This window comes from Aeromonas sp. 160P (assembly GCF_055193095.1).
In genome coordinates this window covers 1,399,579-1,455,495 of the sequence record NZ_JBUXKV010000001.1, presented here as the reverse complement: position 1 = coordinate 1,455,495, position 55,917 = coordinate 1,399,579, and the positions used below count along the sequence as shown (strand labels likewise).

Below are 55,917 nucleotides of genomic sequence, written 5' to 3'. Positions count from 1 at the left end.
ACCAGCGACCAATTGATTAAAAGTCAACTGCTCTACCGACTGAGCTAACGACCCATCTAAATCATTTTTTTACAAACTGGTGGTCGTTACTGGGATCGAACCAGTGACCCCCTCCTTGTAAGGGAGGTGCTCTCCCAGCTGAGCTAAACGACCTGGGAATTCTGTCTCCACCGAATGGAGAAAATGGTGGGTCGTGCTGGATTCGAACCAGCGACCAATTGATTAAAAGTCAACTGCTCTACCGACTGAGCTAACGACCCTCACCACGACCAGTTCCGACTGCATTACTGCTTCGGCCCTGACGGCGGCCTATAATACGGATTTAAACTCACGGTGCAACAGAAAATTCGTAATTTAAATCCGTTTGCTCACTGCGCGTACACATGCAGGCCGTTTTTACAGTACCGTTACGAAAACAGTGACATACGGCAATGTTACAGCTTGGCCAGACTCTGTTTGGCCAGCTGGGCTGGCGAGGTGTTGGGATAGCCCTTGATCACCTGCTCATAGAAGGATTTTGCTTCTGCCTTCTTGCCATCAAGCTGCGCCAGCATACCCAGCTTCAACAACGCATCGGCACGCTTGGGAGACTTGCTGTATTTGTTAGCCACGGTCGAGAACTGTGCCGCAGCTGCCGTTCGGTCACCTTTGTTGAACAACAACTGGCCGAGCCAGTAGTGCGCATTGGGTACATAACCCGAATCGGGGTACTGCTTGATAAAACCCTGAAAAGCCGGAATGGCCTTGTCGTAGTTTTTTTCTTTCAGCACCATGTTCACCGCAGCGTCATAAGCCTGATTCTCATCCTGATTGGTTGAGTAATTGGCGGTAGCTGCCGGTGTGGCGGGGGTTGCCGGGGCAGTTGCTGCGGGGGCCGCCTGTTGACTGGTCGCAACCTTGTCGAGCTCCTGATAGAGCTGACGCTGACGCTCTTGCGACTGTTCCATCTGGTAGGTCTGTTGCTCCAGCTGACCACGCAGCTCGGAGACCTCCCCTTGCAGGGAGTCGACCTGTTGCTGCAATTCAGCCTGCAGCCGCAGACGGGCATTCAGGGTGCGCTCCAGCAGGGCTACCCGATCATCCAGGCTCCCGGTGGGCACAATGGCGCCAGCATTACTGCCATAGACAGCAGCACTGTTGCCACCACTCAAATCGCTGACCGGCGCCGCGGCATGTGCCGCGACAGCAAATAAAACGGCCATCGAAATGGCCGCTTGCTTATACACAAAATTCATTCGGATCAAACCTTAGTAAACCAGAACCGCACGGCGGTTTTTGGCAAAGGCATCCTCGGTGTGGGTCATATCCAGCGGCTTCTCTTCGCCATAGCTGACGATAGAGAGCTGCTCAGCCTGCACACCCAGGGTTTGCAGATACTTGGCAACAGCCTTGGCACGACGCTCGCCCAGAGCGATGTTGTACTCAGGGGTACCGCGCTCATCGGCGTGACCTTCGATCAGGACTTTAACGCTCGGGCGCTCGCGCAGGTAGCTGGCGTGGGCATCCAGCAGATCAGCGTACTGACCCTGAATGTCGTAGCCGTCAAACGGGAAGTAGATGACGTTATCGCGTTGCAGCGCTTCGAACTTCTGACGCATCTGCTCTTCCGGGGACAACATACCGTTGGCGCCGCCGGTTTGTACACCGCCCATGCCGTCGGTCATACCTGACTCGGCGCCAGCAGCGTCAGAATCAGAAGAGGAGCTACAAGCGGCCAGGGTGAACAGTGGCAGTGCGATGGCCAAACCCTTGAGCAGTTTATTGAGTTGCATGCTTTTTCCTTAAACCTTTATAACAAAACAAAAAACAATTGGATTTTTATCAATTCAAGAAGGGCGACCAAGCTGGTGCACGTATTTCACCGCTACTGGTCGGAAGCACAGCCTTGAAGCGACCATCAGTCGATACCAATGCCAAACTCTTACGACCCTGATAGATGGTGGCATAAATGATCATGCTGCCATTGGGAGCCACACTTGGGGACTCGTCAAGCGCGCTCTGAGTCAGGACCAACTGGGCATTATTTTCCATGTCCTGACGGGCAATACGGTATTGCCCCTGAACACGGGTCACCATCACCATGATTTTGCCATCAGGAGTAATGGATGCACCCTGGTTGGAGTCACCTTCCCAAGTCATCCGGCGAGTCATACCAGTCGCCAAATTTACGCTATAAATCTGGGGTTTGCCACCACGTTCAGAGGTGAACAACAAATTTTGCCCGTCCGGCAACCAGGAGGGTTCGGTGTCGATCACACGGCTGGTTGTAACCCGGGTCAGTTGCTTGCTAGCGACATCAACCACATAGAGGTTCGGCGAACCATCTTTGGAGAGAACGATAGCCAGACGACGACCATCTGGCGACCACTCCGGCGCCCCGTTGATACCACGGAAACTGGTGATCAGGCTGCGCTGCTGGGTGTAGATATCCTGCACGTAGATTTCGGACTTCTGGTTCTCGAAGCTGACATAAGCCAGCTTGCTACCATCCGGCGACCAGGAAGGCGACATCAGCGGCTCGCGGGAGCGCAGCAGGGTCTTCTCGTTGTAGCCGTCGTAGTCGGCGATCCGCAGCTGATACGGGAACTGGGTTCCCTGCTGCACAGAAACGTAAGCCAAACGGGTCAGGAAGGCACCACGCTCACCGGTCAAACGCTCATAGACGATGTCGGAGATGCGGTGGGCAAACTGGCGCATCTGGGCGCCCGGAATAGTCGCCATGCGGCTATCCAGGATGTAACCGTTACTTTCGCCACCTTGTGCCTTGGCCAACTGGCCTTTCAACACGTCGACCAACTCGAAGTTGATCTTGTAAGTGCCATCACCGACTGCAGAGATGGAACCGACCACCACGGCTTCAACCCCTTGGGAAGCCCATGGCGCGAAGTTGATCTCGCCACTGCTGCTCGGGGTCTGTGGCATCTGGCCACGGGCCAGCGGCTTGAACTTGCCACTGCGCATCAGGTCGTTGGAGACCACTTCCGCAATATCCTGCGGCAGTTGTCCATTACCTTCCCATTTGAAGGGCGCAACCGCGATGGGACGTGCGCTATCAATACCGCCGGTGATGACGATGTCCAGGGCCGCCTGGGCACTCTGGCCCAGCAACAAACAGCCAACCAAAGCAAAAAATACTTTTCTGATCATGGCTTAAATACTCGGTTCCAATAAAAATGAGAGGTTAAATTCCTTTCTCAGCGAGATGCTGCCAACCACTGTAAACAACCCCGTTTTATCACGCTTAGATATTCGGTTCTAACTTGAGATTAAATTCCTTCAACATCTCGAATGCCGCAGGATCCTTGGGTACTGGCAGTGAACCCGCCTTCAAGACCGCCGCCTTGCCGGAACGACAAACGGCCGGATCACCCTGACCACCATCGACCGAGATGACAAAGCCAGTGCTCGCAAGACGTACGCCGATAGTACAGGTTTTGCCCCGCATGGTGGGATCCAAAATCATATACCGCTCAACCGTGGCCTTGATGAGGGAGGCATACTTGTCAACCTCACCCTGCGAGGCAGCAGATGCCGCCTGGCTGCGGGCATTGGCCTCAGCGGACAGTTGCTGCTGCATCATATCTTCCATCTCTTTTTGCAGCTTGGCTTGTTCGGCCGCTTTACGCTTGCGCTCTGCCGCGATTTTGGCCTGCTTGTCGGCCTCCGCCTTGGCTTTCTTCTCTGCGTCAGCTTTTGCCTTCTTGTCAGCCTCAGCCTTGGCCTTTTTCTCGGCATCGGCTTTGGCCTTTTTCTCGGCATCAGCTTTGGCTTTCTTCTCGGCGTCGGCCTTGGCCTGCTTGTCAGCCTCGGCTTTTTTGGCCTTGGCCTCTGCCGCCTTGGCTTTCTCTTCAGCCTCTTTCTTCTCTTGTTCCTTTTTCTTCTTCAGCGCCAGCGCCTTGCTCTCGGCTTCGGCTGCTTTGCGCTCGGCTTCCGCCTTCTTGGTTTTCTGCTCTTCCAGCTTGCGCGCTTCCTCGGCTTTCTGGGTCTTCTCTTCCGCTTGCTTCTGCTCAGCGACTTTCTTCTGCTTCTCGGCTTCGGCCTTGCGAGTCGCCTCTTCGGCTTGCTTGCGTTTGGTCTCGGCGATGCGCAGCTGCTCCTGTTTCTGGGCCAGCTCACGTTTGGCGAGATCCGTGTCTTCCTTATCCTTCTCTTTCTCTACCTTCTGGGGCTTGGGCTGAGACTTTTGCTGCTGGATCTGCTTGGCCTGCTCGTTAAGAAAGTTTTCATCGAGCATGACGGCATTGACTATCTGGCCCTTCGATTCGGGCCGCTTCGGTTTACTGAAATCGACCCCGACCAGCAAAATGATGCCAATGATCAGATGCAGCAGCAGCGATGCGATGAGATAACCGGAAATACCACGCTTCACATCCATCTCCGTTAGTTCACCGGATCTGTCATCAGGCCAACCTGAGGCACGCCGGCATTCTTGAGCGCCACCATCAACAGGATCACCTCTTCGTAGCGCACCGCCTTGTCACCGGCGACCACCACAGGGGCATTCTGGTTGATCGCCAGATAGCCCATGGCTTTTTCGGTGATGTATTGCTGCATTGCCTCGGGGGTTCCTGCCGGTACCGGCTCGTCGTCTGCTTCACCAGCCTTGATGACGTATTCACCTTCGGTGTTCACGCTAACAATGAAGGGCGGTTTGGCATCTTCCGGCAACTGCTCGGACTCTGCTTGCGGCAAGTCAACCTTGACCCCCTGGGTGATCACTGGCGTGACCGCCATAAAGATGATGAGCAGCACCAGCATGACGTCGATATAAGGAACCACGTTGATCTCGCACACCTTCTTGCGCCGGATCCGCTGATAGGTTTGCATTACTGATCACCCTGCTGCTGCTGTGCAATTTGGCGGTTCAAAATGGTGGTGAACTCGTCCATAAAGTTGGCGTAGGCGTTCTCCAGCTTTTCTACCTTGTTGGTAAAGCGGTTATAGAAAATAACTGCAGGAATTGCGGCGAACAGACCCATGGCGGTGGCGATCAGTGCTTCTGCGATACCGGGGGCCACCATTTGCAGGGTGGCTTGCTGCACCTGACCCAGGGCGATAAAGGCGTTCATGATCCCCCAGACGGTACCAAACAGGCCGATGTAGGGGCTGATGGAGCCGATGGTCGCCAAAACCGGCAGATTGGACTCAAGCTCATCCACCGCACGGGAGAGAGAGACGCGCATGGCACGATACGTACCGTCCATCACCGCATCCTGACCCCGGGCACCAGCCTTGAGCAAGCGGGCATACTCCTTGAAGCCGGAGTAGAAAATATCTTCCATGCCTTCAATATCATCACGGCGGGAAGAGGACTCCTGATAGAGGCGATTGAGATCGACACCAGACCAGAATCTGTCTTCAAACTGCTCCGAGGCAAGATGGGCGGCCTTGATCACTTTGGAACGCTGGATGATCAATGCCCATGAGACAATTGACATACTCATCAGGGTCATCATGACCAGCTTTACCAACAGACTGGCTTGCCAAAACAGGCCAATAAACGAAATTTCAGCGTGCACTTAACAGCACTCCCTTGATTTTTTCAGGTATTGCAACGGGTTTCATTTGCGGGTGACTGACACAGGCTATCTGTACCATGGCCTGAGTGACCAGTCGCCCATCAGCCGCCAGGATCTGCTGTGAAAAACGCAGGGATGCGCGTTTCACTTCAATCACTTGCGTTATTACATTCAGCAGTTCATTAAAACGGGCCGCCGAGCGGAAATCGATCTCGGTTCGACTCACCACAAACGCGTGTCCCTCCTGCAGCAAGACGTCCTGTTCGACCCCTTTGGCACGAAGAAACTCGGTGCGAGCACGTTCCATAAACTTGAGATAATTGGCGTTGTAGACGATGCCCCCGGCATCGGTGTCCTCGTAGTAGACACGTACCGGAAACTCAAAGACTTCCCCCATAACAATCTGTGATCCATTCGACAGTCAGATGGGGGGCTATCATAGCGCAGGGCTGAATAGGAAAGAAGCAGGGGGAAGCAGGGAAATCCTGCCTCCCCCCGTTTTTTATGAAAGGAAATATGAATGTGTCAGCCAGAGGCCATACAACAAACTGGGCCAGGCAAGCCAGGGGTTGAATAGCACCCGCCCGGGCAGACTTTTCAGATGAAAGCCAAGCCCGTTGAGCAGGCCACAACAGACAGCCCACATCAGCAAGGGAGCCAGCCAATAGCCATGTTCACTGGTATTGGCAGCGATCAGATTGGGGGCCTGTAAAATAGCGACGGCCAACAAGGCCGCCGCGAGTAACATCAACCCCTGCCATGGCTGGCGCTCCAGTGGAGCCGCCAGCCTGGCGAGTCGATCATTTATTGTCATCGATCTGGCGATCCATGTTCTCGGTGTGTTCCAGCCACAGCGCATTGATGATGCCAAATGCGCAGGCCAGCAGCAGACCCAGGATCCAGGTGAAATACCACATATCAGGTCTCCTTCTTAGTAGAGCGATTGTTGGTTGTCTTCAATATGCTTGCTGGTCACCCGGCCAAACATCTTGATGTAAGTCCAGATGGTATAAGCCAGCACAATCGGTACGAAGATCGCTGCGGCCACTGTCATCACCTGCAAGGTGTTGAAAGAGGCGGTAGCATCCCACATGGTCAGACTCAGTGACGGCTCAAGGCTTGAGGGCATCAAGAATGGGAACATGGAGAAACCGGCAGTGAGGATCACACCCGCAATCGCCAGCGAGGAGCTGGTAAAGGCCAGCCAGCCGATGTTCATTCTGGCAAACAGCGCGGTCAGCAGGCTCATGGCAAGACCCAGCACAGGCGCAGCAATCATCCAGGGATAGAGGCTGTAGTTGTTCATCCAGGCACCGGCCTGCACCACCACTTCCTTGTTCATCGGATTGGAGACAGCATCGTTGGCAGCAGCCTTGACGATGACATAGCCATCCATGCCACTTACCCACCAACCTGCGGCAGCAAACAGCACCAGAGTGACCAGAGAGCAGATCGTCGCTGCGGTGCGGGAACGCGCCAGCACCTCACCGTCTGTCTTCATCATCAGCCAGGTCGCGCCCTGGGTCACCAGCATGAACAGACTCACCAGACCAGCCAGAATGCCAAACGGGTTGAGCAGGCCAAAGAAGTTGCCGTGATAGGTCAACATCATGAACTGATTGAACTCGAACGGTACACCTTGCAGCAGGTTACCAAACGCCACACCAAACACGATGGGGGGAACCGTGCTGCCAGCAAACAGTGCCCAGTCCCAGTTACTACGCCATTTGGCATCTGCACGCAGAGAACGATACTTGAATCCAACCGGACGCAAAAACAGCGCCATCAGAGTCAGGATCATCGCGATATAGAAACCGGAAAATGTCGCGGCGTACACCATTGGCCAGGCAGCAAACAGGGCACCACCGGCGGTGACCAGCCATACCTGGTTGCCCTCCCAATGGGGGCCCATGGTGTTAAGCATCACCCGGCGCTCGACATCTTTTTTGCCGACAAAGGGGAGCAGTGTGCCTACCCCCATGTCGAAGCCGTCAGTGATGGCAAAGCCGATCAGCAATACGCCGACCAGAACCCACCAGATGACTCGTAGCGTTTCATAATCAAACATGGTCACTCCCCTTATGCCTTGATCTGTTCAAAGTGATATTTGCCAGTCTTCAGGCTGCTTGGGCCGAGACGGGCATACTTGAACATCAGATACATCTCGATAACCAACAGCACGGTATAGAACAGGCAGATACCGATCAGAGAGAACCAGATTTCAGCAGCAGGCAAGTTGGACACTGACAGCGAGGTCGGCAACACTTCCGCGATAGTCCAGGGTTGACGGCCATACTCGGCCACGAACCAACCGGCTTCGATGGCGATCCACGGCAGCGGGATACCCCACAGCAGCCCTTTGAGCAACCACTTGCGCTCACCGATACGATGGCGCGCACTGTCCCAGAAGGCCAGGCCAATCAGCACCAGCATCAACATGCCGGTAGCCACCATGATGCGGAAGGCAAAGAACAGCGGCAGTACCTGCGGGATGGAGTCATCCACGGCGGCCTTGATCTGCTCGTCAGTGGCATCGGTCACGTTGCTGGTGTAGCGCTTGAGCAGCAGACCGTAGCCCAGATCCTGCTTCACTTCATCAAAGCGGGCGCGGGTGTCGTCAGACTTGTCACCGGCTTGCAGCTGAGTCAGCAGATCGTAAGCGTTCATTCCGTTGCGCACGCGCAGTTCGTGCTCGCTCTTCAGATCCTTCAGACCGGTTACCTGACCGTCCAGTGAACGGGTCGCGATAATGCCCAGCGCATAGGGGATCTTGATGGCGTAGTCGGTGCGCATCTCTTCCTGATTCGGAATACCGAACAGGGTAAACGCGGCAGGAGCGGGTTCAGTTTCCCACTCAGCTTCGATAGCCGCCAGTTTCACCTTCTGTACTTCACCGGTCTCGTAACCGGATTCGTCACCGAGGATCAGCACTGACACGATAGAAGCCATACCAAACGCAGCGGCAATGGCGAAGGAGCGACGGGCAAACGCCACATCACGGCCTTTCAGCAGGTAGTAGGAGGAGATGCCCAGCACAAACATGGCACCGCAGGTGTAACCCGCCGCGACAGTGTGAACAAACTTGACCTGCGCCACCGGGTTGAACACCACGTCCGCGAAGCTCATCATCTCCATCCGCATGGATTCGAAGTTGAACTCGGCACCGACCGGGTTCTGCATCCAGCCGTTGGCAACCAGGATCCAGAGGGCGGAGAGGTTGGTACCCAGCGCCATCAACCAGGTGGCCGCCAGATGCTGATGCTTGCTCAGACGATCCCAACCAAAGAAGAACATACCGACGAAGGTGGACTCCAGGAAGAAGGCCATCAGCCCTTCGATAGCCAACGGGGCCCCGAAGATATCGCCGACATAATGGGAGTAATACGCCCAGTTCGTCCCGAACTGGAACTCCATGGCCAGGCCTGTGGTTACCCCCAAGGCGAAGTTGATACCAAACAACTTACCCCAGAACTTGGTCATGTCCCGGTAGATAGTGTTGTTGGTCATCACATAGACAGATTCCATGATCGCCAGAAGGAAGGCCATTCCCAGCGTCAGGGGTACAAACAAAAAGTGATAAAGAGCCGTCGCAGCGAATTGAAACCGCGATAGGTCTACCACATGCTCAGCAATCATGATGTTTCCTCACCGATTATTGGCACGGCTATTTTAAGTTTTAAGAACAAAGCTTCCGCTGGTGGTTATCGAACAAATCCCGTTGTGAGACACCACAACAAAGCCCCTTCAATAACGACCAATATTAACAACAAGGCAATACATGAGAACAAAAGAAACTAATGTTTAACATTTTCAAAACAATAAGCTTGAATTGATTCTCGCCCATGATGACTGTGGTTTTATATCACCTTTATTTGATTGAAATCAATGTAAAAGGGCCCGCCATAGATGGCTTTGAAAGGCATTTTTAATCTATTTCACGATTATTGACGCGAGCCAGATCACAAAACATGACAAAGCGTAAAACATTGATTTAAATCAATTTAAGAATTTAACATCCCACCACCCCGTTTAATTTGAAAAGCGTGGATAAGGCTCCTTTTTCCATGTTATCCGGGTCAGGCAATCTGATTCGAAAACTCAATTTAAAACTGCAAAGAATGCATACTCATGCGAACCAATTCCACCAACCGAGACATTAGATAAACTAATTTGAAGATTGCAATTTTTCTTGTTTGCCCGGGTCGATTCTAACTCCTACAATGCGCCTCGCAGTGAGGGCATACCCTTGGATACAGGCCGGTTAATCGGGGTTCACGGTACGTATTCGACTATCTATCTGAACCCGTTTATTGGAATCGAAGATGAAAAAGTTTGTTGCTAAAACCATCCGTTACTACAAGCTTTCCTTTGTTCAGCTCTATCAAATGAACCGACTCTAAGAGCTCGCGACGGCTCACCTGTTTATTTTCCGGTCTGTGTCCAGACGCACTCACTGTCTGTGAACATCCACCCTGAATTGTCTTTGCCCACCGCATCTGCCGTGGGCTTTTTTATTGTTGATGAAAAATGATAATAAAAAACCGCCTCTGACGGCGGTTTCACATTCAAACGACTGTTTTTACTTATCATCTGGTCGCTGAAGACCGAAATGCGCATAAGCTCGTGTGGTCGCTATCCGTCCTCTTGGTGTACGTTGCAGATACCCCTGCTGGATCAGATAAGGCTCCAGCACATCTTCGATAGTGTCTTTCACCTCTCCGATCGCCGCGGCCAGATTATCAAGGCCTACCGGGCCGCCCATAAACTTGTCTATCACAGCCAACAATAGCTTGCGGTCCATGAAGTCAAATCCTTCGTTATCGACGTCCAGCATGTCCATCGCGCGGGCCGCAATGGGGCCATCGATCCGGCCATCGGATTTCACCTGGGCAAAATCACGCACCCGCCTTAACAGGCGGTTAGCAATTCGCGGCGTGCCGCGGGCGCGACGCGCGATCTCGATAGCGCCATCCTCGGTCATCTCAAGCCCCAGACAACGGGCGCTACGCGAGACGATATCGGTCAGATCCTTGACGTTATAGAACTCCAACCGCTGGACGATACCAAAACGATCCCGTAGCGGGCTGGTGAGAGAGCCGGCCCGGGTGGTGGCGCCGATCAGGGTAAACGGCGGCAGATCCAGCTTGATGGAGCGGGCGGCTGGGCCCTCTCCGATCATGATGTCGAGCTGGTAATCCTCCATCGCCGGATAGAGCACCTCCTCCACCACCGGACTGAGACGGTGGATCTCATCGATAAACAGCACATCGTTCGGTTCGAGGTTGGTGAGCAGCGCCGCCAGATCCCCGGCTTTTTCCAGCACCGGGCCTGAGGTGGTCTTGATATTGACCCCCATCTCGTTGGCAACGATGTTGGCAAGGGTGGTTTTGCCCAGCCCCGGCGGGCCAAAAATCAGCAGGTGGTCAAGTGCCTCGCCCCGTTGCCTGGCCGCTTCGATAAAGATCTCCATCTGCGCACAGACGGTATCCTGACCGGTATAGTCAGCCAGCTTCTTGGGACGGATCGCCCGATCGATAATCTCATCCTCGCGCTCGGCGCTTGCCGAAATGAGGCGGTCTGCTTCAATCATCAACTACCTCACAGGCTACGCAGGGATTCACGGATGATCTCTTCTACCGACATCCCATCGACGGCGATCTTGCTGACGATTTGACTCGCCTGCTGCGGTTTGTAACCGAGCGAAATCAGTGCGCTGACCGCCTCATCTGCGGCGTCTGGCGCACGCAACTCGGATGTCCCGACAGGCAGGGCCACCATGGCCGGCGAGAAGAGATCGTGGCTAACCCATCCCTTGAGGCGATCCTTCATCTCTACCACCAGCCGCTCGGCGGTTTTCTTGCCGACCCCCGGTAACTTGACCAGCGAGCTTATCTCTTCGCGCTCGACGCAGATGACGAACTGGCTGGCAGTCATGCCGGAGAGAATGGCCAGCGCCAGCTTGGGACCGACGCCATTGGTCTTGATCAACTCGCGAAACAGCGCCCGCTCCTGCTTGTGATTGAAACCATAGAGCAGCTGGGCATCTTCTCGCACCACAAAATGGGTGTGGATAGCCGCCTCTTTGCCGATTTCCGGCAAGTCATAGAAACAGCTCATCGGCATCTGCACCTCATAGCCTACCCCGCCCACTTCCAGCAAAACCTCGGGGGGCTGTTTTTCAATGACAATGCCTCTCAAGCGACCAATCACGGCTCTCTCCTCACCAACACAGCTATTCGTAAATTGGCTCATAGCATAAAGAATAACTGGATAAGTATCCAGCATAGGGCTGCGACACCCGTGTGGTCAGAGAGGCTTTTTATCCAATTTGCCACCATGCTTGATTTCGTGCAGCCAGAGCACCGGATGCTCCAACACTGCAGCGGATTCTGGCCGGGGGATAAACCGCTACACTAAACCCGTTCGGAACCAAAACTGGTGCCAATGTCGATACCAAGGAAGGCCATCACATGAAAATTGTTACCACCTCCAATCTGGGTCTTGCCATCTTGCTCGGCTGCACGCTGGGCATGGGGGTCGTGGGCTGGTATGGCAGCCAGCGGCTGGCCAATCTGCTCTCCTACGTACTGGGCGCCGCCTGGCAGACCGCCGACGGCGCCATGGAGGGCTCGATAGAGCTGGGCAATCAGCAACTCCACATCCAGAAGATGCAAAACGGCACGCCGCTCGATCGCGCCGAACTCGATGCCGCCAAGGCGGCGACCGATGACGCGCTGGCCCGGGTCAGCCAGGGGCAGCTCATTGATGGCGCAGCCCTTGCCACCATGGATCAGCACAAGCAGGCCTATCAACAGCAGCAAGAGAAGCTGCTGGCGCTCTATCACGCCTATACCGAGGTGGATCAGGCGCTGCATCACAACGCCGACCTGATGGCCCGCCTCTCGACCCAGCTGGAGGTGATCGGTGATGGTGCGGTAGAAGCACTGACCCAATCCCCCGACCAGAGCATCAGCTGGAACGGCGGCCTCTCCACTCGCTGGGAAGCGGCCGATGGCGGCATGGAATCCAACATCGGCTTTTTGCGCCAACTCTATGCGCTGGAGAAGATGCGCAGACAGGGGGTAACGGAGGCGATCAAGGCCGAGCTGAAAGAGGCGACCGATTTCTACCATGAAGCGATCGACAGCATGCTCGGCACCGGGCTGTTCGATATCGAGGGAACCGGGCCATTTGCCGGCAAGACACTGGCGACACAGTATCGCGCCCTGCTGGCCCAACATCAGCAACTGATGGGGCAGTGGATCGAGGCGCTCGGCAGCTATCAGGCCCAGCAAGCCGTCTATGAGGCCAGTGCCGATGAGCTGCGACAACAGCTGGTTGCCATCGAGGAGAGCGGCGATGCCACCGTTGAGGATCAGGTGGCCCAGCTCAACGGCATCATCAGCCAGACCCGCACCCTGCTGCTGGGTGGCCTGCTGCTGAGCCTGATCATGGTGACCCTCTGCGGCCTCTGGCTGAACCGCAAGCTGGTGACCCCGCTGCTGCAAGTAGACAAGCGGATGCAGGATATCGCAGCCGGCGAGGGGGATCTCAACGCCCGCATCAACCTGCAGCGGGATGACGAGATAGGTTCGCTGGCCAACAGCGTGGATCGCTTCATCGAGAAATTGCAGAAGATGATCAGCTCCACCATGGACAACAACCAGCACATCAGCGACCACGTTCACACCTCGGTCAACCGGGTGGAGGCGATCAGCCAGAGCAGCCGCCAGACCGCTGAACATGCGCTGGCCCTGCACCACGACAGTGAACAGATGGTGCTGGTGGCCACCACCATTTCGGACAACTGCAGCATGGCGGCCCACAATGCCAACGAAGTGCGCCAGCTGACCACTGAAAGCAGCCAATATGTCGCCTCTGCCAGCGCGGGCATGCAGCGGGTAGTGCAGGAGGTGAGCGAATGTGCCATCGCCATCAACTCCCTCAAGGAGCAGGCAGGCCAGATTGGCCAGATCATCTCCACCATCAGCGGTATCTCGGAGCAGACCAACCTGCTGGCCCTCAATGCGGCTATTGAAGCGGCCCGCGCGGGGGAGATGGGCCGCGGCTTCGCCGTCGTGGCTGACGAGGTACGTACCCTGGCTAACCGCACCGCCACCTCCAGCGCCGAGATCAGCCAGGTGATCAGCAGCATCCAGCAGCAGACCGAGACCGCCTACCTGATGATGCAGCGCAACCTCAAGACGGTGGAGTCCGGCATGCAGGACTCCGAGAACACCAAGCAGATCCTGTTCAAGGTGGAAGGGGCCATCGACCAGCTGGCCGACATGGTGCAGCAGGTGGCCGTGGCTACCGGGCAGCTGTCGCACACCCTGAGCCACTCCTCTGACAAGGTCTCCGGTATCAGTCTGCAAGCCAGAACCGGCGAACAGGAGGCGCAGGAGTGTCTGCAGCTCGCCTCCTCCCTCCATCAGGCCAGTCTGCTGCAACAGCGCCTGCTCTCTCAGTTCCGGGTATAGCCAGCCCCCGCGCCGAAGCCGGCGCAAAAAAATGCCAGTCCGCGTTAACGGACTGGCATTGGCTTTTCTGCAGGCCGGACAGACCGCCCGGCCATCAGCGAGTTACTGGCGAACCAGACGGTAGATGGCGTAGCCCGGGTGCTTCTCGTCATCCATCGGCAGGGTGGACTGATAGGCCAGATCCTCGCCCGCCAGCGCCTTGGCCTCTTCACGGGGTGATGAGTAGAGGCAAACATCCACTCCGGCAGGCAGCGCCTTCATATGCCAGTTGTTGTCGGCGGCCGGACTGAACCCTTGCGGATTGCTGGCAGAGTGGGACTTCAGATACTGGGCGACGATTTCACGCGTCTCGAAGGGATCTTCATGTACCACGCTGCTGCCATCTACGCCCGGGAAGTGGCCACCACCGCTACCGCGATAGTTGTTGGTCACCACATAGAACTTCTGGGCCGGATCGATGGGCTTGCCATTGAAGGTCAGGTTGCTGATCCGCTGACCGTCGCTCACCTTCTCCCCTTCCTTGTTGTAACGAGCGGGCTGGGTGATATCCACCTCGTAATTGACCCCGTCGATCACATCGAAGTTGTAGGTGGGGAACTTCTCGTTCACCAGCCACTGCACTTCGCCCTTGGCCGGATCAACCCAGTTGAACTGACCGGCACTCATCTCCAGCCACTCCTTGACGGTGGCACCGTTCACCTCGACCACCTGCAGGGTGTTGGGATAGATGTAGAGGTCGGAGACGTTGCGCAGGGAAATATCCCCCGCCGTCACATAGGTAAAATCGGTAATGCCGTTGCGGCCACCGCGGAACGGGGCAGCAGCAGAGAGGATCGGATAGGACTCCTTGAGCAGGCCATCCTTTTGCAACTGCTCGGCATGCTGGCGCTGGGCATCACTCACCAGCTGCACAGAAGGATCATCCTGCACCAGCGCAAAGAAGCTGTGGATGGAGGAGGTGATCTTGCCGAGCGGACGATCCAGCCACTGGTTGGTCGCGTCGTGATCCGCCTTGACCAGGGCCACCACTTTTTCGTCCACCTTGCTCTCTTCGCTGGAGTCAATCTGGCGTAGGGCAGAGTGGCTCTGCTTCACCTGCCACTTGCCAGCCACCTGCTCCAGCTTGAGATCGATGATCCCCAGATGGTTGCCCCAAAAACCCGGCATTACGGTGGGAACCCCGTTCAAGGTACCCGCCTGGTTATCCACCAGCGGCAGATCAGGGAAGTCGCCAGGGAAGTTCTTGTGGGCATGGCCCAGCATCAGGGCATCGATCCCCGCCACTTTGGCCAGATGCCAGGCCGCGTTTTCCATCATGGCTTCGTAACTGCCGGCATTGATCCCCGTGTGGGCGACCACCACCACCACATCGGCCCCCTTGGCGCGCAGCTCGGGTATAAAGTGGTTGGCGGTTTCGACCATGTCAGCCACCACTACCTTGCCTTCCAGATGACGCTTGTCCCACTGCAGCACCTGCGGCGGAGTAAGCCCCAGAATGCCCACCTTGACGGTCTGTGGCTGCCCCTTGTCATCCTTCACCTGACGCTCCAGCAGCAGATAGGGGGTAAATTGGTTGCCGCTCCAGTCGATCTTGCCGTTGCCATCGCGCTTGAACGAAGCGGCCTCGAACACGTTGGCGTTGACGTAGGGGAAGTTGGCCCCCTTGATGATCTTGCCCAGATAGTCGAGACCGTAGTTGAACTCGTGATTGCCGAGGTTGCCCACGTCATAACCCAGTTCATTCAGCGCCTTGATGGCTGGATGGGCCTGCTTGTCGAGATAGCCTGAACCCGATTGCTCGAAAATGTAGTCCGCCAGCGGCGAGCCCTGGATCAGGTCACCATTGTCGAGCAGCAGGTTGTTGGGGTTCTCGGCACGGGCGGCGCGGATCAGCAGGGCAGTGCGGGAGAGACCGAATTTGCGATCCTCCTTGTTCTGGTAGTAGTCATAACCCAGCACATTGGAGTGGATATCGGAGGTCTGGATCAGCCGCAGCGAGACGGCACCGGGCTGCTCCTGCTTCTCTGCACCGCAGGCAGACAACAGCACGATGGAGGCGATGAGGCCCAGTTTCATGGTTCTATTCACTGAGTTTTCCTGATTGGTATCTGGCGAGTCACAAGGGTGGGCAATTTAGCAGAGGAATATGCCAAAGACAGGCGTCGTGATTAATTTTTATGACGCCGAGCAGCAAAAAATCCAACGCCCCCATTAACCACCAATGGCGAGCTGCAGTGCCAGCGTCAACATGATGATACCCACCAGCAGATCAATCCCCCGCTGTACCCGACCCCGAGCCAACCAGGGTGCTAGCGCCGCCGCCCCTAGCGCCAGCGAGTAAAACCACACCAGAGAGGCAAGCATGGCGCCTGCGGCAAAGGCCGGGCGCAGGGACTCGCTCACCTGACTGCCAAGGGAGCCGAGCAGCATCAGGGTATCGAGATAGACGTGGGGATTGAGCAGGGTAACCCCCAGCGTCATCGCCAGCACGCTCTTGGCCCCCATCCGCTGGGCAGAGTCGGCAAGCCCCTCCCCCTTACCGCGCCAGGCACTGAGCAGGGAGCGGCCACCAAACCAGCCGAGAAACAGCACGCCGCCCCAGGTGAGCAGCGCCATGCCGATGGGACTGGCAGCCAGCACATTGGCCCCGCCAAATACCCCAATGGCAATCAGGGTGAGATCGCAAAAGCTGCAGAGCGTGGCCGTCAGCAGATGGTGATTGCGATGGATGCCCCGGCTCAGCACAAAGGCATTCTGGGCGCCGATGGGGATGATCATGGCCAGACCGATGGTGAAGCCTTGCAGTGTCGTTGCGAGCATCATGGAGAGTACCGTTCGAAGTGATGAATGAACGGCACTATAGCGATGGTGGTTCCTTCTTAGAAATTCATTGATTTACTGATTGATTCATTTTGCTAATAAGTCGGACTCATTCCAGCAGTGCGAAGTCCCATCCGAAACCAATAGTCAATAGCAGGATCTGACAATTGAGAGTCCGCCGCTCAGCCCCGAAAATCAGCAGGTTCTATTGCATCAGCTTGGGGAAGTTGGTGACCACTACATGCTCAAGATTCGGCAGCAAAATGCCACTGCTAATCCCCTTGGCAATGGCCTGATAACGATTCATTGAGCCGGTTTTGCGAGTGACCTGATTGAGGTGGTAATTCACCGTGCGTTCGGTGATCCCCAAAATGCAGGCGATCTCCCCCGATGTTTTCCCCTCACTGGCCCAGAACAGGCATTCGGTCTCGCGCCCCGTCAGGGCGGCATGTTGATCCGAATCCCTCAGGCGCACGACCCGGATTGCCGCCTCAAAGATGTAGTTAGCCATCCAGGAGAGGATCGGCGAGGACTCCAGCAGCAGATCGCTCGACGCTCGCTCGGAGGTGATGAAGGAGAGGATACCTGTCTCCCCGGCTGCACCGTGCAGGGGGAAGGAGATGCCGTTGCGCAGCCCGAACTCGGCTGCCAGTCCCATCACGTCCATGGTCCCCTCCTGCAGAAAACTGGCCCGCTCATCGAGGCGGTTCCAGTAGATGGGCAACGTCTGCTTGCGTGCCAGCTGAATCACAGGGTCGCACGCCAGCATGTTGTTATCGGTATAGGTCTGTACCCAGGAGACAGGGCACTGATTGAACAGCACCACTTTGGGTCTTTGCATCGACATCGGAATGATCAGGGTAAAGCCGTAATAGTCATAACCCATATCGACCGTGAAGCGACCAATCAATCCGGCAAGACGGTCACCATCCGTCACCGAAGTGAAATGTTCAAGATACTCAAACAGTAGCTCTTGTTTCATACGCTAGCCCCCCTGGCCAAGCTTCTGATTATAACGGCGAACAGGCAGAGAGAGAGTTCAAAATGTTGGTTTTCAAAGGAAAGTTGAGAGATCACCCACGAAACGCCGTAGAGAACGAACTCTATCAATTTCGAAATCGCGTCTTTTCCGACCGGCTAGGCTGGGATGTCGAGTCTTATCACGGTTTGGAACGCGACAGCTTTGACACGCCAGACACCCATTGGGTGCTAATCGAGGATGAACAAGGAGTCTGCGCCTGCATCCGTCTGCTCAGTTGTGCCAGCGCCTATATGCTGCCCACCATCTTTCCCACCGCCCTTGCCGGTGAAAGCGCGCCACGCACGCCCGATGTCTGGGAACTCACCCGCCTGGCTATCGATGCGGCCTGCGCTCCGCGCATGACCAATGGTGTTAGTGAACTGACCTGCGTACTCCTGCGCGAAGTCTATGCCTTTGCTACGGCCAACGGCATCAAAGAGCTGGTTGGCGTAGCCAGCCTGCCCGCAGAGCGCATTTTCCGCCGCCTCGGCATACCAATGGCTCGCCTGGGCCATCGCCAAGCGGTGGGGCTGGGCGCAGTCAAAGGTGTCGGTCTGCGCTTTTATCTGGATGAGCGATTTGCCCAAGCGGTCTCGCAGCCGCTCATCGGGCACTATCAAACTGCCCGCTATCGCTCCCACGAGCTGGCGGCCCAGCTATAAAAAATCCCGGGCAAACCGACCCGGGATAAATATATCGCTACGATCCCGCAGGGCTACCCCCTGCGGCATTTGGCAGTATCCCCCCTCAATGGCCTGACTACTACTGTCAAAAATCGCAGCGCAACGCCCCTTCTGCCGCCCATTGTTGTCCCCTGCCGACTGACGTAGAGTCGGCCCTGATGCAACGGGAGAAGAGAAAATGAAAGAGCTGGACTACAAACTGCTGCGGGCACTGGATGCTGTGCTGCAGGAGCAAAACTTCGATCGGGCGGCCAAGTCACTGCATATCACCCAGTCGGCCATCTCCCAGCGGATCAAACAGCTGGAGCAGCAATTTGCCGAGCCGCTGCTTATTCGCAGCCAGCCGTTGCAGGCCACGCCGCTCGGCCAGAAACTGCTGGCCCACTACCGCCAAGTGCATCAGCTAGAGCTCGAACTGGCTGGCGAGCTAGCGCCTGTCGAGCCGCAGGGGCCGATCCGAATCAGCATCGCCGTCAATGCTGACAGCCTGGCTACCTGGTTTTTGCCCGCCATAGCCCCGCTGCTGGAGCAGCACCCTATCGAACTGAACCTGCTGGTCGATGACGAAAATCGCACCCTCGACAAAGTACGGGAAGGGCAAGCCTTCGGCGCAGTCAGCCTGCATGCCCAACCTTTAGCCGGTTGCTGTGTCGACGAGCTGGGCGAGATGCACTACCTGCTCACCGCCAGTCCCGCCTTTGTGGCGCGCCACTTCCCTCACGGCCTGACCCGGGAGGCGCTGGCCAAGGCACCGGCGGTGGCATTCGATCAGCGCGATGATATGCATATCAGCTTTATGCGTGAACACTTCGGGCTGGAACCCGGTGGCTACCCCTGCCACACGGTCCACTCGTCAGAGGCCTTCGTCGCCATGGCCGAACAGGGGCTCGCCTACTGCCTGATCCCCGAGCTGCAGATCCGTGAGCAACTCGCCGCCGCGACCCTGGTCAACCTCAGCCCGTCACACCGGCTGACCGAGTGCCTCTATTGGCACCGCTGGGTACTGGAGAAAGGACTCCATAAACAGCTGTCACAACGGCTGATCGATCAGGGCCGTGCGCAATTGCCACCGCGCTGACAAGGCCATTCGCCTTGGCTTTGGAGGGCTAAAAACGTATAGTGCTGGGCGATCCTTCATCAGGTCTCCACCCAGGTTATCCACTTCAGGTTCCTCACTTATGTTCCAAGACAATCCGCTGCTGGCCCAGCTCAAGCAACAAATCCGCGAAAACATCCCCAAGAAAGAGGGTGTGATCCGCGCCTCGGATCGGGGCTTCGGCTTTCTGGAGGTCGATGAGAAAACCAGCTATTTCGTCCCGCCTCCCTACATGAAAAAGGTGATGCACGGAGACCGGGTGAGCGCCCTGATCCGCACTGAAAAAGATAAGGAAGTGGCTGAGCCGGATACCCTGCTGGAGCAGTCGGTCACCCGTTTTGTGGCCCGGGTCAAGCTGTTCCGTGACCGCCTCAACGTGGTCGCCGATCACCCGCTGATCAAGGATGCCATCAAGGCCCGCGCCAAGAAGGGCCTGGATGAGAAAGAGTTCAAGGAAGGGGACTGGGTGGTTGCCACCCTCAAGCGTCATGCCCTGAGTGACGGCAACTTTTCGGCCGAAATCATTGAGAAAATTTCCGCCGAAGAAGATCACAACGTGCCCTGGTGGGTAGTGCTGGCACGCCACAATCTGGCTCAAATTGAGCCAGCAGATCTGCCCGAGTGGAAGGTGATCGAAGAGCAGGAGCTGCCCCGCACCGACCTGACTGCTGTGCCTTTCTTCACTATCGACGGCGCCAAGACCAAGGATATGGATGACGCCTTGTCGATCCGTAAACTCGACAACGGCTGGGAGCTGCTGGTCGCTATCGCCGACCCGACCGCCTATGTAGCGGAAGGTAGCGAGCTGGACAAAGAAGCCGCCAAGCGTGCCTTCACCGTCTACATGCCGGGCCGCAACGTGCCGATGATCCCGCGCACCCTCTCCGACGAGCTCTGCTCCCTGAAAGAGGGCGAGGAGCGTAACACTCTCTGTGCCCGCCTGCTGATCGCCGAAGATGGCTTGCTGCTGGAAGATACCGAATTCTTCGCTGCCCGCATCGTCTCCCATGCCCGTCTCAACTATGACGAGGTCTCCGACTGGGCCGAGCATGGCAAAGCGCTGACCATAGACGCTGGCGTAATGGCTCAGCTGCCGCTGATGAAAGCCATGACCGAGGCGCGTATCGCCTGGCGCACCGAGCACGCGCTGGTGTTCCCGGATCGTCCCGACTATGACTTCGAGCTGGGCGAGAATGGTGAAGTGCTGGCCATCCACGTTGAACCACGCCGCATCGCCAACCGGATGATCGAAGAGTCGATGATCGCGGCCAACATCTGCGCCGGTCGCGTGCTGGGCAAGAGCGTCGGTTACGGTATCTTCAACGTCCACACCGGTTTCGATGAAGAGTCCCTCGATGGCGCCATCGAACTGCTGCAAACCGCCGAAGCCCCGTTCGAGCGCGACGAGATCGCCAGCCTCTCCGGTTTCTGTGCCCTGCGCCGCTGGATCGACAACCTCGACACCCGCTGGCTGGATGGCAAGATCCGCCGCTTCCAGAGCTATGCGCTGATGTCCGCCGAGCCGGGTGCTCACTACGGTCTGGGTCTGGATGCCTACGCCACCTGGACCTCACCGATCCGTAAATACGGCGACATGGTCAACCATCGTCTGCTCAAAGCGGTCATCGCTGGCAAGACGCCGGGTGAGCGCCCAAGCGAAGAGCTGACCGAGCACCTGACCGAATGCCGCCGCCTGCACCGCAGGGTCGAGCGCGATATCGGCGACTGGCTCTATGTCCGTTACCTCAAGGCTGCCGCCGGCACCGATCAGCTGTTCAACGCCGAGATCATCGACGTGATGCGCGCCGGTCTCAAGCTGCGTCTGCAGGAGAACGGCGCCGTGGTGTTCATGCCTGCCCGCCACATCCTCGACAACAAGGATCGGCTGGAGTGCAACTGGGACAACGGCCGCGTCTATCTCGACAAGACCGAGGTGATCTACGAACTTGGTCAGGTTATCGAGGTCAAGCTGAGTGAAGCGGTGGAAGAGACCCGCTCCCTCATCGCCAAACCGGCGGTCGCACTGGTACCGGGCCCGGCACCGGAAGCACCGGTTGCCGAGAGTGCACCAGCCGATAGCAGTGAAACGCCAGCGGATGCTGCCCCCAAGGCAGAGTAAGCCGCACAGAGCAATCTGATCTGCCCGAGAGCCCGCCACTGTGCGGGCTCTCTTTTTGCCAAGCATCTCACCCTACAAACTGCCATACAGACCGCCACGGCGCACAGTTCTCGCCACGATTGGCAGAAAATGCAGTGAATGTTTCCACCAGCAGCGCTGAAAGCAACCGTTATGTGCGTCACCTCTCCTTTCTGACATTTTAATCAACAAAAAAGAAGTTTATACTCGTTTGGGCACAACCCAAAGGATATGGACATTGGTATGCAGGAATGGGACCCGGAACACTTCAGCACCTTCGCTCAGTTATGCGAAGTGAGCCTCGCCGCCATCCGTGAAAAAACCGATGCCGAACGCCTTTACCTCTGGCTGAAAGCCCCCGAACCGCAGCTCTACAGCTTTCAGCTGGATCAGGGGCTGACCATGCTGGATCTCGCCCATCTTGGCCAACTGACCCTGCCCCACCAGCTGATCGACAAAGCGATAGACACGGGACAACTGGTGATCGAGCAGCTCCCGCCACCGCTGGATCCCGGCGAAAATGTGGAGCCCGCCCAGCCGCAGCTACGCGCCTGTTTCCCGCTCAAACGCCACATGAAACTGGAAGGGGTCATCTATCTGGAGACCCACCGCCGCATCGACCGCCTCTCCTCCCGTCAGCGCCAAGGGATCCAGCTCCTTATTCACTATCTGACCGCAGAACTGAGCAACCACCTGCTCTCCAGTCAGGTCGACCAGGAGCGAGTGCAACGTCAGCATACCCAGACCGATCTGGTGCAGAGCCAGGCGCTGCAAGGCTCCTTCCTCACCATGCTGCAAGCGCTGCACATGGTCTGTATCTCCCTCTCCCGTTGCCGCAGCGAAAACCAGCTGCTGCGGGATGCCGTGCTGTTGGCGCGGCAGGAGCTGCAATTTGATCGGGTCGCCATCTTCCTGATCGCGCCCGACGGCAAGACCATGCACGGCACCTGGGGCACCAGCGAAGAGGGTGAGCTGGTCGACGAACATGCGTTTATCAGCCCCATCCCGGAGCATCCCACAGTGCAAGAGGCGCTAAAGCGCAAAGACTACGTACTGGTACTGGAAGATGCCCCCCTCTACTACGAACAACAGCAGGTGGGACGTGGCTGGAACGCCATGGTATCGCTGTGGGATGGCGCCACCCCCATCGGCTGGATTGCCGCCGACAATCTATTGTGGCACCGGCCACTCAAAGCCTATCAGAGCGAGATATTCAAACAGTACGCCGCCATGTTGTCACAGCTGCTGATCCGCCAGCGCACCCAGGATCAGTTGGAGCAGCTCAATCACCAGCTGGAGGCGAGAGTCACCGAGCGCACCATACAACTGGCCAATACCAACCGGGCGCTGGAAGAGGCTAACCACCGCCTCTCCCTGCTCTCGCTGGAAGATCCCCTCACCGGCATCGCCAACCGCCGCCAATGGAACATCACCATGCAACGGGAGTGGGAGTGGGCAAGGCGCACCCAGAACCCGCTGGCGGTACTGATGATCGATGTCGACCAATTCAAGGCCTACAACGACCACTTCGGCCACGCCAAAGGGGATCTCTGCCTGCAACAGGTGGCCCAGGTACTACGGGATGCGGAGCGACGCTGCACCAATCTGGTGGCCCGTTACGGCGGGGAGGAGTTCGTCATCCTGCTCTGTGCGCCCCAACCCGGTGAAGCAGAGCAGTTGGCGGCACTGATCCATAACGAACTGGCTCAATTAAAACTGCCTCACCCCGCCTCGCGGGTTGCTGATTTCATTACCGTTAGCATAGGCTTTAGCTATCTGGTTCCCTCCCGGCACGAGGTATGGCAGACCCTGATCGAGCAAGCGGACCAGGCGCTCTACCACGCCAAAGCACAAGGGAGATCCCGCACTCTGGCTTATCGGTGATCCCATGCTGCTGCGTCGTTACCCTATCTTCAATCGTCGCCTAGCTCTGGTGGCCTACGGCATCGACTATCAGCTCAGCTCACCAGCCGAATGGCCTTCACTGGCGCAACATTGCCGCCTGCTGGCGCAGGGGCGCCAATATCTGGTGCCCTTCACCCACGAGCAACTCGATGAACAGCGCCCCCTGCTGCTGGATCAGGATGCGATCCCGCTGGTTGAAGCCTCAAGCGACAGGCTACCCAGCTCGTTTCCGGTGCTGGAACAGTGGCGCGACAGCCGACGCCGACTGGCGGTGCACGGCGCCAACCGGGATCCACGCTGGCTCGGTGCCAGTCGTATGCTGGTGTTCTGGATGGGAGAAGAGGGGATCTGCCAACCCACCGAACACAAGCGGATGGCACTCAATATCGAAACCTGGGCGGACTTTCTCCCCCTCAGAGAGAGCGGTGTCGACTTCTTTGCCGGTGGCTTTCTCGCTCGCCCCGAACTGGTTAACCAGCGAGCAAACAAACCCGATATGGCGTTGGTGCAGCAGATCCTCCAGCTGATCTGCCACGAGGAGTTCTCTTTTGCCCAAGTGGCTCGCTTACTCGAGCAAGACACCTCTCTGCCCGGCCAGCTGATCACCTATGTCAATTCCCCCGGTTTTGATCACGCCAGCCCCATCACCTCGGTATCCCGCGCCCTCTCCTATCTGGGGGAGCAGGAGATCCGCAAGTTTGTGCTGATCAATGGTCTGGCCAAAATGAGCCAGCATATGCCGGAGGCCTGCACCCGGATCGCCATTGCCCGCGCCCGTTTCTGTGAGCTGATTGCCCTCACCTCGCTGGGCAAAGCCGAGGCGAGCTGGGCCTTTCTGGTGGGGCTGGTGCTCGACGGTTCCATGCTGTCGGAGCCGCTGATGGCTCACTTGCCAAAGAGTGTGCAGCGGGCCATCGAACTGCACGAAGGGCCACTGTTTCACCTGTTCCAGCTAGCCAGCACTTATGAACAGGGCAACTGGGCCCTGCTGGAGCAACTTGCCCCCAAATACCAACTCGACCCTGCCAAGCTCACCCCCGTCTATTTTCAAGCGCAAATGTGGGGGCAAGCGTTTCTCACCCGCTAGGTGATGGCAAGCCGGGGAGTCACTGGCTAAAATGGGCCCCCTTATTGCAAAGACAGACTCCGCACCATGACCCTTTCCGGATTCCAAGGCCTGGTCTTTGACCTTGATGGCACCCTGGTCGACTCCATGCCACTGCACCTCGCCGCCTGGGAGCATACCGCCCGCGAGTTTGACTTTCACTTCGATGCCGACTGGTTCTATGAACTGGGCGGCATGCCGAGCCGCAAGATCGCCCTGCTGGTCGCGCAAGAGCAACAGCTTCCCCTCGATCCACTCGCCGTCACCCGCTGTAAAACAGAGCACTATGTCGCCAACCTGCACAAGGCGACCGTCTTCCCAGCCATGCAGGCACTGGTCGATCGCTATCACGGTGTCATCCCGATGGGGATCGGCACCGGCTCGCCCCGTGTCAATGCTGAGGCGGTGCTGCGCAATACCGGGCTGGATCGCTACTTCTCCGTCGTCGTCACTGCTGACGATGTGGAGTTGCACAAACCCAATCCGGATACCTTCCTGCTGGTCGCCAGCAAGCTGGGTGTCGCGCCAGCGGGCTGTCTGGTATTTGAAGATACCGGCATCGGGGTGCAGGCAGGAAAAGCCGCAGGAATGCAGACCTGTATGGTCAAAGAGGGCAAGCCGATCGGACTAACGGAGTGATGCAGAAACAGATATCGCCCTGCAAGGGGCGATAAGCGGAACCGGCTCCCATACGGGACAGGATTGAAAATGAGAGCCGGTTACGTCAGCCGCTGACGCAGGGCGCGTCAACGGGCAGGTCGGGGCAGACGATTACTCGTTGTTGCCGCCACCCTGATTGTCATCATAACGGCCCGGGGCACTATGGGGACGCGGCGCCATGGAGACACGAGGCTTGCGGGCGCGCTGGATGTTCACCGGCGGACGGCCAGAGTGCATGGCAATAGTGGAGATCTTGGCCTTGTAGACCAGCTGCTGATTACCATGGGCATCAGTCAACAGCACGCTGTACTGGTCAAAACCACTGATGGTGCCTTCCAGCTTGATGCCGCTCACCAGAAAAATGGCAACCTGACTGCGATTCTTGCGCAACCAGTTAAGGGCGGAATCTTGCCCGTTACCAAGGGAAAAGGCTTGCTCAATGGTGGAGTAGCTTGGGGATTCAGTTGTCATAAGTTATTGTCCCGCAGAAAAAAGTGGCGTTTGATTGTGCTAAATGGCCACTGGCTTGTCAAAGTCATTCTCACTCCAGCCAGCAATAGCACACCGCCGGGGCTGGTCGCTGACCAGTACAACTGCGATAATCAAAGGTTCTGGCTCTATCACGTGCCTTATCTGGGGTTTTATCTTGCATCCGGTTTCACACCAACACCACACCACCTATGTCCATGATGCCACTGCCTGCGAAGAGTGTGATCTGCTGATACCGGCCACACCGCTCGAGGTAGGCCAGGCCAGCTGTTGTCCCCGTTGCGGACACACGATCAGTCGTCACCTGCCACAGCAGGAGCTGCGCCCCATCGCCTATGGTTTCGCTGCGCTCATCATGTTTGTGCTCGCCAACGCCTTCACCTTTATGTCCTTCTCGGCCAAAGGGATCGGCCAGGAGATGACCTTTTTGCAGAGCATCACCACCCTGGTGGATGAGGGCTATCTGTTTCTCGGCGCCGTGCTCAGTGTGACCCTGATCGGTTTGCCGCTGGTCTACATGGGCTCCATCATGCTGGTGCTGTGGCGTATCGATAAAGATCTGCACAGTAATGCCTTGCGCTCTCTCGGCCGCCTGCTTTGCCTGATCAAACCCTGGCTGATGGTGGATGTCTTTCTGGTGGGGGTACTGATCTCGCTGGTCAAGCTGATGGGGATGGCCGACATCAAGATGGGGCTGTCGTTTTGGGCCTTCGTCGGTTACACCCTGCTGCTGATCAAGATGATCTCCTCACTGGACCAGATGTGGCTGTGGCAGCGGCTGTTCGGCCCCTCCGAGCCGCGCGAAATCGATCCGGAGGCTGGCGCTATGGCATCGGGGCTGATGGGCTGCCACATCTGTGGCGCCCTTAGCGAGGTGGGCAGCCACAGCTGCGCCCGCTGCGGCGGTCACCTGCATGCGCGCAAACCGGGCGGCCTCAACCGCACCTGGGCGCTGCTGTTTACCTCCGCCATTCTTTATGTACCCGCCAACCTCTATCCCATCATGAATACGGTGTTTCTCGGCGATGACAGCCCCTCCACCATTCTTGGCGGTGTGGTGCTGTTGTGGGCCATGGGCTCCTACCCCATCGCAGCCGTCATTTTCTTCGCCAGCGTGGTAGTGCCGCTGGTAAAAATAGTGGCGCTATTCTGGCTTTGCTATATGGTGCAGCGCGGCCATGCCGCCTCGCCACTAGGCAAGCTCAAACTTTATCGTATGACTGAATTTGTCGGACGCTGGTCAATGATCGACGTCTTCGTGGTCGCCATCCTCGCTGGCCTGATCCGGCTCGACAATCTGATGACTATCTATCCTGGCCCTGCGGCCGTTGCATTTGCAGGCGTGGTATTGATCACCATGGTCGCCGCCATGAGTTTCGATGCCCGCTTGATCTGGGATTTACAACAAGGAGACCCCGAACGTGAGTGAGCGTAATAAAAGGTGGAAACCGGGCTCTGATTTTATGAGCTCTGCTGCCGCAATCTGGATGGTGCCTCTGCTGGCGCTATTCATCGGTCTCTGGATGCTGTTCCAGCACTGGTACTCCCAAGGCCCCAGCTTCACCCTGACAGTCGCCACTGCCGAAGGCATAGTGGCGGGCAAGACGGTGATCCGCTCCCGCGAGGTTGATGTCGGCCGCATTGAAGCGGTCGAACTGAGCGATGACTACAGCCACGCTGTGCTGCGGGGGCGACTGAGCAATGCCGCTTCCGGCATGCTGCGCGGTGACAGCCAGTTCTGGGTGGTCAAGCCACGGGTGGGTCGTGAAGGGGTCTCCGGCCTCGGCACCCTGCTCTCCGGTGCCTATATCGAACTCTCTCCCGGCAAGAAAGGGCGGGCATTGGACGAGTACGCCATGCTCGACAAACCGCCGCTCGCCTCCCTTGATGCCACGGGGCTGCGCCTCACCCTCAACAGTCGCGACACCCGCGCGCTGAGCGAAGGCTCCCCCATCAACTATCAGGGCTTCACCATAGGTCAGGTGGAAGAAGCGAAGTTCCTGCCAGAAAAGAGCGAGATGCAGTATCAAATCTTCATCAATGCCCCTTATGACATTCTGGTCAGCAGCAACTCCCGCTTCTGGCTGACGCCGGGCTTCGAAGTCTCCATGAGCAGTGAAGGGATGAAGGTGAAGATGGATTCACTGGAGAGCCTGCTCGACGGCGGCATCACCATGGGTCTGCCACCCGGCTGGTCGCCAGGTGAACCGGTTACCAAGATGGAAAATTTCACCCTGTTCCAGGATGAGGCGAGCGTGCTGGCCGGTAGTCTGGATCAGTTCATCGACTACGTCTTCCTGTTCGATGACAACGTGGGTGGCCTGCACCCGGGCGCCGCCGTGCAGTATCGTGGCATCCGGGTCGGTACCGTCATCTCCGCCCCCTACCTCATCGAGGACAAGGGCGTGCAGATCTTCAAGAGCCGCCAGATCCCGGTGCTGGCCCGCATCGAAGTGCAACGCCTCTCCCACCGCTATGCCAAGGCGGAGAAGGATCAGTGGCGCGCCCTGTTCGGCAAGCAGTTCAAGGAGGGGTTGCGTGCCAGCCTCAAGACCTCGAGCCTGCTGACCGGCGGCAAGATCATCGATCTCAACTTCTACCCGGACGCACCGCGTTTCGAGCAGGCCAAGCTGGCCGGCTATCAGGTGTTCCCCACCGTACAGGGCGGACTGGACCAGATCGAGCGCAAGGTAAACGCCATCCTCGACAAGTTTGTCGACATGGACATGGCGACCACCCTGGCCAAGGTCAACGGGTCACTCACCACTCTGGATGGCACCCTGAAGAACATCAGTGCGGTCAGCGCCAACCTGAACAAGCTCACCGGCAAGGATGCAACCCAGCAGCTGCCGGCCTCGCTTAACGAGAGTCTCAAGCAACTGCAGGAGACCTTGCAGGCCTATGATGCCCAGTCGCAGACCAATCAGGACCTGCGTCAGTCGGTGCAGACCCTCAATCAGTTGATGCGCGAACTGCAGCCGCTGGTGCACTCCCTCAACGAGCAGCCCAGCTCGCTGATCTTCGATCGCGCGCATTCCTCGGACCCTGAGCCCAAGCGAGGCAAACAATGAAAAAACAGATCCTGACGCTGGCCCTGCTGGGCCTGCTGGCGGGCTGTAGCAACAGCCAAACGAGCCTGCACTACTACTCGCTCGATGCCGACAGCCCGCAACCGGTCGCCGCAGCGGCCAAACCGCAGCACCAGCTGGTGCTGCGCCCGATCAGCCTCGCCAGTCAGCTCGACCGGATCAGCCTGGTCTATCAACTGGAAGGGCAAGAGCTGCACTTCACCGAGTACCATCGCTGGGCTGGCTCGCTGGACGATCAGCTCAACCAGCTGACCCTCAATGGCCTCTCCACCCGCCTGCCGGGCTGGGTGGTACGGCAGGATGGCGCCCGCAAGGGGCCGGTGCTGACCATTCTGGTGGAGCGTTTTCAGGGCCGTCATGATGGCAGCGCCGTGCTGAGCGGCCGCTGGCGCCTGCTGGCGGAAGATGGCACAGTGCTGCGCGATGCCCCCTTCCGTCAGGAGCGGGTACTGCCCGCCGATGGCTACAACGCGCTGGTGAACGAACTGGGTCAGGGCTGGCAACAGCTGCTCGACCAGATCGCCGCCGAGGTGCGCCAAAGCGCCAGCTAACCGGTCTACCCCGGCTTGCAGATATAAAAAAACGACGCCAGCTGGCGTCGTTTTTTATGGGCGAGTGTCAGGCGATGGATAACGCCTTGGCTGGCAGGCTCAGGAGTGCGGCCGCTTCGACGTGCATGGCGGGGAGGAGGAACATGCCAACCCCTCCACGCCAGTGTCCGATCACGCTTTCGCGGGCAGGCTCAGACGGGCAACCGCTTCCACATGCATGGAGTGCGGGAACATATCGACCGGCTGCACCTCGTCCAGCACGAAGCCCTGCTTGACCAGCCAGGCGAGATCGCGAGCCAGAGTCTGTGGGTTGCAGGAGACATAGACCAGACGACGGGGCGCCATGGCCACCAGCGTCTGCAGCACCGCCTTGTCACAACCCTTGCGGGGCGGATCCAGCACCACCACGTCAGCGGTCACGCCCTGAGCGTGCAGCTCGGGCATCAACTGTTCGGCCTTGCCGACGTGGAATTCGGTGTGCTCGATGCCATTGAGGGCGGCGTTGCGACGGGCATCGCTAATGGCGCTCTCTACCGACTCGATCCCCACCACCTTGGCGGCCTTGCCAGCCAGGAACAGGGAGATGGTGCCGATACCGCAATAGATGTCGAACACCGTCTCGTTGCCGGTCAGCTCGGCATATTCGAGGGCGCTGGAGTAGAGCACATCGGTCTGGGTCGGGTTGTTCTGGAAGAAGGAGAGCGGCGAAATCTCGAACTCGAGTTCGTGGATCTTGTCGCGGATCACCCCTTCGCCCAGTAGCACCCGATTGGTGGCGCCCAAAATGCGGTTGGTGCGCTCATCGTTGATGTTCTGCACCAGAGTGGTAATGGGCAGATCGCTCAGGGCCGCCAGCAGCTCGGCTTCGAACGGCAGCGCGTCACCCAGGGTCACCAGCACCACCATCAGCTCGCCGCTCTTGAAGCCCTTGCGGGTCATCAGGTTGCGTACGCAGCCGGTGTGGTTCACTTCGTCATAGGCAGCGATGTCGTGCTCGCGCATCCAGTTGCGCACCCGGGCGTTCAGTTCCACATGCAGTGAATCCTGCACCGCGCAATCATCGGCAGTGATGAGATCGTGGGAGTGCTTGCGATAAAAGCCGATCTCGGCACCGGCTTCGCAGCCACGCACCGCGTATTGGGCCTTGTTGCGATAGGCGAACGGGCTCTCCATACCGAGGATCGGGTTGACCTTGGTCTCCCCCAGCCCGGCCTGCTCCAGTGCGCTCTGCACCAGCGCCTGCTTGAGCTTGAGCTGGGCCGGATAGGCCAGCGGGCGCACCTGACAACCACCGCACTCGGTGTTGGGGCAGAAATCGGCAACCCGATCGGCAGAGGGCTGGAGCAGCTCGGTGACCTTGCCATGCAGATAGTTCGGCTTGACCTCGGTCAGCTCCACCAGCGCCTGCTCACCGGGCAGCAGACCTTCGACAAACAGGGGGCGATCGAACAGGCGTCCTTTGCCATCTCCTTTGTCGGTCAGTTCCAGGATCTCGATCTGGTGTTGATGTCCCACTAACGGCATGAGCGGCTCCAAAAATACAAAAATGGGGGGTGATGGACGCGGCAAAACCATGCCCATCGAGAAAAGGTGGCAGAGTTTAGCGGAGATCCGGCCAAATTGCAGGCATAAAAAGCCTGCGTGTTGTAATGGTGGTGGCGCCTGGCCATCTGCCGAGCCCTGTTACCTTTCAGGGCTGCGTTAAATTTAGCCCTTGGGCCGCAACGCCCAGCCTGTTAAAATTCCGCCCTTGAATTTATCCAGGGCCCAGCGCCCGTCTTAGCTAAGGTCTACCGCGATGCGTACCAGCCAATATCTGCTTTCCACTCTCAAGGAAACCCCCTCCGACGCTGAAGTTGTCAGCCACCAGCTGATGCTGCGCGCCGGGATGATCCGTAAACTGGCCTCCGGCATGTATGCCTGGTTGCCAACCGGTCTGCGGGTACTGAAAAAGATCGAGAACATTGTTCGCGAAGAGATGAACAATGCGGGTGCCATCGAAGTCTCCATGCCGGTGGTACAACCCGCCGAGCTGTGGCAAGAGTCAGGCCGCTGGGATGACTACGGTCCCGAGCTGTGCCGTCTGACCGACCGTCACAACCGCCCCTTCGTGCTGGGCCCGACCCACGAAGAGGTGATCACCTCGCTGGTTCGTTACGAAGTGAACAGCTACAAGCAGCTGCCGCTCAACCTCTACCAGATCCAGACCAAGTTCCGCGACGAAGTGCGCCCCCGTTTCGGCGTAATGCGTGGCCGCGAGTTCCTGATGAAGGATGCCTACTCCTTCCACATCGACAAAGCCTCGCTGATCGATACCTATGAGCGGATGCACGCCGCCTACTGCACCGCCTTCACCCGCATGGGTCTGAACTTCCGTCCGGTGCAGGCCGATACCGGCTCCATCGGCGGTACCGGTTCCCACGAATTCCAGGTGCTGGCCGAGAGCGGTGAAGATTTGATCGCCTTCTCCGACAGCTCCGAGTACGCCGCCAACATCGAGATGGCCGAAGCACTGGCACCCGCTGGTGAGCGCGCTGCCGCCACCGCAGCCATGACCAAGGTTGCCACCCCGGCTGTTCACACCATCGACGAAGTGGCCGCCTTCCTGAGCGTGGCACCGACCGCCATCGCCAAGACCCTGCTGGTTCTGGCCGAAGAGGACGAGCACGGTAAGCAGGCAGTCATCGCGCTGGTACTGCGTGGCGACCACGAGCTGAACGAAATCAAGGCCGAGAAGCTGGCTGGTGTCGCCAATCCGCTCACCTTCGCCAACGACGAGCAGATTAAAGCTGCCGCCGGTTGCGATGCGGGCTCCATCGGCCCGGTCGGCTTTGCCGGTCGCATCATCGTCGATCGCAGCGCCGCCCATCTGGCGGACTTCGTCTGCGGCGCCAACGACACCGGCTGCCACCTGACCGGCGCCAACTGGGATCGCGACATCGCCGCTTACGAAGTTGCCGACCTGCGCAACGTGGTGGAAGGCGACCCGAGCCCGTGCGGCCAGGGCAAGCTGCTGCTCAAGCGCGGTATCGAAGTGGGCCACATCTTCCAGCTGGGGACCAAGTACTCCGAAGCGATGAAGGCGAGCGTGCTAAACGAAGGCGGCAAGTCCGTCACCATGGAGATGGGTTGCTACGGTATCGGGGTTTCCCGTCTGGTGGCCGCCGCCATCGAGCAGAACAACGACCAGTACGGCATCATCTGGCCGGACGCCATCGCTCCGTTCGAAGTGGCTATCGTGCCGATGAACATGCACAAATCCGAGCGCGTGGCCGAGCAGGCACAGCAGTTCTACGCCGAGCTGAAAGCCGCCGGTGTCGATGTGCTGTTCGACGACCGTAAAGAGCGCCCGGGCGTGATGTTCGCCGACATGGAGCTGCTGGGTGTGCCGCACGCCATCGTCATCGGCGATCGCAGCCTCGACAACGGCGTGGTGGAGTACAAGTGCCGCCGCTCCGGCGAGAAGCAGGAAGTGGCCATCGGCGATATCATCGCCATGCTCAAGGCCAAGCTGGGTCGTTAATTCCGCCCCCCTTGCCAAGATAAAAAAAGCGCGCCATTTGGCGCGCTTTTTGTTTCTGCTTTCTCTGACGACCGCAACCGGATGGCAATCCGATTAGAAGGTGAATTCGCCGCCCATGAACCAGCCGTCGATAGACTGATCGATGTTGTCAAAGTCGACCTTGGCTTCACGCCAGCCGGCACGCAGCTTGATCGGCATGGAGGAGAACTTGTAAGAACCACCCAGACGGTAGTCATAGTTGTCCGCATCGTGGGTACGCAGGTCGCCGAAGAAGGCGAAACCGGTGCGAGGAATGTTTACTTCGCCGCCAGCATAGGCCATCAGAGTATCTTCTTTATAACCCTGGCGACCCCAAGTTACCTGCTCACCATCGTAGTGACGGCCGGTCATGCCCAGATCGATCTTGAACAGATCGTTGTTGAACAGACGGTAGTAGAGACTCAGATCGTAGGCGGTCAGATCATTTTTGAAGGCGCCACCGGAGGTGCTGAAATCGGAGATTTCAAACTTGGCGTTCGGCAGGAAGATGATGCCGTGTTCCAGCTGCAGATAGCCGTTCCAGTTGTAGTTGTCATCGTAGTTGGTGCTGCGGTTATAGGCCTGACCACTACCCTGAGAAGCCCATACATCCGCACCGGCGGCAAAACGCCAGTCATCAGCGGCCATGGCACCCTGGCTGCACAGAGCCAATACAACACCGGCAATCAGCGTCTTTTTCATTACGTCACTTCCTCTTGCATACATGGAAAGGGCACTATTTTACTCGGTGCAGCCAAAATACCCAGCGGGAATGCTGAACAAACGACGACAAATGTCAGTGCTTCATATGCTTCATGCCTGCCATCGGCTCAATCGGCTTCACTGGCAGTGACAGATCCAGCTTCTGGCCATCGTCCATGGTGAGGGTCAGCGGCATGGGAGTCTGCTCGGAGAGCGTGCCCACCTCGAACAGCATGATGTGCAAACTGCCCGGTTTGAGTACCGCCTCGCCCTTGGCCGGGATCTCGATGCTCTCGACCTGACGCATCTTCATCACGCCATTTTCGTGCAGATGAGTGTGCAGCTCGGCACGCCCGGCCGCAGCAGAGGCCGCCGCCACCAGCTTGACCGGCTGGTCGGCGTCATTCTTGAGCACCATAAAGGCGGCGGTGTTGGGGGAACCCGGCGGCAACAGTCGCACATAGCCGTCGACAGCCTCGACCTTGGCCAGTGCTGGCGCAGTCATACCCAGTACCAGCAGAGAATAAAACGCACGTTTAAACATGGTTGAAATCCTTTTATGATGTTGTTAAACGGCAGCAAGGTTACCCCAGCGGCAACCTTTTTTGCACCTTTCAATAACAAGGATTTAGACATGGCCCCCATTCTCATTGCCGAGCAGCAGGATGGCTTGCTCACACTGACCCTCAACCGCCCCGACAAGCGCAACGCCATCAATACCGAGCTGTATGAGCAACTGGTGGCGGCGCTGCGAGAGGCGGCGGCCGATGACGAGGTGCATGTCCTGTTATTGCAGGGGCAGCACGACTGTTTCACTGCGGGCAATGATCTGGCCGACTTTATGGGCAAGAGTTCGCTGGAGCCCGACGACCCCATACTGCAGTTCCTCCACACCCTGGCGGATTTCCCCAAACCGGTGATCGCTGCAGTTGGCGGCCCGGCGGTGGGGATCGGTACCACCATACTGCTGCACTGCGATCTGGTCTATCTGGGGGATAACGCTAGGTTGCAGCTTCCCTTTGTCGAGCTGGGGCTGGTGCCGGAGTTTGCCTCCAGCCTGCTGTTGCCGCGCCTGGTGGGTCACCTCAAGGCGGCCGAGCTGTTGCTGCTGGCCGAAGCCATTGATGCCGAGGAAGCGCTGCGGCTCGGGCTGGCCAACCGGGTGGTAGCTGCCGATGGGTTGCTCCCCTTTGCCCGCGAGCAGGGGTTGAAGCTGGCGGCAAAACCGCCCAGGGCGCTGCAAAAGAGCAAGGCACTGCTGAAACAGGAGCTCAAACAGGCGGTGCACTTTGTCATCGATCTGGAGGCGCGCGCCTTCGCCCAGGCACTGCAAGGGGAAGAGGCGCAGCAGCGCATCGCCCAGAAACTCAAACGGCGGAGCTGAGCTGCCGCTCTGCGCCGGTCAGTTGAGACGAAAACGGCCGATCAGCTCGCAGCCCTGCACCTTGTCCTGTAGCTGGATCAGCTGGGCAATCTCCGGATTGGGGTGACGCTTGAGGAAGGCGAGCAGGGCTCCGCGGCAGCAACCCAGCTCGCTGATCAGCGCCTCGCACTCCCGGTTCGGGCATTGTGGCACCAGCGCCGTCACCAGCTCGGCGGCGAGCTTCAGGTAGCGCAGCTCGTAAGTCGGCTCATCCATCGCCCGCCAGAAATCGGCCAGCCGGTGGCAGGTGGCGACCCGCATGGTGGCCAGTTCCGGCAACTCGACCTGGGTCATCTCATAAACATCCCCCAGCGCCTGCTGATAAAAGCAGATCGCAGCCCCCAGCGAACCGGCCTGCCAGGCTCGATCCGCCTCCAACATGTATCGTTGCCAACTGTGCGGTGTCATCTCGCGCTCCCGGGTCCGTCATCGTGGGAGTGTTATCATGGCTAATTGAGAATAAATATCAACCAGAGGGTTAGTGCAGGATCTCTCCGCACCTTGGCAAACCGAGCGCCCGACCTTATGATCGTGCCCTTCCCTCTTATTTGGAGCACCCCACAATGCGACCTTGTCTCCCGCAGATGCTGGGCTGCTCCCTGCTCTGCGTGCCCCGCATGCTGGTCTGGATCTATTAGCTGCGCTCACCCGCACGCAACCAATCCGATCCATTCAGCAAAGGAGTACCAGCATGAACACCTGCCAACACTGGTCGCAGGTTGAATTCCTGCACCTGACGGTGACCAACCCCAATATCTGCCTCAAAGGGCAGCACAGCTACTACTCGGGCGCCTGGGATGGCCCCTTCGAAGAGGTAGCGGTGCGCTACCTCCATGGCGACCGCTTCAGCCGCAGCCCGGACACCGGTTGGGAGCCGCTGTGGCATATCGACCGGCTCCATATCGGCGACTATGTGCAGATTGCCGCCGGGGTGAAGATCATCATGGGGGGCAACCACACCCACAACACTGCCTTCATCAGCACCTATCCGTTTGCCGATCTGGCGGCGCTCAAGCACAGCTACCGCCCCGCAGGCGATACCTGCATCGGCAACGATGTCTGGATCGGCATGGAGGCAATGATCATGCCCGGCGTCACCATCGGCGATGGCGCCATCATCGCCGCCCGCTCACTGGTCAATCAGGATGTGCCGCCCTATGCCATGGTGGCGGGCACCCCGGCCAGGGTAGTGCGGATGCGCTTTGGCGAGAAGGAGATTGCCCGGCTGCAGGCCCTCGCCTGGTGGGATTGGCCAGATGAACAGGTCAACGCCCTGCTGCCGCTGATCCAGCAGGGTGAAGTCGCCCTGCTTGAGCAGGCGGCCGCCCGCTGGCCTGAGTGCCATGAGTGACCACTGCTAACCAGCTGACAGCAGAAGGGCGACCCTGGGGTCGCCCTCTTTCCTCTTCGGCATGCTTTGGATGCCGTCATCGCTTATCCGGTCACTGCGCCGTTTTTGACTGATTAAGGTTGCACTGCTTACCGGGATAACCGGGCAGATCACTGGCATCGCTGCCGCAGGCGAGTCGTTTGGCCTGTTGCAGCCGGGCCGCCAGATTGGCGCTGTCCACCGGCATCCACTGCATCTGCTTGCCGAGCCAGCTGGCCCAGGCAAACTCGACGAAATAGACCTGCTTGTTCTTGCTGAAGTAGCCCGCATCCTGCAACAACCCGGCCAGGGTGCGATAGGGGTAATCGGGCAGCTTGTCGATGCGGGTCGGCAACTGCTCCGGGGTCAGCGGCAGCCCCTTCTCATCCTTGAGCCAGGCCCAGTGGTTGTTCTGCATCTGGCTCCAGAAATTGTCTTTATCCTGCAGGCGACCGATCACCTTGACCCGGGCATCCTTGACTCCCTGTTGCCACAGCGCCTTGGTGAGATGGTGCCGGTCCACCAGCCAGTAGCCGCCATCCGGCGCAATCACTACGGGGATCTCTTTCTTTTTCATCAACTTGTCGAGCTGCTTTGCGCTCATGCCCGCCAATGTGGCCTGGGTCTCATCGACCTGGATCTGGCCGACGCCCCCCTGAGTCGGATGCAAGGCATCGATGCCGATCTCGCACCAGTTGCCCACCGCCGTCTCGCTCTGGCACGGGGCCAATGCCCAGGCGCCCTGGCTCAACACACAGGCCAGCAATAACCATGCTTTCATCGTTTGATACTCCTTGCCACATTGAACTGCAGAGACACCCGCATGCCCCCGCATCCCCGACTGGGGTTGAGAGCCAAATGCTGGCGGCCAGACCAGTAAACGGGATATCATGATTCCCCATCTGTCGGCGACATTTTCTCGCCGAGTTTTCTCCCCGCTTCACACTATTTGAAGGATCCGACCCATGAAAGGATGGAGCCCCTTGCTGGCCCTGTTGGGCTGCGCCGCTGTTCAGGCTGCCGATATTCCCGCCGGAACACAACTCGCCGCCGAACAAATTGTCGTTCGCCACCTCAAGGATGAACCCGCGAGCCTGAGCCCGCTCAAGCTGGTCGGCCTGCCGGAGTTGCAGGTACTGCGGGATCTGTTCGAGGGGTTGTTGACCCAGGGGCCGGATGGCAAACCGGTTGCCGGGGTGGCGGCCAGCTGGGAGAACAAGGGCAACCAGTTCTTTACCTTCCATCTGCGCCCGGATGCGCGCTGGTCCAACGGCGATCCGGTCAAGGCCGGCGACTTCGTCTACGGCTGGCGCAAGCTGGTCGATCCGAAAGAGGCGGCCACCTTCGCCTGGTTTGCCCAGTTGGCCCGCTTCGACAAGGTGGACGAGATAGTGGCTGACAAATTGCCTGCCAGCGAGCTGGGGGTCAAGGCCCTAGATGACCACACCCTGCAGGTGACCCTCTCCCAGCCGGTGCCCTACTTCCTGAGCCTGCTGAGCCACCCCAGTCTGTCACCGCTCCATCAGGCCAGCATCGAGCAGTACGGCAACCAGTGGACCCAACCCGGCAAACTGGTGGGCAACGGCGCCTTTGTGCTGAACAACCGGGTGGTCAACGAGAAGCTGGAGCTAACCCCCAACCCCTACTACTGGGATCAGGCCCATACCGTGCTGACTAAAGTGATCTTCATGCCGATCAATCAGGAGAGCGCGGCCACCAACCGCTATCTGGCTGGCGATCTGCATATCACCGAATCCTTCCCCAAGGAGCAGTACGCCAAGCTAAAGCAGCAGATCCCGAATGAGGTCTACACCCCGGATCAGCTCGGCACCTACTACTACGCCTTCAATACCAAGCAGGCGCCGCTCGACGATGTGCGGGTGCGCAAGGCGCTCTCCTACACCATCGACCGTGCACTGATCGCCGACAAGGTGCTCGGCACCGGCGAGAAACCGGCTTATCACTTCACCCCGGATGTGACCGCCAGCTTTACTCCTGCCGCCAACCTGCTCTCCACCAGCAGCCAGCCGGAGCTGGACAGCAAGGCCAAGGCCCTGCTCAAGGAGGCCGGTTACGGCCCGGACAAGCCGCTCAAGCTGACCCTGCTCTACAACACCGCGGAAATTCACAAGAAGATGGCGCTGGCCATCGCCAGCATGTGGAAGCAGAAGCTGGGCGCCGAGGTCGAGCTGACCAATCAGGAGTGGAAAACCTATCTCGACAGCCGCCAGAGTGGTCAGTTCGAGGTGATCCGCTCCTCCTGGGTGGCGGACTACAACGACCCCTCCGCGTTCCTCGGTCTGTGGGGCTCCCGTCACAGCGGCAACATGGCTGGCTTTGCCAATGCCCGTTATGACCAACTGCTGGCAGAGGCGGCCAGCACTCAGGATGCCGCCAGCCGCAGCAAGCTGTTTGGCGAGGCGGAGGCGATCCTGCTGGATCAAGCCCCCATCGCCCCCATCTACCAGTACACCAACGCCCGCCTCATCAAGCCATGGCTCAAGGGCTACCCCATCAACAACCCGGAAGATGTGGCCTACAGTCGCCAGCTCTATCTCGTCAAACACTGAGCTGGCAGCCAAGGCTGAAACCAAAGAGGGCCGCCTGCGGCGGCCCTCTTATTGGATACTGTTCATGCTCAAGTTTTAGGCATAAAATGCCGCCCTTCTACTGAATTCCCCCTCTTATCATCGGTTGAACATGCGTTATCTGTTACTGCTCCCCCTGTTATGGACCCTGCCAGCGCAGGCCAATAATGAAGCAAAATGCCAGCAAGAGTTTGTCGACTGGATGCTGCATCAGCAGCAACAGTTCAGCGATCGCAAATCTGACAAGATGGAGCGGCGCCGGGCCGAGCGCGCTATCGAACTGGCCCGTCAGGAGTACGACAAGCAGACCAGCTTTTGCAAGACGATGGCGCTGGTGCGCAGCTACAAAGATAGCGATCCGCGCTTTAAACCGAGAACCGGTGAAATTCATGATTTCGCTGTGACTGAGCAAGATGAACGCAGCTAACCCCAGCCCAACATGACACCATCACCGGCTATCGTCGCCAATAAAAATGCCAGTCATTGCGGACTGGCATTGCTCATTTGGTCATGTTGACCGGCGCTCTCTTCGCTGGTTACTGACCGGTTATGATCACCTGGGGTTCAGCACAGCTAAACTCCGGCACCTTGGCCATGGCATCCAGCACCACCTGAATACCGGCGCCCGGTTTGCAGGCGTTCTCGCTCAGGTGACGGCGCCAGGCGCGGGCCCCCTGCATATTCTGGAACAGCCCCAGAATGTGGCGAGTCATGTGGGAGAGGTAGTTGCCCTTGGCCAGCTCCTGCTCGATATAGGGCAGCATCATCCGCACCACCTCGTGGCGACTCGGCACGGCGTTATTCTGGCCGAACACCAGGTTGTCTACCTGCGCCAGAATGTAGGGGTTCTGATAGGCTTCACGCCCCATCATCACGCCATCGACGTGTTGCAGGTGCTCCAGAGTCTGCTCCATGGAGGTGACGCCGCCGTTGAGGGCGATGGTGAGATCCGGGTAATCCTGCTTGACCCGATAGACCCGAGGATAATCGAGGGGCGGGATCTCGCGGTTCTCCTTGGGGCTCAGGCCGCTCAGCCAGGCTTTGCGAGCATGCACGATAAAGGTGTCGCAACCGGCATCGCGCACCTGTTCGATAAAGGCCTGCAGAAATTCGTAGGAGTCCTGATCGTCGATACCGATGCGGGTCTTCACCGTCACCGGGATATCGACCACATCGCGCATCGCCTTGACGCAGTCAGCCACCAGCGCCGGTTCACCCATCAGGCAGGCACCAAAACGACCGTTCTGCACCCGATCGGAAGGGCAACCGACGTTGAGGTTGATCTCGTCATAGCCACGCTCTGCGGCCAGCTTGGCGCAGTGGGCCAGATCGGCGGGATTGCTGCCCCCCAGTTGCAGGGAGATGGGGTGCTCCTGCTCGCTGTAACCCAGATAATCCCCCTTGCCGTGGATGATGGCGCCAGTGGTCACCATTTCGGTATAGAGCAAGGTCTGGCGACTCATCAGTCGATGAAAGTAACGGCAATGCCGATCAGTCCAGTCCAGCATGGGGGCGATGGAAAAACGCTGCGCCTGCATAAAAATCATCCGGGTTGGCTAAAGAAAGGGGCGGATTTTATCACAACGTGAAGCAGCCCCAGAAAATGAATTTTGTCGCCGCGCCATGCGAGGCCCTGTGATAGTATCCGGCTAATAGAAAGGGTATCTGCGCGATCATGAATCAAGACCAACTTTTACAACGAGCCGAGCGACTCTGTATACAGCGAGGGATCCGCTTCACCCCGACCCGGCGTCAGGTATTTCGCCTGCTGGCGGCACACGGCAACGCCATCAGCGCCTATGATTTGTTAGCCCAGTTGCAACAAACAGAAGCCAATGCCAAGCCGCCAACCGTCTATCGGGCGCTCGATTTTTTGCTCGAACAGGGCTTTGCCCACAAGGTGGAATCTCTCAACGCATTTATCTTCTGCTGCCACTTCGATCACGCTCACCCGATGCAGTTACTGATTTGCGACGTGTGCGGTGATGTGGTCGAGCTTCACGATACGGCGATCGATAGCGCGTTTTCCGAGCAAGCCCACTTGCATGGTTTTACTATTACCAATAAGACAATCGAGGCACATGGCCAATGTGCTCGCTGTACGCCCACTGTAGGAAGTCATCATGAAGGCTGATTTTGTAAATCCGTTCCTGCTATCCCTGCTCAATGTGCTCTCGACCATGGCACAACTGGAACTCAAACCGGGCAAACCGAAACGCAAGATGGATGAGCTGGCACGCGGCGATGTCTCCGGCCTGATCGGCATGGTCGGCCCGCAGACTCGTGGTTCCCTCTCCATCAGCTTCGAGAAGGGTCTGGCGCTGGAGATCATGCGCCGTATGCTGGGGGAAGCCCCCGCCACCATCAACGAAGAAGTGACCGACATGGTGGGCGAGATCACCAACATGGTAACCGGTGGTGCCAAGCGGATGCTGGGTGAGAAGGGTTACGAGTTTGACATGGCAACCCCCATCATCGTCTCCGGCCCCAATCACACCATCACCCACCGGGCCGATGGCACCAAGATCATGATGCCGTTCGAATCAGATTACGGCCGCGCCACTATCGAAATCTGCTTCGAGTAACCCTATGTGGAAAGCATTGAAATGGATTTTCATCTGCTGGGCCCTGCTGCTGATCCTGTCGGATATCCAGATCAGCACCTCCCTCTACAAGTACGAGGATAACCGGGTGCTCATCAACTTCCCGCGCTGGGAGGCCAAGGATCCATGGGGTACCCTCGAGTGGCATGAGGGACGCATCAGCAGCCACTGGTATGGGCTGGAGGGAAAACCAAAACCGGCAGCCCCGCAAATCTGAACCGTCAAATCGTTAGAACATAACTACCGCAACAATAGAAGAGGCCAGCAGATGCTGGCCTCTTTGCTATCTCGTTAACCTGGGATCAGGCCGCTTCGGCAGCCAGTTTAGCGCCCGGACGCACCAATATACCGACTATGCAGGCCAGCAGGGTCGGCATCAGCCAGGCGAGGCCCTGGTCAAACAGCGGCAGGAAGGCAAAGCCGTCCATCTTCATACCGGCAGCACCCAGCCCATCGAGACAGCCAAACAGAAAGGCAACCGCCAGCACGCCACGGAACACCAACCGTGGATGGGCAAACCACCCCTTGAGGAAGGTGACCAGTACCAGCGCGATGGCAACCGGATAGATGGCCACCAGCACCGGAATGGAGAGGCTGATCAGCTGACTCAACCCCACATTAGCGACCAGCGCACAGAGCGCCCCCAGCAGCATGACCCAGTTGCGATAGGCCCAGCCGGTCAGGCCGTGGAAGTAGTCTGCGCCAGCACAGAGCAAGCCGACCGCGCTGGTAAAACAGGCCAGAGTGATGATGGCGGCCAGAATGAACTGCCCCGGCTGGCCAAACAGGCTCAGCACGTAGGCATTGACGATGGCGCCGCCATTACTGACATCGCTCGCCACCCCACCGGCGCTGTTGCCCAACTGAAAGAGCGAGACATACACCGCCGACAACCCGACCGCCGAGATCAAGCCCGCAATGGTGAGGTACTTGAACTGGCTGCGATAATCCTCGATCCCCTTCTGGCGCAGCAAACCGATGATCAGGGCGCCAAACATCAGGGAGGCCAAGGTATCCATGGTGTTGTACCCCTCCAGCATCCCCTTGGTGAGCGGCGCACTGATGTACTCGCCGCTGGCATCGGGCATGGTGCCCTGCGGCGCCATAAAGACCCCGACCGCCAGAATAAGCAGCATCGCCATCAGGGCCGGAGTCAGATACTTGCCGATAGCATCGAGCAGCTTGCCCCGATCGAGTGACACCAGGATCACCAGCGCAAAGAAACTCAGGGTGTAGATCAGCAGTCCCTCATGACCGGCATCCCCGAGCCAGGGCTTGAGCCCCATCTCGTAGGCGACCAGACCGGTGCGGGGAATGGCGAAGGCGGGCCCCATGATGATGTAGATAGTGATGGCCAGCGCCGTCGCCGCCCCGGCGGGCAGATAGCGGGTCATCCCGGTCCATCCGCCCGCGCCGCCCCCCGAGCTCCCCTTGGCCACCGCAATCAGGGTGATCAGCGGCAAGCCCACCGCCGTCAGCAAAAAGCCGCACATGGCGGCCAGCAGATGCTCACCAGCCATAAAACCGGCCAGCGGCGGAAAAATGATATTGCCTGCCCCCAGATAGAAAGCAAACGTCATAAACCCCAATCCGAATACGTCGGACAACTTCAATGATTTCGTCAAACCCAACCTCATCTGCCTTTATCAGCTTGTTATTGATTGCACCCACTGCCTGGCAGATAACCGGTAACAATACCTCTGGCGCCCATTCGGCCCGCAGACCGGATGAGGCGCTCCATCCTTAGCATAAAGAAGAGGAGTTCGATCTCAATCACCAAGTAATATCTTGAAACAATTTATCCAAGCAGAATTAATCACCGAACGGTTCGGCTATTCAGCAGCGGATAGCGCCTCGGGCGTGCAGGATGAGAGGTGAGAACGGGCAGCAGAGGAGTGGCAAGGGCGCAAGCAAGTAGCAACGGCTGGTCAGATGCTATCTGTACACAGTGACCGTCATGGCGGTGCCAACCGCTGTGCCGCAGCGAGACTGGCTGAAAACAAGAGAGCCTGCACGGGGCAGGCTCTTGGCAACATCACATCAGGTGATCAGGCAGCTTCGGCGGCCAGTTTCTCGCTCGGGCGAACCACCATGCCTACCACGCAGGCCAGCAGGGTTGGCATCAGCCAGGCGAGGCCCTTGTCGAACAGCGGCAGGAAGGCAAACGCATCCATCTTCATACCGGCAGCACCCAGACCATCCAGGCAACCGAACAGGAAGGCAACCACCAGCACAGCACGGAACACCAGACGAGGACGACCGAAGTAGCCTTTCAGGAAAGTGACCAGCACCAGCGCCACTGCAACCGGATAGATAGCAACCAACACCGGGATGGAGAGGCTGATCAACTGGCTCAGACCCACGTTGGCAACCACGGCGCAGATAACGCCCAGCACCACCACCAGCTTCTGGTAGCTGATACCGGTAAGGTTGTGGAAGAAGTCGGAACAGGCGGAGATCAGACCCACAGCGGTAGTAAAGCAAGCCAGGGTAATGATGGCCGCCAGGATCAGTTGGCCGGGCTGACCAAACAGACTCAGCACGTAGGCGTTGACGATAGCGCCACCGTTGCTGACATCGGTTGCCACGCCCGCAGCGGTGTTACCCAGACGGAACAGGGAAACGTACACCACGCACAGACCAATGGCAGAGATGAGGCCAGCAATCGCCAGATACTTGAACTGGCTCTTGTAGTCGTTGATCCCTTTCTTGCGCAGCAAGTCGACAATCAGGGCACCAAACATCAGGGACGCCAGAGTGTCCATGGTGTTGTAGCCTTCCAGGATCCCTTTGACGAAGGGGCTGTTCTGATAGTCACCGGACGCATCAGGCATGGTGCCCTGCGGCGCCACGAATACCCCTACAGCCAGAGTCAGCAACAGCAGCATCAGAACCGGCGTCAGGTATTTGCCGATGGCGTCCATCAACTTACCCTGGTTCATGGAGACCAGCATGGCGATACCGAAGAAGACCACAGTGTAGGCAGCCAGACCCGCTTGACCCATGTCGCCGATAAAAGGCTTGAGGCCCATTTCATAGGCAACCAGACCGGTACGGGGCGCGGCAAAGGCCGGGCCAATGATGATATAGATGGCAACGGCCAGCGCGGTGGCGATACCGGTAGGCAGCAGTTTGGTCATGCCAGCCCAGCCATTGCCAGCTTTGGCCACGGCCAGAATGGTCACCAGGGGCAGGCCCACGGCGGTGACCAGGAAGCCAAACATCGCCAGGGAGAGGTGCTCACCGGCCATGTAACCGGCCAACGGCGGGAAAATGATATTGCCAGCGCCCAAGTAGAAGGCGAAGGTCATAAACCCCAATCCGAGTACATCGGACAATGTGAGTGATTTCGTCAAGTTGAACCTCGTCTGTCTTGTAAATTATTGCTTGTTATAGTTTTTATCGGTCACTGACCGGGTGTGTTCAGGGGGGATAAAAAAAGAGCCCCGCGTGTTTTTTCATCACAACCAGTGGTTTTAGCTGGTCTGGAGCGGGCGCTCGATCTGGAACCAGCATAATGGCGTGAAAAAATAGTTCAAGACGAAATTTACATCTTCAAATAGTAGGGAATGGTCAGATGGATATATCTGTCGGAATAGCCTCCATCAGCAGAATGGATCACAATACTGCCCCTCTCACACCTGTTTAATCCTCTGCCAAGTAGCAATAAAACGCGATTTGCCTCTTTACCCTCTCTGGTGATAACAGCTGTATAACAAATCCCATGCAGATCATAATGCGCCGAGATGCATAAAATTTCATCGGCCATCGCCGTCGGCAGCACCAGCGCCACCTGCCCGTTCGGGCTCAGCAAACGATCGCAGGCCGCCAGTAATGCGTGGCTGTCGAGGGCGCCGGTATGACGGGCCAATGCCCGCGCCGGATCGCTAAATGACTGGCCTGCCACAAAATAGGGGGGGTTGGAGACGATAAGATCGTAGGGTTCGCCCTGATAATCCTGAATAGCGCGCTCGATAATCGCGACTCGCTCGGCCCAGGGTGATGCCGCCACGTTCTCTCTTGCCTGGGCCGCTGCATCCTTATCCAGCTCCACTGCATCGATGAAGCAGTCAGATATGCTGCGCTGAGCCAGCATCAGAGCGATCAGACCACTGCCGGTGCCAATATCGAGCACCCGGCGCACCTGTTCGACCGGCGCCCAGGCACCGAGCAAAATGCCATCGGTGCCCACCTTCATGGCGCAGCGATCGTGGTTGATATGGAACTGTTTGAAGGTAAATCCGCGGCTACGCCCCATCTGGCCCCCGTCATCAGTGAAAATGGTGGGCGATTATAGCGGCTAAGCCACACTCGCCATAGGAGCCGACGAGATAATCGCCTATAATCTGCCGTTTCCTTAATGACCGAGTATTGCCATGAGCCAGTCCTTTGATGATTTCGACCTGAATCCCGCCCTCAACCGGGCCTTGGCCGAGATGGGATTCACCCGCCCCACCACCATCCAGCAGATGGTGCTGGAGCCAGCCCTGGACGGCCGCGATATTCTGGCATCCGCTCCAACCGGTACCGGCAAGACGGCCTCCTTCCTGCTGCCGGCGCTCCAGCATCTGCTGGACTTCCCGCGCCGCAAGCCGGGCCCGTGCCGCATGCTGATCCTGACCCCGACCCGCGAGCTGGCACTGCAAGTCACCGCCCACGCCAAGGCGCTGGCGGCCCACACCAACCTCAGCATCGAGACCATCATCGGCGGCGTCAGCCACGATGAGCAGCTGCCGGCCCTGACCAAGACCACCGATATCGTGGTCGCCACCCCGGGTCGTCTGCTCGAGTACATCGAGAAAGAGGAGTTCGAGAGCCACGACATCGAGGTACTGGTGCTGGATGAAGCGGACCGTATGCTGGACATGGGCTTTATCAAGGATGTGAACCGCATCGTCGCCGAAGCGCGCTACCGCAAGCACACCATGCTGTTCTCCGCCACGCTGGAAGGGGCGGGTCTGGAGCGATTCGCCAACGAGATCCTCAACAACCCGGTCGAGCTGCACGCCGAGCCGCCGCGCAGCGAACGCCGTCCGATCACCCAGTGGGTGCATCTGGCCGATGACGCCGCCCACAAGCTGGCGTTGCTGATCCATATCCTCAAAGATCCGGAAACCCAGAAGGCGATTGTCTTCGTCAGAACCCGCGAGCGATTGGCCGAGCTATCTGGTCAATTGCAGGCAGCAGGCATCTCCTGCGCCTGGATCCGTGGCGAGATGGAGCAGAGCAAGCGCGTCGAGTCGATCCGCAAGTTCCACGCCGGTGAAGTCCCCTTCCTGGTCGCCACCGATGTCGCCGCCCGCGGCATCGACCTGCCCAACGTCAGCCATGTCATCAACTATGACATGCCCTACGGCACCGACGTTTACGTCCACCGGATCGGCCGCACCGGCCGTGCTGGCAACCGTGGCTGCGCCATCAGTCTGGTCGAAGCCCATGACATGGCCATCGTCGCCAAGATCGAACGTTATACCGAAGAGCGTCTCAAGCGCCGGGTGATCGACTCCCTGCGCCCCAAGCACAAAGAAGCCCGGGTGCCGGTGAAGAAGAAAAAGCCAAAAGATGGCAAGAAGAAGACCGCAAAGAAGAAAAAGAAGTAATCATCACGGTGCGCTTTCCCTGCCATAGCAAAACGGCCATCCCTCGGGATGGCCGTTTTTCATCTGCTATCTCACCACTCGCGCTATCGCCACCACCCGTAAAAGATGAGGCGATGTAGCGTATTGGCAGGGTAGCGAGTCACGCTCACAGCGTGATTTTTATTGGCTACTGGCTACTTTGCGCATACCGATATGGGGAATATCGTCTTCGATATAACCTTCCCCTTCAGCCACAAAGCCATGCTGACCATAGAAGCCCTGCAGATGGGCTTGGGCGCCGAGCCAGATACTGTGGGCTGGCCAGCGCGCCTCGCACGCATTCACCGCTTCACCCATTAACTGATGGCCGAGACCGCCCCCTCTCGCCCTGGGCGAGGTGACTACCCGACCGATGGCAACACCACTCTCATCGCCGCCCTGATCAACAATGCCGGGCGCCATGATCCGGGCATAAGCGGCCAGCTGCTCACCCTGATAACCAAGCAGGTGCCAGACCCCCTCGCGGCGATCCAACCCGTCCAGATCCTGGAAGGGGCAGGTCTGCTCCACCACGAACACCTCGGCCCGCAGTGCCAGCAACTCGTACAACTCATCAGTGGTCAGCTCGGACCAGGGTTTCAGGATCCAGTTCATTGGCAACTCCTTATCAATTCGGCCTGCCAGCATAATCGGGCGGATCTGCGCTGGCATTAACCTTGGTTAAGTTCTTTCAGCCGTTTGCAAATGCGGCTCAGGCTGACCGGCAGGCGTGATGCCGAAACGAACTGTGTGAGAGGTTGGAAATCGGGTGGCGACACTGCCCCTCATGGCGAATAGGCGACACTACTCATTGTTAAGCACTTTCAGCCGTTTACGAATGCGACTCAGGCTGATGGGGGTGATGCCAAGATAGGCGGCGATCTGGTGATCCGGCACTCTGGCGGCCAGCCCGGGGAAACATTGCAAGAAGTGCTGGTAGCGAGCCTGCGGACTTCCAGTCAACAGCAGCAGCTCTTTCTCCTCTTTGATACGCAGTTGCACGGCAAGCAAGTGCTGATACCAGCCTGACCAACAGGGAAGTTGGCGCAGATCCGTCAGCTGGAAGATTTGCAGGCGGCAGGGCTCCAGCGCCTCCACGCTATAGCGGGCGGGCTCGCCACTGAGCAGATGATGGAAGTCGAGAAACTCGTCCCCCTCCCAGTAAAACTCCTTGATGTACTCGCGCCCATCCGCCAGCACCACCTTGGCCCGTAGCAGTCCCTGCTCCACCCTGACCAGCAGATCCGGGCTGTCACCGGCGTGCCAGAGGCAGGATCTGGGGGTAAGGGTCAGCGAACGGGCAAAAGAGAGGAGGCGCGTGGCCTCCTGCTCTTCAGTGACCTGCTCCCAACTAAAGGGGGGTCTGTCGGTCATCATGACACTAGCTGCGACGCTGACGCACGGCTTCGAACAGGCAAACGCCAGTGGCCACCGATACGTTGAGGCTGGATACCGCCCCCGCCATCGGAATGCTAACCAGTTCATCGCAATGTTCGCGAGTCAGGCGGCGCATCCCTTTGCCTTCAGCACCCATCACCAATGCCATCGGGCCAGTCAACTTGGCCTGATAGAGGTCATGATCGGCCTCACCCGCAGTACCAACCAGCCAGACACCGCGATCCTGCAACTCACGCAGGCTGCGGGCCAGGTTGGTCACCTGGATCAGCGGCACCACTTCGGCGGCGCCGCAAGCGACTTTACGCACCACCGACGTCAGGCCGCTGGCCTTGTCACGCGGCACGATCACCGCATGGACGCCAGCCGCATCGGCGCTGCGCAGGCAGGCACCGAGGTTATGCGGGTCGGTCACCCCATCCAGCACCAGCAGGAAAGGCTGGGCTTTTTGTTCTACCAGGCTGTCCAGCAAGCTGGCCAGATCGTGCTCGGCCAGCTTGGGGGCCTCAATCACCTTGGCCATAATGCCCTGGTGATTGTTACCTTCCGCTTTGTCGTCAAGGGTCTTGCGGTTCACGCCCTGCACCTTGAGACCGAGGGATTCCAGCTCGGTCAACAGCGGTTGCAGCCGGTCGTCATCGCGTCCCTTGAGGGCCCACACCTCGATAAAACGCTCCGGGGTGCGCTCAAGCAGCGCAGATACAGCGTGAATGCCGTAGATCAGTTCAGTACTCATTTCGTGCTCTTGGCCTTATCGCGAGCATTTTTGCTCGGTCGTCTGTTGCTCGGTTTGGCGCGGCTACCCTTGTCGGATTTGCCGCTATCCTTACCCTCTTTACGTTTATCGTGACGCTGGCCACCCTTGGCAGGCTTGCGCACCACCTCTTTGCCATCCTTGCCGGTGAGTGGCGCTTCCACCATCACGAAGTCAATCTTGCGATCATCCAGGTTGACGCCCATCACCTTGACCCGCACCTTGTCACCCAGACGGTAGCGACGGCGGAAATTCTCGCCGATCAGCTGCATGTGCAGGGGATCAAACTGGTAGTAGTCGTTGGTGAGGGTGCTGACATGGACCAGACCATCGATGTGGATGTCGGCCAGGCGAACAAAGAAGCCAAAACCGGTGACGCTGGCAATAACGCCATCGAACTCGTCACCCACATGATCCAGCATGTACTCACACTTGAGCCAGTCAGCCACATCGCGAGTGGCATCGTCGGCACGACGCTCGGTCATGGAGCAGTGCTCACCCATCGGGTCCACTTCTTCCAGCTGGTAGTGATAACCACCGCTCGGGGTCCACTTGTTGCGCAGGTTGCCCTGTTGCTCCTTGGCAGTCTGATACTTGATGGCACGGTGCAGGATGAGGTCTGGATAACGACGGATCGGCGAGGTGAAGTGCGCGTAGGACTTCAATGCCAGCCCGAAGTGACCGATGTTGTCAGCCTGATAGATGGCCTGACGCATAGAGCGCAGCAGCATGGTGGAGAGCAGCTCCGCATCCGGGCGCCCTTCAAACTTGGCAGCCAGCTCGGCAAAGTCTTTCGGCTCTGGCTCTAGGCCACCCTTAAGCTCCAGGCCCAGCTCGGCCAGGAAGTCACGGAAACCGGTCAGGCGCTCTTCGCCCGGACGATCGTGCACCCGGAACAGGGCTGAGGCTTCGTTCTTTTCGATGTAACGGGCAGCGGCCACGTTCGCCTGGATCATGCACTCTTCGATGATCTTGTGAGCATCGTTACGCACCAGTGGCACTATCTGGTCGATCTTGCGCTGAGCGTTGAAGATAAAGCGCGTCTCTTCGCTCTCGAACTCCACCGCACCGCGCTGATGGCGGGCATGCTTGAGCGCCTTGTAGAGCGTGTTGAGCTCTTCGATATGACCCACCAGCGGATCATATTGCTGACGCAGTTTCGCATCGCCATCCAAAATCGCGGCGACCTTGCTGTAAGTCAGCCGCGCGTGGGAGTTCATCACTGCTTCATAGAACTTGTAACCGGACATGCGGCCAGATGCGGAGATAGTCATCTCGCACACCATGCACAGACGGTCAACTTGCGGGTTCAGGGAGCACAGACCGTTGGAGAGCACCTCCGGCAACATGGGCACCACGAACTCGGGGAAATAGACGGAGTTGCCGCGCTGATAGGCTTCGGCATCCAGCGCTGTGCCAGGCTTCACATACGCAGAGACATCGGCAATGGCAACCCACAGGCGCCAGCCGCCACTGCGTTTGGCTTTACAGAAGACCGCATCATCGAAGTCGCGGGCATCTTCACCATCTATGGTCACCAGCGGCAATGCACGCAGATCGATACGACCCTCTTTGGCTTTCTCTGGCACCTGCTCGCCCAAGCCAGCAACCTCTTTGGTCACCTCTTCAGGCCAGGTATGCGGGATGCTGTGAGTGCGCAAGGCGATCTCAATCTCCATCCCCGGTGCCATATTTTCGCCCAGCACATCCAATACAGAACCGACTGCATTGCTGCGGGAGGTAGCGCGCTGGTTGATGCGCACCACCACCACCTGGCTCTGGCGAGCACCTTTATTCTCACCTTCCGGAATGATGATGTCCTGACCGATACGGCTGTCATCCGGCACCACGAAACCAACGCCATTCTCGACGAAGTAACGGCCGACAATGTCTGCCTCACGGGACTTGAGCAGGCGCACCAAACGCGCTTCCTGACGACCCTTGCGGTCAATCTCGGTCGGCTGCACCAGCACATAGTCGCCATGCATCAGGCGCTGCATCTCGCGATTGTTCAAAAAGAGATCAGGTCCACCACCTTCCGGGCGCAGAAAACCGAAACCATCTTTGTGGCCAAGTACAGTGCCTTTGACCAGATTCAGACGATCCGGCAAGGCGTAGCATTGGTTACGAGTGAATACCAGTTGTCCATCACGCTCCATGGCACGCAGACGACGGCGCAACGCTTCCAGCGGCTCTTCATCGGTCAGTTTGAGGGCCTTGGCCAACTCTTCCCGAGACATGGGCTTTTCGTGGCCCTTGATGAGTTCCAGCAGCATCTCGCGACTGGCGATGGGATTTTCGTATTTTTCGGCCTCGCGTTGGAGGAAAGGATCTTTTTGAGACATAAGCAGGCCTTAGGGTAGGTAGTAACCCAGACATTATATCGAAGGGGGGGGCGAATGGCATCCATCGACTGCCTTTTGGCCAATCTCTCTGTCATACTGAATCAAGTTTGCTGGCATGATGAGACCAATAACTCATGAGTAAGGATACTTTTGCCCAATCAGCCGCCTATCTCAAACAGGCGGTTCCCTTGATGATCAAGTACCAGATACCCACGACACCGGACAATTACCACCTGTGGTACAGCTATGTTTCGGCCAGCATGCCCGAGCTAAATAAAGCCATTGATCTCGCCGTCAAACAGCAGGGTACCTGCTCTCTGGTCACCTGCGAGCGGCTCTATCATCAGCATCTCGCCGATCAGGATGAGAAACAAATCGAGGCGATAAAGCTCAATCTGGCTGCCATGACCAATGAAATCGGCCACTCCATGCAAGATGCCATCTCCGATACCGGGATGTTTCAGGAGATGCTCGACAAGAGTTTTGGCCGACTCAGCCAGATCGATGAGCAAGGGTTGAGCCTGGAAGACACTATGGCTATCCTGCGGGATCTGGTACGCGAATCACGGGATGTGCGGATGTCGACCATGCACTTTCGCAACCAGATCAGTAATGCTGAAAAAGAGATCAAAGAGCTGCGCGAGGCACTCAACGAAACCCGCAAGCTGGCCAATGAGGATGCTCTGACCTCCCTGCTTAATCGGCGTGCTTTCGATCTTGAGATTGAAGGACTGATCCGCAGCCAGCAGCCTTTCTCGCTGATCCTCGCCGATATCGACCGCTTCAAAAATTTCAATGACGAATATGGCCACCTGCTGGGTGATCAGGTACTGCGTGCGTTTAGCAAGCGACTGCGAGATGCCTGCCAGGAGGGGGTTAGCGCTTATCGGATCGGCGGGGAGGAGTTTGCCATGCTGGTCCCCCATCGCACTCTTGCTCTGGCCAGACAGATGGCAGAGAGCATGCGCCGCGCCGTCGAGCGGATGTCGATCCTCGATCGTAAATCGGGCCGTCGCATCGATCACATCACAGCGTCATTCGGAGTAGGTGAGTTTAATCGCCAAGAGAACGCAGACTGTCTGGTTGAGCGCACCGATAAATTGCTCTACAAAGCAAAGGAGCTGGGGCGCAACCGGGTGATGCCGCTCCCTTCCTGATTTCATCCCCAGTCCGGCCACCATGCCAACGTAAAAAAGCCAGTCAGATCAACTGACTGGCTTTTTCGTATTCCCTGATCCAGCAGGGGCTGTTCATATCAGCCCCTGAGAAAATCAGCTCAGTACGAAGGATTACTGCTGCACCTCGCTGACACCTTCCACCTTCACATCAACGCGACGATCTGGTGCCAGGCAGACAATCAGCTCACGCTTGGACTTGCTAACACAGCTGTCGCCGGTAACAGGTGAGGATTTACCACGCCCTTCAACATTGATCTTGGCTGCGGGGATCCCTTTACCAACCAGATAGTTGGCAACGGTCTGGGCACGCTGCTCGGACAATTTCTGGTTGTAGGCGTCAGAGCCGATACGGTCAGTGTGACCAATCACGGTTGCCACACCATCCTTGGGTCGCGCCTCTTCAATCTGGCTGTAAAGGGTATCCAGCGCCTGACTGGCTTGTGGCTTGAGGGTTGCCTTATTGAAGTCGAACAGCACATCGGAGCTCAGGGTGAACTGCTTCTCAACCACCACCGGCTCGGGAGCTGGTGCGGGGGCTGGCGCAGGCACAGCAGCAACCGGCGCGACCTGGCCAAAACGATAGACTGCAGCCAGTGACAGCAGGCCGTTATCCATTCTCACGCCGGTATCTTCACGGCTGCCGTATGGCGTTGAATACTGGTACTCAAAGCGAGCCGCCCAGTCGCGATTAAAGGCATACTCGGCACCCAGTGCGCCCACCACCACGAAACGACTGTCATCTTTGTAAACATCGCTCTTGGTGTCAGCCCAGCCATAGCCGCCACCGACACGGCCATAAAGATCCAGGCTCTCGGTGACCGGGAAACCCAGTTTCAGGGTCAATTGTGCCAGCTGAGCCTTCACTTCATCACTAAATGCAGCGCCACTCTTCACTGCATCGTATTTGTAATTGCCCAGGTAGTCGTAACCCAGCTCCAGGCCCAGATTCTTGTTGATCTGATAGCCGCCAAACACACCTGCGCCCAAGGCATCGTTGGTCTCATTGCCAAGGGTCAGCGCATTGCTTTCATCTACGCCATAAAAATTGGACCAGCCCAGTTTGGCACCGCCATACCAGGTGTTATCTTGGCCGGCTGCCTGAGCATTGGCCGCCAGCAGACCGGTAACCAGCAAGGTAATCAATGATTTTTTCATATCTGAGCCTCTGCAATTTTTTATGTAGGAGGAAGTGAGTGGATACCACTTCGTCTTATAGCCACGACCACCAAACGCCATAGTGGCTTATCAAGATTAGCTTGCCTTCAAGCCAATGATATCAATTAACAAAAAACACTCTAACGCAACTTTATTGCAAAGGCAGCAATAAAAAGCCTGTTATTTGAACTGGCAGCGATTAAAAAACGGACGCCAAAGGGGGGGGAGCGGGATGAGGGCCAGCGCAAGCTGGCCCTGAATGCTATCAGCGACGGATAAACTCGTAGTGCTGATCGATGAAATCAGCAACCCGCTGACCCAATGCCTTATGCACCGTCCTGGTCGGATGCACCTGATCCCAGAACATATGCTCATCACAATTGAGCGCAGCTGCGTTGCGTATTGCCTGCGGGCTCACCACTGCCTGTGCCAGGATCGGGTTGCCAGCAATGGCCACCCGCTCGGACAGGCTCAAAGCGGGATCGGCTGCGATGCCCAGAGCGCTACCAGAAAACGGCTTCCAGATATAACTGCCGCTATAACATGCTTGTTCTGTATTACTCAGAGCAAATTTCTGTGGCTCTTTCACCATTTCGTCAAACTGCTTGTCTACCTCGAACAACTTCACAATACCGAGGGGGGCCAGCTCACGAGTAAGGCTTTGCAGGCGCTTGTTGTGATAGCTGGCGACATGGCGCACCTTCTCGACGACCTTCATACTGTGGGCTGACGGGGTCTGTCCCAAATCCGGAATGTTAAACAGCAGGATCTGCCGGGCACCGTTGAGCACCAAGCGGTTCGATGCCAGCCGGACGGTATCGATCACCCGATCTGCATCCCGCTCGGTATTCCAGCCATAGGCCAGATAGTCATTGGCACCGACCCAGAGCACCACCAGGTCATCGGGGCGGAACCTGTCCTTTTTCAGGAACTGATCGATCTCGTAATCGAGGTTGTTGATCACCTGATACTTGGGATCCCATGCCCACTTGTTAAACCAGCCCAGCTTGTTGTAGGCCACCGCTGTCGCACCGCCTTCCGCCTCGTTGGCCAATAGCAGTCCGGGGAAATGCTGGTCACGCAGCAGCTCCAGCCAGACCGGCCCGTTGCTGAAACGCCCATTGAAGTAGGGCGGGCTGGAGGGGAGATACCCCCTCATCTTCTTGTACATCTTGCCGGTGTCGGAGAGGCTGTCACCAAACATCACGATCCGGGAAAAAGGCTGACGCCCATCTGCCGCCTGAACGGTCAGCGCCATCAACCCCAATAAACAAACAAGCCATTTTTTCATATTGTTATTCTCTTCGATTAAGCAGGTTTGACCTGCGAACTTCCCCTCGAATGACGGCAAGCACGGGAAGAGTCTGCCGCCACTGACTTCTGGTGAAGACGACAGATTACAGAGCCTGATAAAGTCCCACATGCCTCGTCGGCGCTGAAATCGCTTGCGCTCACAAAACAGACAATCACACCTGCGCATTTCTTTCACGCTTGTTTCACGCCCCTCGCTGCACAATGCCCTCATACCAACGACAGGAGTATGAAATGAACAAGGCAAGCGCAAGCGTAATCGGACTGTTGACCCTGATGTCTGTCTCCTCTTTTGCCATGGCGGCCTATACCGGCCCGCAAGAGCAGAACAAGGTCTCGGTTGCTCAACTGAAAGATCTGGCCGATGACAGCTGGGCCAC

General features: G+C 57.9%; 53 protein-coding genes and 3 tRNA genes (2 of these 56 cut by a window edge). 21 read left to right on the top strand and 35 right to left on the bottom strand.

Features of this window, described 5'->3' with window-relative positions; translation table 11 throughout:
• From ACY8FN_RS06910 to ruvA, 16 genes are all read right to left on the bottom strand, one after another.
• Positions 1-54, bottom strand: a tRNA-Lys gene (locus ACY8FN_RS06910); it reaches 22 nt to the left of the window's first position.
• 23 nt (positions 55-77) lie between these two features.
• Positions 78-153 (bottom strand) — tRNA-Val (locus ACY8FN_RS06905).
• Positions 154-184: 31 nt separating this feature from the next.
• Positions 185-260, bottom strand: a tRNA-Lys gene (locus ACY8FN_RS06900).
• Between the two features lie 174 nt (positions 261-434).
• Complete coding sequence (gene ybgF / locus ACY8FN_RS06895) at positions 435-1,235, bottom strand: tol-pal system protein YbgF (protein WP_042019510.1); 801 nt, start codon at positions 1,233-1,235, stop codon at positions 435-437.
• 12 nt (positions 1,236-1,247) lie between these two features.
• Complete coding sequence (pal, locus tag ACY8FN_RS06890; RefSeq protein ID WP_042019509.1) at positions 1,248-1,772, bottom strand: peptidoglycan-associated lipoprotein Pal; 525 nt, start codon at positions 1,770-1,772, stop codon at positions 1,248-1,250.
• 49 nt (positions 1,773-1,821) lie between these two features.
• A complete protein-coding gene (tolB, locus tag ACY8FN_RS06885) occupies positions 1,822-3,147 on the bottom strand; it encodes a Tol-Pal system beta propeller repeat protein TolB (RefSeq protein ID WP_101315682.1) in 1,326 nt (441 codons plus the stop codon).
• A gap of 94 nt (positions 3,148-3,241) precedes the next feature.
• On the bottom strand, positions 3,242-4,375 hold the full coding sequence (tolA, locus tag ACY8FN_RS06880) for a cell envelope integrity protein TolA (protein ID WP_463099563.1): 1,134 nt from the start codon (positions 4,373-4,375) through the stop codon (positions 3,242-3,244).
• A 5-nt stretch (positions 4,376-4,380) separates the two neighbouring features.
• Entirely contained in the window at positions 4,381-4,827 is a 447-nt protein-coding gene (tolR, locus tag ACY8FN_RS06875) for a protein TolR (protein ID WP_042019505.1), read from the bottom strand.
• Positions 4,827-5,519, bottom strand: coding sequence for a protein TolQ (gene tolQ, locus ACY8FN_RS06870; RefSeq protein ID WP_042019503.1), 693 nt, complete (start codon positions 5,517-5,519; stop codon positions 4,827-4,829). The genes tolR and tolQ overlap by 1 nt, the downstream gene beginning before the upstream one ends.
• A complete protein-coding gene (ybgC, locus tag ACY8FN_RS06865) occupies positions 5,509-5,916 on the bottom strand; it encodes a tol-pal system-associated acyl-CoA thioesterase (RefSeq protein WP_101315686.1) in 408 nt (135 codons plus the stop codon). Before ybgC ends, tolQ begins: the two co-directional genes overlap by 11 nt.
• Before the next feature lie 105 nt (positions 5,917-6,021).
• Entirely contained in the window at positions 6,022-6,333 is a 312-nt protein-coding gene (locus tag ACY8FN_RS06860) for a cyd operon YbgE family protein (protein ID WP_042019501.1), read from the bottom strand.
• Positions 6,320-6,436, bottom strand: coding sequence for a cytochrome bd-I oxidase subunit CydX (gene cydX, locus ACY8FN_RS06855; RefSeq protein ID WP_042019500.1), 117 nt, complete (start codon positions 6,434-6,436; stop codon positions 6,320-6,322). Before cydX ends, ACY8FN_RS06860 begins: the two co-directional genes overlap by 14 nt.
• Before the next feature lie 14 nt (positions 6,437-6,450).
• The gene (gene cydB, locus ACY8FN_RS06850; protein WP_101325845.1) at positions 6,451-7,587 is read right to left on the bottom strand and encodes a cytochrome d ubiquinol oxidase subunit II; all 1,137 of its coding nucleotides are present in this window, start codon (positions 7,585-7,587) and stop codon (positions 6,451-6,453) included.
• An 11-nt stretch (positions 7,588-7,598) separates the two neighbouring features.
• Positions 7,599-9,155 carry a cytochrome ubiquinol oxidase subunit I gene (locus ACY8FN_RS06845; RefSeq protein WP_139729187.1) on the bottom strand — a complete coding sequence of 519 codons (1,557 nt, stop codon included), beginning with the start codon at positions 9,153-9,155 and terminating at the stop codon, positions 7,599-7,601.
• Positions 9,156-10,098: 943 nt separating this feature from the next.
• On the bottom strand, positions 10,099-11,109 hold the full coding sequence (ruvB, locus tag ACY8FN_RS06840) for a Holliday junction branch migration DNA helicase RuvB (RefSeq protein ID WP_042019494.1): 1,011 nt from the start codon (positions 11,107-11,109) through the stop codon (positions 10,099-10,101).
• 8 nt (positions 11,110-11,117) lie between these two features.
• Positions 11,118-11,729 (bottom strand): Holliday junction branch migration protein RuvA, encoded by a 612-nt coding sequence (gene ruvA / locus ACY8FN_RS06835; protein ID WP_101325846.1) that lies wholly within the window; start codon positions 11,727-11,729, stop codon positions 11,118-11,120.
• Between the two features lie 260 nt (positions 11,730-11,989).
• On the opposite strand from ruvA, the gene ACY8FN_RS06830 reads away from it, so the two are divergent.
• Positions 11,990-13,999, top strand: a complete 2,010-nt coding sequence (locus ACY8FN_RS06830) for a methyl-accepting chemotaxis protein (protein ID WP_463099562.1) — start codon at positions 11,990-11,992, stop codon at positions 13,997-13,999.
• A 102-nt stretch (positions 14,000-14,101) separates the two neighbouring features.
• Here the strand turns inward: ACY8FN_RS06830 and ACY8FN_RS06825 are convergent, their stop codons facing one another.
• The 3 genes from ACY8FN_RS06825 to ACY8FN_RS06815 all read right to left on the bottom strand — a co-directional run bounded on the left by ACY8FN_RS06825 (position 14,102) and on the right by ACY8FN_RS06815 (position 17,801).
• Positions 14,102-16,075, bottom strand: a complete 1,974-nt coding sequence (locus tag ACY8FN_RS06825; protein ID WP_463099561.1) for a bifunctional 2',3'-cyclic-nucleotide 2'-phosphodiesterase/3'-nucleotidase — start codon at positions 16,073-16,075, stop codon at positions 14,102-14,104.
• Between the two features lie 135 nt (positions 16,076-16,210).
• Positions 16,211-16,819, bottom strand: coding sequence for an L-lysine exporter (gene lysE / locus ACY8FN_RS06820; RefSeq protein ID WP_463101135.1), 609 nt, complete (start codon positions 16,817-16,819; stop codon positions 16,211-16,213).
• A gap of 205 nt (positions 16,820-17,024) precedes the next feature.
• The gene (locus tag ACY8FN_RS06815) at positions 17,025-17,801 is read right to left on the bottom strand and encodes a helix-turn-helix transcriptional regulator (RefSeq protein WP_463099560.1); all 777 of its coding nucleotides are present in this window, start codon (positions 17,799-17,801) and stop codon (positions 17,025-17,027) included.
• Positions 17,802-17,863: 62 nt separating this feature from the next.
• Between ACY8FN_RS06815 and ACY8FN_RS06810 the strand changes: the two genes are divergently transcribed.
• The 6 genes from ACY8FN_RS06810 to ACY8FN_RS06785 all read left to right on the top strand — a co-directional run bounded on the left by ACY8FN_RS06810 (position 17,864) and on the right by ACY8FN_RS06785 (position 25,405).
• Entirely contained in the window at positions 17,864-18,502 is a 639-nt protein-coding gene (locus ACY8FN_RS06810) for an acyl-homoserine-lactone synthase (protein ID WP_463099559.1), read from the top strand.
• Between the two features lie 199 nt (positions 18,503-18,701).
• A complete protein-coding gene (locus tag ACY8FN_RS06805; protein ID WP_463099558.1) occupies positions 18,702-19,601 on the top strand; it encodes a LysR family transcriptional regulator ArgP in 900 nt (299 codons plus the stop codon).
• 100 nt (positions 19,602-19,701) lie between these two features.
• On the top strand, positions 19,702-21,738 hold the full coding sequence (locus tag ACY8FN_RS06800) for an exoribonuclease II (protein WP_101348035.1): 2,037 nt from the start codon (positions 19,702-19,704) through the stop codon (positions 21,736-21,738).
• A gap of 261 nt (positions 21,739-21,999) precedes the next feature.
• Positions 22,000-23,640, top strand: coding sequence for a sensor domain-containing diguanylate cyclase (locus tag ACY8FN_RS06795; protein ID WP_139694180.1), 1,641 nt, complete (start codon positions 22,000-22,002; stop codon positions 23,638-23,640).
• A gap of 4 nt (positions 23,641-23,644) precedes the next feature.
• Positions 23,645-24,748: an EAL and HDOD domain-containing protein gene (locus ACY8FN_RS06790; protein WP_463099557.1), complete on the top strand. Its 1,104-nt coding sequence runs from the start codon at positions 23,645-23,647 to the stop codon at positions 24,746-24,748.
• A gap of 66 nt (positions 24,749-24,814) precedes the next feature.
• Positions 24,815-25,405, top strand: coding sequence for an HAD family hydrolase (locus ACY8FN_RS06785; RefSeq protein ID WP_463099556.1), 591 nt, complete (start codon positions 24,815-24,817; stop codon positions 25,403-25,405).
• 132 nt (positions 25,406-25,537) lie between these two features.
• On the opposite strand, the gene hfq is transcribed toward ACY8FN_RS06785, so the two are convergent.
• Positions 25,538-25,897, bottom strand: coding sequence for an RNA chaperone Hfq (gene hfq / locus ACY8FN_RS06780; protein WP_042019475.1), 360 nt, complete (start codon positions 25,895-25,897; stop codon positions 25,538-25,540).
• A 175-nt stretch (positions 25,898-26,072) separates the two neighbouring features.
• Between hfq and ACY8FN_RS06775 the strand changes: the two genes are divergently transcribed.
• From ACY8FN_RS06775 to ACY8FN_RS06765, 3 genes are read left to right on the top strand one after another with little or no spacing between them, the layout of a single operon-like run.
• Positions 26,073-27,344, top strand: a complete 1,272-nt coding sequence (locus tag ACY8FN_RS06775) for a PqiA/YebS family transporter subunit (RefSeq protein ID WP_463099555.1) — start codon at positions 26,073-26,075, stop codon at positions 27,342-27,344.
• Positions 27,337-28,986 (top strand): intermembrane transport protein PqiB, encoded by a 1,650-nt coding sequence (pqiB, locus tag ACY8FN_RS06770; protein ID WP_463099554.1) that lies wholly within the window; start codon positions 27,337-27,339, stop codon positions 28,984-28,986. Before ACY8FN_RS06775 ends, pqiB begins: the two co-directional genes overlap by 8 nt.
• Positions 28,983-29,555 carry a PqiC family protein gene (locus ACY8FN_RS06765; protein ID WP_139694175.1) on the top strand — a complete coding sequence of 191 codons (573 nt, stop codon included), beginning with the start codon at positions 28,983-28,985 and terminating at the stop codon, positions 29,553-29,555. The genes pqiB and ACY8FN_RS06765 overlap by 4 nt, the downstream gene beginning before the upstream one ends.
• A 171-nt stretch (positions 29,556-29,726) precedes the next feature.
• On the opposite strand, the gene rlmD is transcribed toward ACY8FN_RS06765, so the two are convergent.
• The gene (gene rlmD / locus ACY8FN_RS06760) at positions 29,727-31,079 is read right to left on the bottom strand and encodes a 23S rRNA (uracil(1939)-C(5))-methyltransferase RlmD (RefSeq protein ID WP_139720035.1); all 1,353 of its coding nucleotides are present in this window, start codon (positions 31,077-31,079) and stop codon (positions 29,727-29,729) included.
• Positions 31,080-31,353: 274 nt separating this feature from the next.
• On the opposite strand from rlmD, the gene ACY8FN_RS06755 reads away from it, so the two are divergent.
• On the top strand, positions 31,354-33,078 hold the full coding sequence (locus ACY8FN_RS06755; RefSeq protein WP_463099553.1) for a proline--tRNA ligase: 1,725 nt from the start codon (positions 31,354-31,356) through the stop codon (positions 33,076-33,078).
• 93 nt (positions 33,079-33,171) lie between these two features.
• On the opposite strand, the gene ACY8FN_RS06750 is transcribed toward ACY8FN_RS06755, so the two are convergent.
• Positions 33,172-33,798 carry a TIGR04219 family outer membrane beta-barrel protein gene (locus ACY8FN_RS06750; RefSeq protein WP_139729201.1) on the bottom strand — a complete coding sequence of 209 codons (627 nt, stop codon included), beginning with the start codon at positions 33,796-33,798 and terminating at the stop codon, positions 33,172-33,174.
• Between the two features lie 94 nt (positions 33,799-33,892).
• Positions 33,893-34,342, bottom strand: coding sequence for a copper chaperone PCu(A)C (locus tag ACY8FN_RS06745; RefSeq protein ID WP_042019462.1), 450 nt, complete (start codon positions 34,340-34,342; stop codon positions 33,893-33,895).
• Between the two features lie 90 nt (positions 34,343-34,432).
• Here ACY8FN_RS06745 and ACY8FN_RS06740 point away from each other — a divergent pair, with 90 nt between their 5' ends.
• Positions 34,433-35,182 (top strand): enoyl-CoA hydratase-related protein, encoded by a 750-nt coding sequence (locus ACY8FN_RS06740; protein WP_463099552.1) that lies wholly within the window; start codon positions 34,433-34,435, stop codon positions 35,180-35,182.
• Positions 35,183-35,200: 18 nt separating this feature from the next.
• Here the strand turns inward: ACY8FN_RS06740 and ACY8FN_RS06735 are convergent, their stop codons facing one another.
• Positions 35,201-35,629: a DUF2753 family protein gene (locus ACY8FN_RS06735; RefSeq protein WP_463099551.1), complete on the bottom strand. Its 429-nt coding sequence runs from the start codon at positions 35,627-35,629 to the stop codon at positions 35,201-35,203.
• A 283-nt stretch (positions 35,630-35,912) separates the two neighbouring features.
• On the opposite strand from ACY8FN_RS06735, the gene ACY8FN_RS06730 reads away from it, so the two are divergent.
• Positions 35,913-36,572, top strand: coding sequence for a CatB-related O-acetyltransferase (locus tag ACY8FN_RS06730; RefSeq protein ID WP_463099550.1), 660 nt, complete (start codon positions 35,913-35,915; stop codon positions 36,570-36,572).
• A 91-nt stretch (positions 36,573-36,663) separates the two neighbouring features.
• Here ACY8FN_RS06730 and ACY8FN_RS06725 read toward each other — a convergent pair whose 3' ends face one another.
• Entirely contained in the window at positions 36,664-37,371 is a 708-nt protein-coding gene (locus ACY8FN_RS06725) for a ParB-like protein (RefSeq protein ID WP_463099549.1), read from the bottom strand.
• A gap of 184 nt (positions 37,372-37,555) precedes the next feature.
• Here ACY8FN_RS06725 and ACY8FN_RS06720 point away from each other — a divergent pair, with 184 nt between their 5' ends.
• Entirely contained in the window at positions 37,556-39,160 is a 1,605-nt protein-coding gene (locus tag ACY8FN_RS06720) for a peptide ABC transporter substrate-binding protein (RefSeq protein ID WP_463099548.1), read from the top strand.
• A 130-nt stretch (positions 39,161-39,290) separates the two neighbouring features.
• Positions 39,291-39,605 (top strand): hypothetical protein, encoded by a 315-nt coding sequence (locus ACY8FN_RS06715; protein ID WP_463099547.1) that lies wholly within the window; start codon positions 39,291-39,293, stop codon positions 39,603-39,605.
• A 109-nt stretch (positions 39,606-39,714) separates the two neighbouring features.
• Here ACY8FN_RS06715 and dusA read toward each other — a convergent pair whose 3' ends face one another.
• Positions 39,715-40,716, bottom strand: a complete 1,002-nt coding sequence (gene dusA, locus ACY8FN_RS06710) for a tRNA dihydrouridine(20/20a) synthase DusA (RefSeq protein WP_463099546.1) — start codon at positions 40,714-40,716, stop codon at positions 39,715-39,717.
• A 137-nt stretch (positions 40,717-40,853) separates the two neighbouring features.
• Between dusA and zur the strand changes: the two genes are divergently transcribed.
• The 3 genes from zur to ACY8FN_RS06695 are packed head-to-tail and all read left to right on the top strand — an operon-like array spanning position 40,854 to position 41,998.
• A complete protein-coding gene (gene zur / locus ACY8FN_RS06705) occupies positions 40,854-41,312 on the top strand; it encodes a zinc uptake transcriptional repressor Zur (RefSeq protein ID WP_101325890.1) in 459 nt (152 codons plus the stop codon).
• Positions 41,302-41,763 (top strand): chemotaxis protein CheX, encoded by a 462-nt coding sequence (locus tag ACY8FN_RS06700; RefSeq protein ID WP_016351979.1) that lies wholly within the window; start codon positions 41,302-41,304, stop codon positions 41,761-41,763. Before zur ends, ACY8FN_RS06700 begins: the two co-directional genes overlap by 11 nt.
• A 4-nt stretch (positions 41,764-41,767) precedes the next feature.
• Positions 41,768-41,998, top strand: a complete 231-nt coding sequence (locus ACY8FN_RS06695) for a hypothetical protein (protein ID WP_139694371.1) — start codon at positions 41,768-41,770, stop codon at positions 41,996-41,998.
• A gap of 85 nt (positions 41,999-42,083) precedes the next feature.
• On the opposite strand, the gene brnQ (ACY8FN_RS06690) is transcribed toward ACY8FN_RS06695, so the two are convergent.
• The 3 genes from brnQ (ACY8FN_RS06690) to ACY8FN_RS06680 form a co-directional block, all read right to left on the bottom strand.
• Positions 42,084-43,361, bottom strand: a complete 1,278-nt coding sequence (gene brnQ, locus ACY8FN_RS06690) for a branched-chain amino acid transport system II carrier protein (RefSeq protein ID WP_463099545.1) — start codon at positions 43,359-43,361, stop codon at positions 42,084-42,086.
• 468 nt (positions 43,362-43,829) lie between these two features.
• Positions 43,830-45,137, bottom strand: a complete 1,308-nt coding sequence (brnQ, locus tag ACY8FN_RS06685; RefSeq protein WP_463099544.1) for a branched-chain amino acid transport system II carrier protein — start codon at positions 45,135-45,137, stop codon at positions 43,830-43,832.
• A 191-nt stretch (positions 45,138-45,328) separates the two neighbouring features.
• Complete coding sequence (locus ACY8FN_RS06680; RefSeq protein WP_463099543.1) at positions 45,329-46,039, bottom strand: tRNA1(Val) (adenine(37)-N6)-methyltransferase; 711 nt, start codon at positions 46,037-46,039, stop codon at positions 45,329-45,331.
• A gap of 118 nt (positions 46,040-46,157) precedes the next feature.
• On the opposite strand from ACY8FN_RS06680, the gene srmB reads away from it, so the two are divergent.
• Positions 46,158-47,381, top strand: coding sequence for an ATP-dependent RNA helicase SrmB (srmB, locus tag ACY8FN_RS06675; RefSeq protein ID WP_042019443.1), 1,224 nt, complete (start codon positions 46,158-46,160; stop codon positions 47,379-47,381).
• Between the two features lie 159 nt (positions 47,382-47,540).
• On the opposite strand, the gene ACY8FN_RS06670 is transcribed toward srmB, so the two are convergent.
• The 4 genes from ACY8FN_RS06670 to rnr form a co-directional block, all read right to left on the bottom strand.
• The gene (locus ACY8FN_RS06670) at positions 47,541-48,014 is read right to left on the bottom strand and encodes a GNAT family N-acetyltransferase (protein WP_101348158.1); all 474 of its coding nucleotides are present in this window, start codon (positions 48,012-48,014) and stop codon (positions 47,541-47,543) included.
• A gap of 189 nt (positions 48,015-48,203) precedes the next feature.
• Positions 48,204-48,776 (bottom strand): Crp/Fnr family transcriptional regulator, encoded by a 573-nt coding sequence (locus tag ACY8FN_RS06665; RefSeq protein WP_463099542.1) that lies wholly within the window; start codon positions 48,774-48,776, stop codon positions 48,204-48,206.
• A 4-nt stretch (positions 48,777-48,780) separates the two neighbouring features.
• Entirely contained in the window at positions 48,781-49,530 is a 750-nt protein-coding gene (gene rlmB / locus ACY8FN_RS06660) for a 23S rRNA (guanosine(2251)-2'-O)-methyltransferase RlmB (RefSeq protein WP_068977609.1), read from the bottom strand.
• Positions 49,527-51,893 (bottom strand): ribonuclease R, encoded by a 2,367-nt coding sequence (rnr, locus tag ACY8FN_RS06655; protein ID WP_042019439.1) that lies wholly within the window; start codon positions 51,891-51,893, stop codon positions 49,527-49,529. Before rnr ends, rlmB begins: the two co-directional genes overlap by 4 nt.
• 134 nt (positions 51,894-52,027) lie before the next feature.
• Here rnr and ACY8FN_RS06650 point away from each other — a divergent pair, with 134 nt between their 5' ends.
• Positions 52,028-53,050 (top strand): GGDEF domain-containing protein, encoded by a 1,023-nt coding sequence (locus ACY8FN_RS06650; protein WP_162515953.1) that lies wholly within the window; start codon positions 52,028-52,030, stop codon positions 53,048-53,050.
• Positions 53,051-53,182: 132 nt separating this feature from the next.
• On the opposite strand, the gene ompA is transcribed toward ACY8FN_RS06650, so the two are convergent.
• Positions 53,183-54,226, bottom strand: coding sequence for a porin OmpA (gene ompA / locus ACY8FN_RS06645; protein WP_463099541.1), 1,044 nt, complete (start codon positions 54,224-54,226; stop codon positions 53,183-53,185).
• 265 nt (positions 54,227-54,491) lie between these two features.
• On the bottom strand, positions 54,492-55,517 hold the full coding sequence (locus ACY8FN_RS06640) for an SGNH/GDSL hydrolase family protein (protein ID WP_463099540.1): 1,026 nt from the start codon (positions 55,515-55,517) through the stop codon (positions 54,492-54,494).
• A gap of 254 nt (positions 55,518-55,771) precedes the next feature.
• On the opposite strand from ACY8FN_RS06640, the gene ACY8FN_RS06635 reads away from it, so the two are divergent.
• On the top strand, positions 55,772-55,917 hold the beginning of the coding sequence (locus ACY8FN_RS06635; RefSeq protein ID WP_101325909.1) for a YgiW/YdeI family stress tolerance OB fold protein. It continues 241 nt past the right edge of the window; the window shows 146 of its 387 coding nt (coding positions 1-146); its start codon is at positions 55,772-55,774; its stop codon lies off the right edge, out of view.

Bases quoted from the DNA above. Each gene is read 5' to 3' on its own strand.
- ompA (WP_463099541.1), bottom strand. From the start codon at position 54,226: ATGAAAAAATCATTGATTACCTTGCTGGTTACCGGTCTGCTGGCGGCC.
- ACY8FN_RS06670 (WP_101348158.1), bottom strand. From the start codon at position 48,014: ATGAACTGGATCCTGAAACCCTGGTCCGAGCTGACCACTGATGAGTTG.
- ACY8FN_RS06680 (WP_463099543.1), bottom strand. From the start codon at position 46,039: ATGGGGCGTAGCCGCGGATTTACCTTCAAACAGTTCCATATCAACCAC.
- tolB (WP_101315682.1), bottom strand. From the start codon at position 3,147: ATGATCAGAAAAGTATTTTTTGCTTTGGTTGGCTGTTTGTTGCTGGGC.
- ACY8FN_RS06745 (WP_042019462.1), bottom strand. From the start codon at position 34,342: ATGTTTAAACGTGCGTTTTATTCTCTGCTGGTACTGGGTATGACTGCG.
- ACY8FN_RS06800 (WP_101348035.1), top strand. From the start codon at position 19,702: ATGTTCCAAGACAATCCGCTGCTGGCCCAGCTCAAGCAACAAATCCGC.
- ACY8FN_RS06845 (WP_139729187.1), bottom strand. From the start codon at position 9,155: ATGATTGCTGAGCATGTGGTAGACCTATCGCGGTTTCAATTCGCTGCG.
- brnQ (WP_463099545.1), bottom strand. From the start codon at position 43,361: ATGACGTTTGCTTTCTATCTGGGGGCAGGCAATATCATTTTTCCGCCG.
- ACY8FN_RS06825 (WP_463099561.1), bottom strand. From the start codon at position 16,075: ATGAAACTGGGCCTCATCGCCTCCATCGTGCTGTTGTCTGCCTGCGGT.
- ACY8FN_RS06700 (WP_016351979.1), top strand. From the start codon at position 41,302: ATGAAGGCTGATTTTGTAAATCCGTTCCTGCTATCCCTGCTCAATGTG.
- ACY8FN_RS06640 (WP_463099540.1), bottom strand. From the start codon at position 55,517: ATGAAAAAATGGCTTGTTTGTTTATTGGGGTTGATGGCGCTGACCGTT.
- ACY8FN_RS06650 (WP_162515953.1), top strand. From the start codon at position 52,028: ATGAGTAAGGATACTTTTGCCCAATCAGCCGCCTATCTCAAACAGGCG.
- ACY8FN_RS06790 (WP_463099557.1), top strand. From the start codon at position 23,645: ATGCTGCTGCGTCGTTACCCTATCTTCAATCGTCGCCTAGCTCTGGTG.
- ACY8FN_RS06815 (WP_463099560.1), bottom strand. From the start codon at position 17,801: ATGAAACAAGAGCTACTGTTTGAGTATCTTGAACATTTCACTTCGGTG.
- ACY8FN_RS06755 (WP_463099553.1), top strand. From the start codon at position 31,354: ATGCGTACCAGCCAATATCTGCTTTCCACTCTCAAGGAAACCCCCTCC.
- ACY8FN_RS06785 (WP_463099556.1), top strand. From the start codon at position 24,815: ATGACCCTTTCCGGATTCCAAGGCCTGGTCTTTGACCTTGATGGCACC.
- ACY8FN_RS06735 (WP_463099551.1), bottom strand. From the start codon at position 35,629: ATGACACCGCACAGTTGGCAACGATACATGTTGGAGGCGGATCGAGCC.
- tolA (WP_463099563.1), bottom strand. From the start codon at position 4,375: ATGGATGTGAAGCGTGGTATTTCCGGTTATCTCATCGCATCGCTGCTG.
- hfq (WP_042019475.1), bottom strand. From the start codon at position 25,897: ATGACAACTGAATCCCCAAGCTACTCCACCATTGAGCAAGCCTTTTCC.
- srmB (WP_042019443.1), top strand. From the start codon at position 46,158: ATGAGCCAGTCCTTTGATGATTTCGACCTGAATCCCGCCCTCAACCGG.
- rlmD (WP_139720035.1), bottom strand. From the start codon at position 31,079: ATGCCGTTAGTGGGACATCAACACCAGATCGAGATCCTGGAACTGACC.
- dusA (WP_463099546.1), bottom strand. From the start codon at position 40,716: ATGCAGGCGCAGCGTTTTTCCATCGCCCCCATGCTGGACTGGACTGAT.
- ACY8FN_RS06765 (WP_139694175.1), top strand. From the start codon at position 28,983: ATGAAAAAACAGATCCTGACGCTGGCCCTGCTGGGCCTGCTGGCGGGC.
- ACY8FN_RS06810 (WP_463099559.1), top strand. From the start codon at position 17,864: ATGTTGGTTTTCAAAGGAAAGTTGAGAGATCACCCACGAAACGCCGTA.
- ACY8FN_RS06740 (WP_463099552.1), top strand. From the start codon at position 34,433: ATGGCCCCCATTCTCATTGCCGAGCAGCAGGATGGCTTGCTCACACTG.
- pal (WP_042019509.1), bottom strand. From the start codon at position 1,772: ATGCAACTCAATAAACTGCTCAAGGGTTTGGCCATCGCACTGCCACTG.
- ACY8FN_RS06750 (WP_139729201.1), bottom strand. From the start codon at position 33,798: ATGAAAAAGACGCTGATTGCCGGTGTTGTATTGGCTCTGTGCAGCCAG.
- cydB (WP_101325845.1), bottom strand. From the start codon at position 7,587: ATGTTTGATTATGAAACGCTACGAGTCATCTGGTGGGTTCTGGTCGGC.
- ACY8FN_RS06860 (WP_042019501.1), bottom strand. From the start codon at position 6,333: ATGACAATAAATGATCGACTCGCCAGGCTGGCGGCTCCACTGGAGCGC.
- rnr (WP_042019439.1), bottom strand. From the start codon at position 51,893: ATGTCTCAAAAAGATCCTTTCCTCCAACGCGAGGCCGAAAAATACGAA.
- ACY8FN_RS06720 (WP_463099548.1), top strand. From the start codon at position 37,556: ATGAAAGGATGGAGCCCCTTGCTGGCCCTGTTGGGCTGCGCCGCTGTT.
- ACY8FN_RS06715 (WP_463099547.1), top strand. From the start codon at position 39,291: ATGCGTTATCTGTTACTGCTCCCCCTGTTATGGACCCTGCCAGCGCAG.
- zur (WP_101325890.1), top strand. From the start codon at position 40,854: ATGAATCAAGACCAACTTTTACAACGAGCCGAGCGACTCTGTATACAG.
- ybgC (WP_101315686.1), bottom strand. From the start codon at position 5,916: ATGGGGGAAGTCTTTGAGTTTCCGGTACGTGTCTACTACGAGGACACC.
- ACY8FN_RS06795 (WP_139694180.1), top strand. From the start codon at position 22,000: ATGCAGGAATGGGACCCGGAACACTTCAGCACCTTCGCTCAGTTATGC.
- ACY8FN_RS06695 (WP_139694371.1), top strand. From the start codon at position 41,768: ATGTGGAAAGCATTGAAATGGATTTTCATCTGCTGGGCCCTGCTGCTG.
- ACY8FN_RS06730 (WP_463099550.1), top strand. From the start codon at position 35,913: ATGAACACCTGCCAACACTGGTCGCAGGTTGAATTCCTGCACCTGACG.
- rlmB (WP_068977609.1), bottom strand. From the start codon at position 49,530: ATGAGTACTGAACTGATCTACGGCATTCACGCTGTATCTGCGCTGCTT.
- ACY8FN_RS06805 (WP_463099558.1), top strand. From the start codon at position 18,702: ATGAAAGAGCTGGACTACAAACTGCTGCGGGCACTGGATGCTGTGCTG.
- ACY8FN_RS06665 (WP_463099542.1), bottom strand. From the start codon at position 48,776: ATGATGACCGACAGACCCCCCTTTAGTTGGGAGCAGGTCACTGAAGAG.
- lysE (WP_463101135.1), bottom strand. From the start codon at position 16,819: ATGCTCGCAACGACACTGCAAGGCTTCACCATCGGTCTGGCCATGATC.
- tolR (WP_042019505.1), bottom strand. From the start codon at position 4,827: ATGCAAACCTATCAGCGGATCCGGCGCAAGAAGGTGTGCGAGATCAAC.
- ACY8FN_RS06725 (WP_463099549.1), bottom strand. From the start codon at position 37,371: ATGAAAGCATGGTTATTGCTGGCCTGTGTGTTGAGCCAGGGCGCCTGG.
- ACY8FN_RS06830 (WP_463099562.1), top strand. From the start codon at position 11,990: ATGAAAATTGTTACCACCTCCAATCTGGGTCTTGCCATCTTGCTCGGC.
- ruvB (WP_042019494.1), bottom strand. From the start codon at position 11,109: ATGATTGAAGCAGACCGCCTCATTTCGGCAAGCGCCGAGCGCGAGGAT.
- ybgF (WP_042019510.1), bottom strand. From the start codon at position 1,235: ATGAATTTTGTGTATAAGCAAGCGGCCATTTCGATGGCCGTTTTATTT.
- cydX (WP_042019500.1), bottom strand. From the start codon at position 6,436: ATGTGGTATTTCACCTGGATCCTGGGTCTGCTGCTGGCCTGCGCATTT.